The sequence below is a fragment of the Bacteroides fragilis NCTC 9343 genome (assembly GCF_000025985.1).
GTDB classification, from domain to species: Bacteria; Bacteroidota; Bacteroidia; order Bacteroidales; family Bacteroidaceae; genus Bacteroides; species Bacteroides fragilis.
In genome coordinates this window covers 1,211,100-1,268,770 of the sequence record NC_003228.3, presented here as the reverse complement: position 1 = coordinate 1,268,770, position 57,671 = coordinate 1,211,100, and the positions used below count along the sequence as shown (strand labels likewise).

Genomic DNA, 57,671 nt, shown 5'->3' with positions numbered 1-57,671 from the left:
ATAATTGCTAATAAAAATATCGCTGACCATTTTTTTAAAGAGATATAAGGGGAACACAATAAAGTTGATAGATAAATTAGAATAGACATAGCAATTCCTGCCCTTAAAACGATACCTGTATAATACAATCCCCAATATGAAAAGTATAACAGAAGGAACTCTTGTAATTTAATTTGATTAATTAGAGTACCAGAAGATTTTTTTGAGGGGTAAGACTGATCTGTAAAACAGCTGAAAGATTTAAAAAGAAAATATGAATTTATAAGAACAATTATTCCAAAATAAAAGAAAGAAGAACCATTCGTTATCAGCTTTAATATCTTAGTCAATAATTGAAATCCTATTTCATAAGAGTATAAAGGAATATCTAAGATAGAAGAGGAAAGTGTTAGCTGATAAAATTCTAAATATTGGTCCGTATCAGGTACAGATATACTACGACCTCCTATTATAATAGCCAAAACTATTACAAAAAGCCAAAACAGATTCTTCTCAGAAAATTTAGAGGAATAAGATCCAATAATACCAAATACAAAAACAAAAAGTAGGACAAATAAATTCACTTAGTTTATGGTTCGAATAATTCTTGCAGGACACCCAACTGCAATTGAATTGGCAGGAATATTTTTTGTAACAACAGCATGTGCAGCCACTATCGAATTATCTCCAATTGTAACATTTGGCAAAATTGAAGCTCCTTCTCCAATCCATACATTATTACCTATAACAACAGGACCTTTAGAATATAGTAGTCTGTTTCTTACTGGAATTTGTAAATCATTGTACGTTGTATTACCATGAAAATGATCTGTTATGAAAACTCGACTTGCCACCACTACATCGTTACCAATAATAATTCTATTAGTAGCTCCAATATGACAACTATTATTAAAAACAACATTATCCCCAATTACTATACTTGGATGATAAGAACTATTATTATAAAAATCAATTGCTTCCAAACGAAGCCCGCTTAATGCCCTAAAATTAGTACCTAATTGAATATACTTTCCCCCTCGTATATAAAAAGGAGGGACAATAGATATTTTATCACCTACATGTCCAAACCATGTACGAACTATTCGAGAAAAAAGAAAAGGCTTTATTCTTTTAAAATAGTTATAACGATTCTCTGTACAAATTTTAGAAGTAAAACAAACGAAATAATTTAAAAACATTTTACAAACATATAAACAAGGCCTAAATAGATAATAAATCATTCCAATGATAATAACAACTAATTATTTAATTTCATTCTTTTTACTTGGTAATAATAGGAGAGAGATTCAGGAGAAAAATCATTATATACATCTATATCTAACTGACCGAGAATTATTTTTTCTAAAATACAAGCCAAATAGTCCGTATTATCTTGAGGAATCTCACATCCATATTTGCCAGACTCAACTAAGTCTTCAAAAGCTCCTACATTAGTAGAAACTATAAAGTTTCGAAATCGTTTTGCTTCATTCAATACTAAACCATAGCTTTCACACCGAGAAGTCAATACAAACACTTTAGATTTATTGTAATATTCCCATAAATGCCTTTTATCACTTATTGCTCCTGTAAAAATTACAGACTTTTTTTTCTCAGGATGATTAGAAAAGAAGTTTGAAACAAACTCTAAAAAAGTAATATTCTGAGGATCAATATCTCCAATCAAATAAATTACCCAATCTTTCAAGTCGATGTTTTCCACAGCCTTTAAAAATAATTCTGTGTTTTTTTGATTTGTTCCTAAACGCCCAACCGTAATCATTACATTCTCTTTATCAGAGTATTCTTTCACATTAATATCCAAGTGTTTTATCATATCTTCATCAAAGCCATTAGGCATATAGAATAGCTTTGAACTGATATCAATTCCTATTGTTTGCTGGGTAATATTTTCGAGTCCCATTTTTGTTTCATATGATACAAAATCCACCAATTCAAACATCCTCCTATACAATAATTTCCTGAATAGACTTTTTAAATTATTTTTATATTCAAAATTCATAACCCCATTACTATCTAGTTTTATATATGCTATTCCATTTCTATTTAGCATTTTATAAATAATAATCATAATAGCAGTTGTAATTGTAACATGAAAGCGCATAAATAAATCTATTTTTCTAGCGTTACAAAACAAATATCTCATTAGTTTAAAACCAAACACAAAAGAAAAAGGACGAAGTTTTTTAATATATGATACAGGAACAAGTTCAACATCTCTTATTGTTTTTGCTTCATACAAATAATTCGAAGGAAAAACAATCTTAACATCATAATGATAAATTTTACCAATGTAACATGGAACTAAAAAAACATCTTTACCCTCAAAAACATCATTCCATGGATGATTCACAATAAGAGTCATTTTCTTTTTCACATATTCTTCTTTCTTTTCCATATTAATCGCAGAATATTTAATAAATAGTCCTCAACTACTTTATATAGAGCAAAACAATATCTTCCTAAAGTATAATTATTAGGAAGTCGAACCCAACTGACAGGCAATAAATCACTAACACCCAACTTCACAGAAATGCCAAACCACATTTGAGGTGCAATAACAATTTTATTACTATTTTCATTAAGCCATGCTCCCCACCAACTAAAAGAGCTATTACTTATAATATTGTGAGTGCACAAGGATTGGATATATAAATCTAGTAAAGGAGTAGTGTTCTCTATGAAGTAATATCTTTTTCCTATAAAGTTTTTTTTACACCAATCGATATCATCACTACAAATAATGAATATTTTATCCTCACCAATATATTGAATAGCATTCTTATAGTATGACTTTCCACAAAATGGTAATGCATGTGGCAGCTTCAAGTAATCACCTCTTCTAACATGAATACTCACAGTTTCTCCCTTTTCTAAAATATTTCCACAAATATTCCATATTTTCTTCCTTAGCTCATCAGTTATTCTATAAAGATCTAATACGACACTTCTTTTAAAGTACTTTTCTGATTGGAAATATCCATCAATAATGAGATCCTTTCCTTCTTCATAAGGAATTCTGCTAAATTCATGGAATGGTTCTTTGTAATATGGTATGCCATCAGGAACCCCCTTCATAACTTTTATATTTTTAAAAAAAGAATCCTTATACAAAAGGACCTGTCTCTCTTGGTCCTTATTTACTGTACAAAATATAAAATTCTGAGTCAACGAAGCGGCAGTTGCTATCTGAAAAAGATTATTACCTAATCGTCCACGTAAAATTACATATAACATATATCAATTAAAGACTATATTTATAACTCGCTTAATAAATCTATTAGTACCATCAGAAAAAAAGAAGAAAATAGGGAAACTAATTATAGTATAAACAAAAATATTCAACATTGAAATTAGTATCCAACTGCTATAATCAGTACACATACCAATCCCAATATAATCAATAACTCTGATAGAAAAATAAAATGTTATCAAAGCAAAAGCAACGCATTTCATGTAAACAAAATAAAAATTCAAGCAATTTTTATTAAACCCATATTTAAATAAAAAAAATGGTTTCCATAATAAAGCAATTATTACCAAACTAACTATTACTCCCCCTAGAATCCCAGAAAGTCCCCAGTAATAACCAAATAAAATTGAAAGTCCTAAATTCAAGAAGGCTTCCAATATAGCAGCCCATACATCTTGATAGAGTCCATAAGCTGCAATAAATAGATCAACTAAACGAGTCAAAGAAATAAAGGCAATTAAAAGCATCAACAATAAATAAAAATCATCTAACACGAAACGATCACCTACCCAAAGTACAATAAACGGTCTAGACATTTGATAAACACCAAAACACAAAATTGAAACAATCCAAATTCTTGAAGAAAGCAACTCATTAAAAACTTGTATAATCTTTGCTTGATTTCCTTCTGCAACTAAATTACCAATACCAGCACCAATACTACTGAAAACTGAATTTATCAATAAAGAAATTCCAGATATTATGAGCATATAATTTCCATATACTGCTACCATTGTCAAATTAGTATATGAATAAATAATAATAGGACTTGTTTGATTCAAAACAACATTTGCTATTTTATGAAAAAAAAGTTGTTTCGTTTTTTTTATTATATAGGGATACTTATCTTTAACATCTTTTCCTATCTTAGGTGAAGTTTGAAGCCAAGGATATTCTTTTCTTACAATAGAATTCAATACGAATACCGTAATAACACCCATTAACAATTCAAGTAGCAGCCACCAAACATATCCATTACAAAAATATACTATTACAACAATCTGTAAAATAGTTTTTACCACCTTAAATCCCTGCACATTAGTGATCAACTTATATTCTTTTTGATCAGCAGTAAGTACAAACTGCTTGTAATTAAAAAAATAACTAAAAATAGAACTAGATAATAAAACTAAAAATGTCGCATATACATACCATATAGGAATTTCTATCTTAGCAAAAAATAAAGGAAAAAACAATAATATGACTCCAGACATTATAATCACAATTATCGCAATTCTTTTATACAGCCACCCCTGAATAGAAATAATTTCGTTAACAGCTTGTTTATCTCCCTCATACAAAGGCTTATATAAAGCATAACTTATTGCATAGCCAATGCCAAGTTCTGCTAAATTTAAATAGACAAGTATATTAGTTAATGTTGTATTTAAACCAAGTACCTCTGCTCCCAAATGTTCTATAAATGCCTTACGAGAAAGAAAACTCAAGATAAGATTTATAAAATAGAACAATAAAGCTACTTGTGCATTTTTTAATCCTTTAGCAGTTCTAGAATTATTCATTCTTATTAAATCTTATACTTTTTATTACACGACATGGATTACCTGCCGCAAATACATTTGCGGGAATATCATGTGTAACAACACTCCCTGCTCCTATTATTGTATTATCTCCTATTTTAACACCAGCCAGTATTATTACATTTGATGTTATCCAAACATTATTGCCTATAACAATTGAGGAAGCTATTATTTTATTAAAATCATTAACATCATGTGTTGACGTAATTAACATATTCCTAAAAGAGAAAGATACGTTGTTACCAATAACGACGTCTGCATAAGCCAAAATAAAAGTATCAGATAATCCTACATAATTTCCACACTTCAATTTCGGAGCATGACAAAAAAATCCCGAATTAAATTGAACTGTATTTGATAAATTAAACTGTTTCCTCAACAAAGGTTTCGAAAAAAGTCTCAAATACGGTATTTTATTCAAAAAAAATAAAATTCTAGTAATACGAGAATTCCATGGAATTATATCTTTTCGTACATCATAAACTAACTTTTTCATAGATATACTCCAAAAATATTATTTAAACAATATAATGTATTTCAATAACGGATGTACCCTATCCTTCTTAGAAAGAATTATACTTTTACAAGGAACTCTCCATTCGATTCCTAAATCCGGATCATTCCAAGCAATAGCTCCTTCTGCTTCCGGATGATAAAAGTTATCACACTTATACTGAAAAATTACTTCTTCGCTCAGCACACTAAAACCATGCGCAAAGCCACGTGGAATAAAGAACTGACGGTGGTTATCTTCTGTAAGCTCTACAGATACATGTTTTCCAAATGTAGGTGAACCCTTACGAATATCAACAGCTACATCAAGAACAGCTCCCTTAATCACCCGCACTAACTTGCTCTGGGCAAAAGGGGGTTTCTGAAAATGTAAACCACGAATAACGCCATAGCTTGACTTAGATTCATTATCCTGTACAAAAGTAGTTTTACAGACTTTTTCTTCGAATTCTCTCTGATTGAAAGATTCAAAGAAATACCCACGATCATCTTTGAAGAGTTGTGGCTCAAGGATCACAAGTCCTTCAATAGCTGTTTTTATTATATTCATTGGAAGAAAGTAGTTTTATTTTACATACAATTCATCTATAACCTTCAACAGATATTGTCCATATTGATTCTTAAGCATTGGCTGTGCCAATGCTTTCATCTTTTCCGGAGAAATCCAGCCTTTTCTTAAAGCAATCCCCTCTAAACACGCAACTTTTAAGCCTTGACGCTTCTCAATAACTTCAATAAAAGTACTTGCTTCGGATAAAGAATCATGTGTACCTGTATCAAGCCAAGCAAATCCCCGACCTAATAATTGAACCCTCAACTCCTTATCTGATAAAAAGTTCTGATTGACAGTCGTTATTTCTAACTCACCACGAGAAGAGGGTCTAATACTCTTAGCGACTTCAACCACCTTATTAGGATAAAAATATAATCCTACAACGGCATAATTAGATTTTGGCTTCTGAGGTTTTTCCTCTATGCTGAAAACATTCCCGTTCTCATCAAACTCCGCTACACCGTAGCGTTCGGGATCACTTACCCAATAGCCAAAAACGGTTGCTTTACTTTCTGATTCTGCAATACGAACAGCCTCATTTAACATTCGCGTAAATCCTTGGCCATAAAAAATATTATCACCTAAAACCAAACAGACAGAATCATCCCCTATAAATTTTTCTCCTATGATAAAAGCTTGTGCCAAACCATCAGGTGAAGGTTGCTCTGCATACTCAAACCTCACCCCAAAATCAGATCCGTCACCCAATAAACGTTGAAATCCCGGCAAGTCATCTGGAGTAGAAATAATGAGAATTTCCCGTATACCTGCCAACATTAGTACAGAAATAGGATAATAAATCATAGGTTTATCAAAGATAGGAAGCAACTGCTTACTCACTCCTTTAGTTATAGGATATAACCGTGTCCCCGACCCACCTGCTAAAACAATACCTTTCATTGTCAGATAACTCTCTCTATGTTTTTCTTAGCTTCTCTTATCAGTTCCTCATCTCCCGTCTGCTCAAAGCACTCCAGCAGCAACTGACATTTCAATACAGAGGCTGGTAGTTTTTCTAAAACAGTCATTGAACGATCCAATAATTCTTGAATAACCTGTTCATTCTCAGAGGAGAAATTAAACAGCATGGTATCGTAACCTTTGAACAAAGTAACAAGTATTTCAGCCTCTTCTTCGGGAGATTCTCCTTTCTGAAGAAGAAGATCGGCACACAAGTTACGGAGTTCTTGATTTAACGCAGTAAGTTCATTCACATAGACAGGAGTACCGTCCTCGCCATACTCCAAGAGTTTCTTCACTACGGAGGACACAGAATTACACAGAGAATTTTTCATTTTAAAAAGGAATGAATTATGATTCGTCGATTCTTTTCGGTTTTTATTTGTATAGAAGAGTAATAATATCCAATAGAATTATATCTAACGACGTAACGGGGCATTACATATATTGTTATCACCCGTTACATATATTGTTATCGCCATTACATATAATGGTATTTTCTTTACATATATACTTTTTATTTCTCTTTCCGGACGTAGCTAGCCGGAATTGTAACCATAGCGCTACCGAACATATCGATACGTACTAAAATATGATATTTATTATTGTAGCGGACTAATTCTCCCCGCAAGCCTTGTAAATCGCCCTTGGCAACTACTACACGAGTACCTTTGGGAATGGACTCTCCTGTCAGGATCACCTGATCCTGGGAGTAATCGAGCATATAGCGAAAATCAGCCATTTGCGCATCAGGAATACAGGTAGGAGCCCCGGTGGAACGATCACGAAGGAAATCGTATACATTCAGTGTACTTCGGACGGCGGCCATTTCTTGACGGGAGATATGAACGAAAACCATACGGGGCAACAAAAGGCGCTCACGCTCAATGCGTTTTCCTTCACGCTCTATGACACGGTTTTGTACAGGAAGAAAGGTATCTACCTCCTGCAATTGAAAATAATCCCGAACTTTACGTTCTGAGTTAGTTCGTGTCAGTACGACATACCAATGTTTATCGCTATCTGTTGTCTCCAAGACTACGTTCGTAAGAAAAAGTTTCAGTAATGACTAAGGATGAAAATTTGTTAAAAACAGGAATATTCAAAAAACATGCCTTATTTTCAGCAATTTACAAATTAAGTTTTATGATAATCGGGTACAGAAAAAGTATTCGCACCGGATTTGAATACTATCCGATACGTTGAATTATTTTATTTTAAACATATATCGGACATAAAGAAAAGTATATTTGTCCGCCTATATATTTACGGGTGCAAAGGTAAAACCTTCTTTTGAGTCTCCAAAATTTTTCACAGGTTATTTTCATCATAGGAAGTTATATAACTGAATATCAAAGATATAATTTATCTCTTTGCAAATAAGGAAAGCAGCAATATACATAATACTAATGTGGCTTATAAAAGAATGTGGAAATAAGTGGAGAGGCAGGCTATGGAGAGTCTTAACGGTAACTTGATAAACAGACAACTACGCACATCTTGAACGTAAGAAAAGAATTTTACGACAGAATGCATCCAGAATATAAGCAATTGATTATCAAACAATAATATCTTAATAAGAGAACTGTAGGAAGTTAACATTAACAGTACGTTAATATTAACTTCGTAATTGCAAGATATTAATTCTTTAGAGATACGAAGTTAATAAGCTATTGATAAGGAGGGAAAGCACTTTTACGGGCATTAACATTGTTAACGTATTCGTTGGTAAGAGCGTCCCGGCATTGGTTACAACCGCACAGTTTGCCGATGGCTTACCAGGCACAGTTCTTCTTTCTTCGTCCGGAATATGGCCGTATCGGTAAAACCACTTTTGGAAAGAATCGCCTTCAGTTCATCACAGGAATGAATCTCCATCCCTTCAACAAGTCCCGTCCAAGCCTTATTGGCAGGATCGCTTATCTCACAACAGATAAGAAAAGATCCACCGGGCTTTAACACACGCGCCACTTCCGTAAAAGCATGCTGCAGGTTACCCCAGAAGTAGACAGTCTCGAAAGCAGTGACCGCATCGAACGCATAATCAGGATAGGGAAGTCGGTGGACTCCTCCCTGCTCGATAAAGCAGCGTGTACCGAGATACTTTTTATTTTTTTTACGCGCAAAGGTGACACTCTCCGGTGAAATATCTATGCCATACGCTTTCCCTTGCGGGCAACGTTGCAATATCTGTAGCAAATTGGCACCACCACCGCAACCGATGTCGAGTACACTCCATTCCGGTTGCCATTGCAAGCATGACATTCCCCATTGCGCCAATGATGCATGTCCTGTATTCATCCCCCAAAGTATCATTCTTCCGAAAAAACCTTCAGGCTTCCGGAAATTCTGTAAGATCCTGCTTACAAAGCCTCTCTTATTCATTTGTCTGCTGATTTAATATTTCAGGCAAAAGTACAGTTTCTGCCCAAACAGGCAATACCCAGAAATAGGGAATTTATTTCCTAAAAGATATTTGCAGGTATGCATCTGCTTCCCGTTAAAATTATGACGAACAGATGCCCGGAGGTGCGATGCTCTTTTCGTTTTCGTTTCATAAATATTACATAAACATTACAACATAACAGATTCATTATCAATATCTATTAATAATAAACATTCATATATTCAGTAACAGGTCTGTAACACTACCCTCCTATTTTTGCACCGGAAAACAACAAGCAGATGTTATGAACAATGTACAGCAAGTAAAAACTTATTCGCAGAGAAAAATTTCTGATTTCCTTTTCATTCTTTGGGCAGGCGGAGCAGCGCTGCTCTCCTATTCATTGGTATATGCACTGAGAAAGCCTTACACAGCAGCCGGATTTGACGGACTTGAAGCGTTTGGAATGGACTACAAAGTGGTAGTTACCATCGCGCAAATATTAGGATATGTACTTTCTAAATTCATCGGAATTAAATTAATCTCCGAATTAAAACGAGAAAACCGGATGAAGTTTATTCTGATCTCCATAATTCTGGCTGAAGCTTCGTTAATATTGTTCGGACTGTTGCCCGCACCTTATAATACAGGAGCCATGTTTCTGAACGGACTTTCACTGGGATGTATGTGGGGAATCATTTTTAGCTTTATCGAGGGAAGACGAATGACGGACATTCTTGCCAGCTTACTCGGAGTCAGTATGGTCATCAGCTCGGGTACCGCCAAGTCGGCCGGTTTGTATGTCATGGACACTTTGAACGTCAGCGAATTCTGGATGCCTGCCCTGATAGGCGGAGTTGCCCTTCCTCTACTTGCCTTGTTGGGATATGCACTCAACCGGCTTCCACAGCCAACAGCCGAAGACATTGCCATGAAATCGAAACGGGAAACACTGAACGGCAAGCAACGATGGGAGCTATTTAAGAATTTCATGCCTTTCCTCACTCTGCTCTTTATAGCCAATGTGGTACTGACTATCTTGAGAGATATAAAGGAGGACTTCCTAGTAAAAATTATCGATGTCTCTCAATACTCTTCGTGGATGTTTGCACAGGTAGACAGCGTAGTAACCCTCATTATTCTGATAATTTTCGGATTAATGGTGTTCGTCAGAAGCAACTTGAAAGCACTGTCGATATTACTGGGATTGATCATTGCCAGCATGGTAGTGATGGCAGTCGTTTCGTTTGGTTACGAACAATTGCAGCTGAACGCCATCGTCTGGCTATTCATCCAGAGCCTGTGTCTCTATCTGGCTTTTCTCACTTTCCAGACTATCTTCTTCGACCGTTTTATCGCTTGCTTCAAAATTCGAGGTAACGTGGGTTTCTTCATTGCTATGAATGATTTTCTGGGCTATACGGGAACAGTCATAGTATTGGCTGTCAAAGAATTCTTTTCACCGGACATTAACTGGACAGCTTTCTACAATCTGATGGCAGGATATGTGGGAATAATCTGTTTCGTTGCTTTTGTATGCTCTTTCATCTACCTGCACCAACGCTACCGCAGGGAGAATTACGGAAAGACAGGGGTATTCAGAAAAAAAGAAGAAGAAAAAGAAGTTCCCGATTTCGTATATTAATTGCTATCTTTGTGGGTCAAAAAACTTAAAATGAAAGTTCACCATGAAGATTTTTCCAAGTAGCAGCATCAAGAAACTGGATGCTTACACCATAGAACATGAACCGATTGCATCGATCGACCTGATGGAGCGGGCCGCACAGGCACTGACCAAAGCCATCACCGAACGCTGGGACATCACAACTCCCGTCACGGTATTTGCCGGACCGGGCAACAATGGCGGAGATGCCCTTGCCGTGGCCCGAATGTTGGCGGAAAAGGAATACAAGGTCGAAGCCTATCTGTTTAACCCGAAAGGGGAACTGTCTGCCGACTGCCAGACCAACAAGGAGCTGGTAGAGATGATGGATAATGTGAAGTTCAGCGAAGTAAGCACACAGTTTGTACCTCCTACCCTGACAATGGATCATCTGGTAGTGGACGGACTTTTTGGTTCGGGACTTAATAAGCCGCTAAGTGGCGGTTTTGCGGCAGTAGTGAAATATATCAATGCATCGCCTGCCACCGTAGTCGCCATCGATATCCCCTCGGGACTGATGGGGGAAGAGAACACATTTAATGTAAAAGCCAATATCATCCGTGCCCAATTGACATTGAGCCTGCAATTGCCGAAACTGGCTTTCCTCTTTGCCGAAAATTCCGAATTCGTAGGCGAATGGAAACTGTTGGATATCAACCTCAGTCGTGAAGCGATTGAAGAAACGGAAAGCAATTATGCCTTATTGGAAGCGGAAGAAATACACGCTCTGATCAAACCCCGTAACACTTTCTCACACAAAGGAAACTTTGGGCATGCTCTGCTGATTGCCGGTTCGTACGGCATGGCAGGCGCGTCGATACTGGCAGCCCGCGCCTGTATGCGTTCGGGTGTAGGCTTACTGACAGTCCATGCACCTATACGCAACAATGATATCCTGCAGATTTCGGTTCCGGAGGCAATTATCGAATCGGATGCCAGCGATACCTACTTTGCCTGCCCTACAGATACGGATGACTATCAGGCTGTAGGAATCGGTCCGGGCATCGGACGCTCGGAAGAGACCGAAGCTGCACTGCTTGAACAACTCAGTGGTTGCCAGACACCTCTGGTACTGGATGCCGATGCACTAAACATATTGGCCAACCACCGCCACGCACTGACCACATTGCCCAAAGGCTCTATTCTGACTCCCCATCCCAAAGAACTGGAACGCATGGTGGGCAAATGCCAGAACTCATACGAACGACTGATGAAGGCCTGTGAACTGGCCCGAACCGCCAAAGTACATATCATATTAAAAGGAGCCTATTCGGCAATTATCACCCCCTCGGGCAAGTGCTATTTCAACTCTACGGGTAATCCGGGTATGGCAACAGCCGGAAGCGGAGATGTATTGACAGGTGTCGTGCTGGCTTTGCTCGCACAGGGATATCCGGCTGAAGAAGCTGCCAAAATCGGTACTTATGTACATGGCCTGGCAGGTGATTTCGCACGCAAAAAGCAAGGCGTTATCAGCATGACGGCAGGAGACATTATCAGCAATCTGCCATTGGCCTGGCGTCTGGTAAGCGAATAAAAGTTAACAACTTATGATTTTCCAAATAACTTCATTAACTTTGTTTTTTAAACCAGTTAAAATAAACCGGAAATGAAAAAGCTAATTATACTGACAGGGCTGTTACTCTCTACCTCGGCTTATGCCCAGACCGAAGTTACAGCGGGAGTTACCCGGGGAAAAGATTACGGTGTAACCTATGCACTTCCTAAAACAGCAATCAATATTGAAGTCAAAGTCAATAAAGTGACATATACTCCGGGAGAATTCAGCAAGTATGCCGACCGTTATCTCCGGTTGACCGATGTGTCGGGTGAGCCTCAGGAATATTGGGAACTGGTCAGCGTCAAAGCAAAATCTGTCGGTATCCCCGATAGCGAACATACCTATTTTGTCAAGCTGAAAGATAAAACAGTAGCTCCGCTAATAGAATTGACCGAAGATGGTATCGTAAAATCAATCAACGTACCGCTATCTCCTAAAAAATCGGCTCCGATGCAACCCGCCACGACACAGAAAAAGAAGATAAATCCACGTGATTTTCTGACCGAAGAGATTCTGATGGCAGGTTCTACGGCTAAAATGGCGGAGTTGGTTGCCAAAGAGATTTATAACATTCGTGAAAGTAAAAATGCCCTGGTACGCGGACAGGCAGACAACATGCCCAAAGATGGGGAGCAACTGAAGATTATGCTCGCCAACCTGGAAGAGCAAGAGGCTGCCATGACCGAAATGTTCTCGGGTACCTTGAATAAAGACGAAAAGATATTCAACATCCGCCTCACTCCGGATAAGGAAATGGACAACGAAGTAGCTTTCCGCTTTTCGAAGAAGCTGGGCATAGTTGCTAATAACGATCTTGCAGGAGAGCCGGTTTATATCACGCTGAAGAATCTGAAAACCGTCAACGTACCGGAAGACGATGGCAAAAAGAAGGTGGACGGCATTGCCTATAATGTGCCCGGCAAAGCACAAGTAACACTAACGGAGGGGAAAAAGCAATGGTTTAACGGAGAACTTCCTGTCACACAATTCGGTACCATCGAATATCTGGCTCCGGCGCTTTTCAATAAGAAATCGACTGTTCAGGTTACTTTCAACCCGGATACAGGAGGCTTGATCAAGGTAGATAGAGAAGAAGGAGAATAAAACATAATCAAAAACTCCGGCCGATCTTAAATGAAGTGCACCCCAAAAGTTCATGTTTAACTTTTAGGGTGCACTTCATTTTTAAATCAGCCGGAGTCTCTTTATTATATTCCGATAGTATATCGTAATGCAATCAGTTCTCAATCACTAATTTCACAAATCCGTCTTTCTGCAACTGAGTGATATAAGCCGTAATACGTGATTCGTAATTTTCTTCATAATTGAAGTGTTCTGCCAGCTCTTCAATAATCCGGCGTACGGTTCTCTTTCCGTCAATCAACTCCCATACGGCAGTGCCATGATCTTCCAGCCGGACATGAATATCCGCAGACATTCCTTTAGGCAACAAGAATCGCCGCATCCACTCGTATTTAAACCGGGGGAAAGCAATGGTAACGGTACCATCGCTTCCCTTTTCGGCCGTAATATTTTCACTACGGAAAGGAATTACATCCAGAAGATTTATTTTCTCTTTCACGTCTGCCATATACTGTTATTTTTTGATATTTGCTTCCTGCAGTCCGTATCCCTTCTTCTTGTCTTCCGCTTTCAACATTAAAGCTACAATCAGAGCCAAAACACCGAAACAAGCAAAGATAGCCATAGGCAAAGTATAGTCATAAGTCTGCGCTCCATCCACAACAGGACCTTTGCAATAGGTATTCAACACCCATCCGATCAACAGAGGTACCCCCATCAATCCCCAGTTCTGCACCCAGAAAATCAAAGCATAGGCAGTACCCAGTTGTTTCTCCGGAATAATTTTCGGAACAGAAGGCCACATGGCCGAAGGCACCAGTGAAAAAGCAATACCCAGAACAATCATAATCACAGTGGCAAACCACCATACGTTCAGAATGGGAAGCGCAAACAAAGTATGCACACCAATCAGCATGACGGCACCGATAATCATCAACGTCGCTCCCTTACCGATACGGTCATAAAGAGTACCAAACAACGGAGTCAGGAAGATGGTACCTATCGGTAGTAATCCCGGAATATTTCCGGCCAGCTTAGGGTCTACGTTATACTTCTGCACCATCAGGTCGGTTGCATATTTAATAAAGGGGAAAACAGCAGAATAGAATAGTACACACAATAAAGCAATCAGCCAGAAGCCTTTATTGGTGACAATCAGCATAACGTCCTTCATACGGAACGGTTCTTCCGGTTCTTCTCCCTGAGCATCTAAAGAAGCGTCAAGTTTCTTATCATAAAAGGTATAAATGAAAAAGGCGATAGTACCGATGCACAGCATGATCAGGCACAACAAAATAGGCATCGGAATATTGGTATGGAAACTGCCGCTTTCATCCGTATAGCCGAAATAATCGGCAATGGGAACGGTAAGCACCATAGCCAAAGTGGTACCGATACGTGCGGTTGCCATCTCAAGTCCCATAGCCAAAGCCATCTCTTTACCTTTAAACCATTTCACGATAATCTTAGAGACAGTGATACCGGCGATCTCTACGCCGACACCAAAGATAGCGTATCCTAAAGCCGCCAGAAAGACCTGAGTCTTGAAACCCATAATCAAAGCTCCCTCAGGAAAAGTAGTAGAGATAGCATAATATTTTAGTCCACAACCCAACACCATCAGTATACAAGCTCCCATACCGGTGAAACGAACTCCCATCTTATCGAGAATAATACCACCGAAAATCAACATGAGCAGGAATACATTGAACCATCCGTAAGCACTGGTAAAGAATCCGTAGTCCAAACTATCCCAGAGAAGCTCTTTCTCGAGCATAGGCTTTAAAGGGGACATTACATCGGTGAGGAAATAGCCGCAAAGCATAGTAAACGCGACCAGAGCGAGCACACTCCAACGAAGTGTTTTGGAGTCACTCAATTTGTTTTTCAATTGTTCTGTCATTGTAATATTTAAACTCAGAAATTAGTAAAAGTGTTATTGCGAACAAAGGTAACTAAATCTGCCTTGTATGCCTAACAAAAAGATGCATTTTACGGCAAAAAATAAGCGAAGCTGCAAGTTTCGGTTTGAAATTGCAGCTTCGCTTATCGTTTCTTAAAAAGAATCTGTTGTTAGTTTGCCGGAGTAGCCGGAGTTTCTGTGGCAGGTGCTTCAACCGGAGCAGCAGCGTCTGTCTTCGGTGCAGTAGTACCTACGGGCAGGTTATAAGGGTTGGTCTGCTCTTCCTGCTGTGCCTGTTCCATAATGACATCTTGTGTTTTAGAAGAAGAAGTCGGAACGACATACGCAGTAGCAATGCTCATCACAACCATAAATGCAGCTAAGCCCCAAGTTGCTTTTTCCAGAAAGTCTGTAGTTTTGCGTACACCCATAATCTGGTTAGATGATGAGAACCCTGAAGCAAGACCACCGCCTTTTGAGTTCTGAATCAACACAATGAAGCACATCAGTATGGCTGCAATAACCATTAAGATAACTAATAATAAGTACATTTTGTTATTTTGATTTAGCGTTAATAATCAATTTCTCTAAAAATCTGATTTGGTCTGCAAAGTAAGCATTTTTTTTTGGATATTTCAAACTTAATTTTTTAATAATTTCAAGTGCCTTGGAATATCGATGCTGTTTGACGTATATTTTGGCCAATGTTTCGGTGAAACAGCTATCATCTTCATCTTCTTCATGCTGCGTCTCGCTCTCTTCCTCTTCGGAGATAGCTTTATTTTCATCTGCCGGTTGCAAACGGATGGATGTTTCTTCTTCACTTCTTTCGATAAAGCCGTCAATCAATTCATGACCGCGAAGTTTGGGAGTTTCTTCCAGTTCCGGTGTATCGTCTTCTTGCAGCAAATAGGTGGTATAGTCCGTTGCATAGTCCAGGCTTGTCTGGGCTGAAACCTCTTCGGGCACGGTGGCCAGAAAAGCATCGATTAGGGAAAGCGTACGATCGAGGCTGGGCTCTTCCTCTAAAACTTCTGTTTCGGGAAGTGCGTTCTTTTTCCGAGGTTTCAAAATATATCGTTCACCCTCAATCAGATAAAACAGCTTCCGGCGATCAGCCACATGCAATATGGCTTTACGAAGCTCGGCACCGAAAGAGATATCGTGCAACAAATATAGATTTTTAAGATAGAGTAATCGCAGTGACTGAAAATAAGGATAGCGTGTGACAAGCGTTCGCAACTCGTACAAAGTATCTTTATTCAGCGTTTCCGGATGCTGAATCCATTGTTGTAAGTTAGCAGAAATCATTCTAATTACCAGTTTGCTACCGTTGCGTTAAATATTTGATCTGTAATCTCTTTGGTCATCTCCGCAATCAGTCCGTCCTGAACGGCTGTCAGCAACTCCCTCGAATCATAGACACGGAAGGCCGAGAACTGTTGCTCGAAGTCCTGTTCATGATTCGTATTGTTCACAAAACGAACATTCACTGTGATGGTCAGCTTGGTTTCAGAAGAGTATCCGTCGGCCGAAACAGCCTGGTTATACTGGTTATATCCGGTAATCTCTCCATCAATCTCGAGGTCGGCATTATTATTCACCAGTTTCAGACGGGTCTGACGAAGGAAAATGTCTTTCAGGTCCTCGTTGAACTTAGTACCTAACGGTGCATAAACATAGTCCGACTTAATAGGAAAGTCAGCAATAGAGATAGTCTTTACCTTATCGTAATTGATATTACCACCATTAAACTTATAAGAAACAGTACACGAAATTCCTACTACCAGTGTGAAAACCAGCAGTGAAATTCGCATTATCTTTTTATTCCAATCCATATTCTTTTATTTTTCGGTAAAGGGTACGCTCGGATATATTAAGATCCTTTGCCGCGCTTTTTCGCTTGCCATGATGCTTTTCAAGGGCTTTGCGTATCATTTCTTTCTCGACTTCGTCCAACGAAAGCGACTCTTCCACATACTCTTCGGTATCTTGTATGTCATCGTCATCGGGACAATTGGGCTTGACCGGATGAATGATGGCAGGCACTGAGGGTGTAGGGGCTACTACCGGAGCCGGCGTATAAAACGTACCGACATTGGAGGTTACCGCTCCGCGCTCGGACATGATTTCGTGTACAAGCTTTTTCAGTTCGGTCACATCTTGTCGCATGTCAAAAAGGACCTGATATAAGATTTCACGTTCACTTTCGAAGCTCTTCCCTGTCTTTACACCAAACAGGGCAGGCAATCGCTGCGTACTCTGGGCAGGCAGATAAGATTGCAAGATAGGGGCATTAATCTCACGATTGGTCTCAATTATAGAGATTTGCTCCGTGATATTCTTCAACTGACGCACATTACCCGGCCAGGAATAAGACAGCAAAACCCGTTTGGCATCTTCGGTCAGCTGTATGGCGGGCATACGATACTTCTCTGCAAAGTCACTTGCAAACTTACGGAACAGTAACAGCACATCTTCTCCACGCTCCCGCAAAGGAGGGATCTGGATGGGCACCGTATTGAGACGATAGTATAAATCCTCACGGAAACGTCCCTCTGCAATGGCCTGGGTCAAATTGACATTGGTAGCAGCCACAATGCGGACATCCGTTTTCTGTACTTTGGAGGAGCCTACTTTTATAAACTCCCCACTCTCGAGTACACGAAGCAAACGTGCCTGCGTGGGCAAAGGCAATTCTCCGACTTCATCCAGAAAAATAGTTCCGCCGTCGGCTTCACCAAAATAGCCCTTTCGCTCACCGATGGCTCCCGTAAAAGCCCCTTTTTCATGACCGAACAGTTCCGAATCGATGGTTCCTTCAGGAATAGCACCACAGTTGACAGCAATATACTGTCCATGCTTTCGGCGACTGTATTGGTGAATGATCTGAGGGAAACTTTCCTTACCGACACCACTCTCTCCGGTTATTAGCACGGACAAATCGGTAGGTGCCACCTGTATGGCAACATCTATCGCACGCGTCAAAGCTTCAGTGTTACCAATAATACCGAACCTTAGTTTTACCTGTTGTATTTCCGCTTTTGTCATATTCGCACTAAACTCCCTTCCTGATTAAATATCATCATCTACTGTATCGAGCTTCAGTTTATCACTGTCGTCTCGTTTCTCGTAATATTGTTTACGTAACGGATTGGCATGTGCTTCCTTCTCACGTTGGCGGTTACGGAATACGTCGATCGCTACATAAATAGCCTGACGGAATGAATCTTCGCAAGCAACGCCTTTTCCTGCAATATCATAGGCTGTGCCATGCGCAGGAGAAGTGCGTATCACCGGCAAACCCGCCGTGTAGTTCACACCTTCATCCATGGCCAATGCCTTGAAAGGAGCCAATCCCTGATCGTGATACATGGCCAGTACTCCGTCAAAATGGGTGAAATTGCCCGATCCCATAAATCCGTCAGCCGGATAAGGGCCATAGCACAAGATTCCCTTGGCAGCCATTTCCTGAATAGCAGGAGAAATGATTTCCTGTTCTTCCGTACCGAGCAATCCGTCATCTCCGGCATGCGGATTCAGTGCCAACACTGCGATGCGCGGCGCACCAATCCCGAAATCCTGTTTCAACGACCGGTTGAATATGGCAAGTTTCTCCTGAATCAGTTCCTTGGTTATTGAAGAGGCTATCTCGCGAACCGGAATATGTCCTGTTACCAAAGCTACCCGGAAATCCTCTTTCATCAGGATCATCAGTGATTTTGAACCATTCCCCAGACGTTGTTCGATATATTCCGTATGTCCGGGAAAAGCAAATCCTTCGGACTGAATCGTATGCTTATTGATAGGAGCCGTCACTATGACATCGATCAAGCCTTCCCTGAACTCCTCTATCGCCTTCTCAAGTGCTCCCAAAGCTGCTTTACCGGCTTCCGGATCGGGTTTTGAGAACTCTACTTTCACCTCGTCATCCGTACAGTTGACCACGCTCAGGCGATTGTGGGCAGCTTCTGCAGCGGTATTGACAATACTGAAGTTAGTAGGCAAATCGAGCGACTTGCGGTGATATGCAGCCACTTTCGGAGAGCCGTAAATGACCGGTGTACAGAGTTCCAACATGACGGGGTCGGCAAACGTTTTTAAAATGACTTCGTATCCTACCCCGTTTATGTCTCCCTGAGTGATGCCAATTTTTATTTTGTTATCTTCCATTTTGTTATTTGTTAGTTTTCTCCTCCTGCTCTATGCCCATCGGAATCTGTTCCTGCGCCTTCTCGGTAGGAAGTTGCAAAGTATACAGAGATGCTTCCAATCGGCGCATCAGGTCACGTTTCATTTTATCGGGTGAGTAAATAAATACTTCTGTAGTGATAATACGGTGGCTGGCTTTATCCAGACGGGTGTGCGAAACAAACGGGCCACCCATGAAATCGCCCTTTATGCGCCACAGTCCGCGTGCTTCCATTGTGTAATCTCCATGAATATCAATCGGACGAACCTCTACGGTAGACGAATCAGTCGCCATGTACATACCCTCTTTGGCACCCGGAATATTAGCCTTCATCACTGAATCTCGCTTATGGATAAAGAACTCTTTCGTAAAGGTATCCTTATCTGTATACGGGTAAGAGTAGATTACAAAGTTCTGGTCTCCGGTAGCGGCATTAGTACCTGCCCAGAAAAAGTCTTCTCCTGTCTTCGAACTGCTCAGTTCGGCCGGAAGCCAGATATCACTGTTGAACATGCTACCTACTTTCGTCGAAATATAGTCATTATGATTTTTCTCCAGGAAAGAGATCTGACGGTTCATTTCGGCACGGGTAAAGAAGTCTATAATCGGCTGTTTGTTCTCTTCGACAAACTTCTCAAACGATGCCTCGTCCGGAGCCTGAATAGTCAAAATCATCTGGGGAGATGCATATACATCCTTGGCATACTTGAATTTAGGTTGGGTATAAATGTCCTGTATATCTACGATAATAATGTTGCGCACCAACTTCAGGATCGCATCAAAATCTTTGGGAGAAGTAGACATGATCCTGAACGAACGTTCCGATTGCGGAAGTCCGGGCACATCTGTATCGAGCACATTGTACAAAGCTCTACCGGCAGGACGCTCCCACACAGGCTTCTCAACCACAACGAGGACTTCATAAGCACGTCCGCTGGAAGTTGGAGTAAACACACTTTTCTTGCCGCTTTTACAAGAAAACAACACTACTGCTACAAGAGCCATACTGAGGTAAAACAGGTACTTTTTCATATGCATCAATTTTAATGTTTTCACAAATCTACGAAATGGTCGTATACTTTCATCCAATGTGCTGATAATTTATATTAATTCTTGTTACTCTCCTCCTGTTTAGCCGTCGATAACATCCCGCAAGCGGCAAAAATATCTTCTCCCCGGGAAGCCCGAATGGTAGTGAACAGTCCATGTGAGGTCAGGTAGTCACGAAATGACGTCATAGTCTCCATACCGGCACCCTCGAGGTCTACCCCAGGAATGGCATGAAACCGGATTAAGTTCACCCGGCAGTCAAGCCCACGCAGCAATTTCAACAGCTCCTTAGCATAAATCAGCGAATCATTGACGCCCTTAAAAACAATGTATTCAAACGAAAGTCTGCGCTGTTTACTAAAATCATAGTTTTTTAACAGATCGACCATTTCTTTAATCGAGAAAGCCCTTTCGGCCGGCATCAGCTCAGAACGTTGTGAAGGAAAAGGAGAATGCAGGCTGATAGCCAGATGACATTCGCTTTCTTCAATAAAGCGTTGAAGTCCTTTCCGCAATCCTACAGACGACAAAGTAATACGCTTGGGGCTCCATCCGTATCCATACGAAGCGGTCAGGATATGCAGTGCTTTTAATACTTCATCCAAATTATCGAGAGGCTCGCCCATCCCCATCATCACGACATTAGTCAACTTATCCCGCTCTGGCAATGCTGCGATTTGATTCAAGATCTGATTGGCTGTCAGACTTGCGGTAAATCCTTGTTTACCCGTCATGCAGAACTTACAGTTCATTTTACAGCCTACCTGAGAAGACACGCACAATGTCGCCCGATCCTCGTCCGGAATATACACCGCTTCAACAAAATGATTGTCACTCACCTGATAAAGATACTTCACCGTACCATCTACGGAACGCATCTCATCAACAGGCGCGGATATCCCCAAATCATACTCTCCCTTGAGCAACTCTCTATGCTTCAACGACAGATTGGTCATTTCATCAATAGAAGTCACTTTTTTATCGTATAACCAGGAAGCGATCTGTTTGGCTGCAAAAGCAGGCATCCCCAAATCTTTGGTGACAGATTGCAATTCGGTAAGGGTCATTCCTAAAAGCGGATATTTGGGCATATTTACTACAAATATTTATTTATTCATGCAAATGTAAGGAATAAAAGTCGATTTTAAAAAAGAGAAGGGACAAAAGTTAATAGGAAGAGGGAAAGAGATAGCAAAAAGAAAGGCCGTTCCGTGCGGAACAGCCTTTCGTATATTAAAACGATGTTATCTAAAAAACAAATCCGTTTTTAGAAGAACAGGTATCGTTTATCTTTTACATCGCCTTTCAGATAAAGATCGTTCATAAAACGACTTGCCAGACGGGCATGCATGTTTTCCAATGTAGCCTCTTCTGATTGGGCATCGAATGTTTCGTTCAGCTTATCTTTGGCATATACCTGCAACACAAACACACCGCCATTACCCTTGATAGGAGCGCTCAGCTTATTGATATCCGAAACCGAAGCGTATGCGCCTACCAGCGGCTCACTACTACGCAAAGCGGCTACATAAGCAGGCGCTGCAAATGTTACGTGTTTTACAGAATCACTTACTGCATTGGCCATCGATGTGTACTGGGCAATTGTAGTTGCATTGGCAGCCTTCATGTCGGCCATGATCTTCTCAGCTTTCTTATCACGAATGATTTCAGCTCTCAACTGATCCTGAACCTGGGCCAAAGGACGATAACCTTCTTCGATCACGCTAACCAGACCAACAACCAACATGCGGTCGCTTTCGCCACATTCATATAAGCCGGAAACTTCACCCGGTTTTGCAGCAAAGGCCCATTTCAGTGCTTCTTTAGTCCCTCTGATACCACCGATTCCGTGTTCTGAGCTATACAGATCATTTCTTTCGAGCAATTTATAGCCTGATTCTTCAGCATTGGCCGCAACCTTGTCTACTGTCGGGTTAGCTGCAATAAACTGGCTGAATTCATTATAAGCTTTATTATAAGTTTCTTTGCTGAACTCAACCGCACGCTTGATAACGGCAACTTTATATTTATCTTTCACAGCTTTCTTATCAGTCACCTGCAAAATGATATTGCCTTGTCCCAAGGCTACGTTAGAGAGTTCGTTTACTCCCAGATTGTTGATAGTGCTGATAAATTTCAAGTTATCGCCATCAACCTGTGCATTTTCGTAGTTAGCAGACGAAATCCAGTTGGATTCACCTGTTTGTCCGTACTTCTTAGCCAAAGCTGTAAAGTCGGCCCCACCCTTAATAGCAGTATAGATGCTGTCAGCCAAAGCTTTTGTTTTAGCAGCGTCTTCTGTGTAAACCTGAATCTGACGGAACTGCACAGAATCGGCAGCAGCCACTTTAGACAACACCTTGAACGAATTGATAGTATTGTCGCCTGCATTGTAGTAAGGGCCATATACTTGTCCAATCGAAGCTGAATCCATGCGTGCAACTACATCTGACGGGAAAGCTTTCTTGGTATAGTACAAATCAACATACGGATATTCCGATCCGGTAGAACGGATGAAAGTAGTATAATCACCATTGGCAGTAGCCAGTTGGTTTGTATAATCAGTCACTTCCTGCTGGATAGCAGCTCTGTCTTCTGCACTGGCTATCACCTGTACATCGATGTATTTGATGTTGCGTGTTTCAACATATTGTTTGAACTGTTCTTTCTTCTTGTTATAGAGATCTTTCAGTTCAGACTCTTTCACTGTGATAGTAGAGTCTACAATAGAAGAATAAGGAACAGCAGCCAACAGAACATCCGACTGGTTTACTCTTGCGTCGAATGCATCCTGTGCCTCAACCGGATTAGAGAAAAGAGCTTTAGTCACCAGTGCCTGGTATTTTTCCGCCAAACGGCTCTGGATCAGTGTCTTTTCTACAAATGACCAAAGTTTGTGCATTCCTTCATAGTATTCCACATATTGAGACGGCATCTTGGTCTTGTCCATTTTAGAGTAGTCAGCCAAGAATTTCTTCAACATATCTTTATCGAAAGCGCCCGTTTGAGGATTGCGGAACGGAGTCTGCTGCAGCAACGGATTCACACCTTCGTTAATGATTGATTGAATTTCAGCCTTCGAAACAGTAATACCGAGCTTCTTCGCTTCTTTTTCAATCAGTTTATTGTTCACATAGCTACGCCATACTTCGTCTTTCACCTGATTGGTCTGTTCATCATTCAATGAACTCATTCCGCTTGAGAACTTGATAACCTCGGTATATTCTTCTACCATGTTCTGGTAGTCCTGAGCAGAAAGAGTTTCTCCATTGACTTCGCCTACATCATGCGATTGGTGTGGCTGGAGAACTTTCCAGGCATCGCCCGCAATGAAAGCAAACAAAGCCAAACCAATAACGATCACCAACAGGGGTCCTTTGGATCTAATGTTTTGTAATGTTGCCATTTTGATTAATACGATTTATTTGTTATTATTATTTTCTTCATCTTTGGTTTTAGCGCACGAAGATACAAAAAATGCTAATATGCATCTATTTATTAGCTAAAAAATTACAGCTATCGATCATTATTCCATTACTTTCAGTCGGACAAGTTCGATTTTCGTTGCTGTAACCTTAATTATCTTAAACTGATATTTACCGACAGAGACCAATTCGTGCAATTTCGGAAAGCTCTGGTATTGATTCAAGATTAATCCTCCCACCGTTAGATAGTCATCGGATTCGGGAAGCTCCAGATTAAAAGTTTCGTTTACTTTTTCTATTTCCAAACGGGCTGAAAGCACGTATTCATGCTCACCGATCTGCTTACAAATATAGGAAGTGTTGTCGTGTTCGTCTTCGATGTCACCGAAAATTTCTTCAACAAGGTCTTCAAGGCTGACAATACCCGAAGTTCCTCCAAATTCATCCACTACCACGGCAATGGTCTTTTTCTGTTGCATAAACAGCTTCATCAGTTTATGGGCCGCCATCGTTTCAGGCACAATGGGAACTTCTTTCACATGATTGCGCCAATCTTTCGGGCTACGAAACATTTCGGACGAATGAATGTATCCCACCACATTATCTATATTACCATCGTAGACAATTATTTTTGATATACCGGACTCAACAAACCGGCCTTTAAGTTCTTCAAGGGATGTATCCAGCGCAACAGCTACCACTTCTGTCCGTGGAACGATGCAGTCGCGTATCTTGACCGCCGAGAAGTCGAGTGCATTCTGAAAGATTTTCACTTCCGTGTCCAGAGTTTCCTCACTTTCGGCATTGTCTATACTCGACTGGACAAAATAATCCAGATCTACCTTACCAAAGGCTTTCGCAGAGGCTTCCTTGTTCACTTTCATCCCAAACAGGCGAAGAAAGAGGTAAGAGACTCCCGACGAAAATTTAGATATAGGATAGAGAACAACATAACAGATGAAAAGAGGAACTGCACAGACATTCAGGGCCAGATTGGGATTGATCTTAAAAAGCGTTTTGGGCAGAAACTCTCCTGTCACCAAGATGATCAGTGTGGAGATCACGGTCTGTACCAATACCATTACAAAATGATTGGTGATCCATCCGGCCAGCAAATTGTCGCCGATAATCTGTGCCATCAATATACCATAGATAACCAGAGCGATGTTATTCCCGACCAGCATGGTCGAAATAAAATCATTGGGATTCCGGAAGAATAGCGAAAGGATACGCGATGATACCCCTCCTTTCCGGTCCATTTCAAAACGAAGTTTGTCTACCGAAACAAAAGCAATCTCCATTCCCGAAAAGAAAGCAGAAAATGCCATCGTAATCAACAGGTAAATAATGATGCTCATAGTTAGTTTACAGAATCTGTTTTTGCCTTTTCGGCATCTTCATCGATATATACTATACCGGATATGTTATGAACAACCGGCTTCATAAACTGATCGTCTGACTCAAAGCCATATCCGGTCATAATCTGATCCGGTTTTTCCATCCGGACAAACTTATCGGTATACACTTTCTTGGTGGCTTCATTCCAATATAACAACTCGGTGGTCACATGATCGCCCTTCAGACTCTTAATATCTACATTTCCAATAAGTTTCCAAAGCCGGTCACGATCATAATAATAAGCCGTATCCGCCTTTATACTCGCATCTATATGAAATAGCGAATCGAACTGTTCCAGATAAATGCCCTTCTCAAAAGCCCAATACGAGGGTTTCTTCTTATCAAAGATCAACCATTCTTCAGTGTTGACCCGGTAACGTGTGACACCGGAATCGGATATAAGGGTCGTTACCCCCCGTGTATCCATAACAGGCAGTGAATCCCGCTCGGTAATGGCATCGGCCATCGCCTTATTTCTCCCGCCACAGGAAGAAAATAAAAGAAGCACAACAATTGCCCCGAAGACAATTGTTATGCTCAAACTTTTATTTAATAAACTGTTACTTTGTTGTCGCAACATAGATTTATCTGATCGTTGTAGACTCTCCAATCCAACCACCGATAGTGATGCGGTCGCCGGCTTTGTAGCCCAACATAAACAAGTCTTTAGCCTGCGGAGTATAAGCGGAATATCTGCTGATCATTTTGTTAACTTCTTCTGTTACACTCGGATCTACAGATTTAGCTTTCTGCAATTTGTCGATAACAGCAAAATAAGTACACTTGTTCAAAGCCGATTCATCACTCCAGTTAGGACTCATAGCATACAAGTTAGCGATAAGGATATAAGGAGCACCATAGTTTTCATTGAAGCTGATTGCTTTCTGAGCATAAGATCTTGCCTGAGACAATTTCTTGGCAGTAGTCAAAACACTGGCAGCAGCATAAGCCTTTTCTGCTTTCTTTGCATTGTCTGTCTCAAGGTTGATCGCTTCGTCAAAGAACTTCACAGAACCATCGATATCCCCTTTCTTATAGGCCTGGTATGCACATCCGGTAGCAGCCTCAGCCGAAGGCTCAATCTTGTATACATAGAATGAAGCCTGCTGATAAGCGTCGCTATCCGTACACTTCATCATCTTCATAATGCTGATGACTTTCTTCAAATAATTCAAATCAGTCTGATTCGTTTCTACCTTAGGTCCATAGATACCTTGCAGTGATTCGCAATCGGCAGTACCGCTGTTAATGAACAGAGCTACCAGATTATCTTTGATACCTCCGAAAGCTTTCTTCACACTCTCTTTATCAGCAGCAGCTATAGCATCGTCTGCATATTCGGATGCAGCCAGATAGTCCTGAATAAACTGCTCTTTGTGAGCCGGATCTTCTTTCAGTTTATCGTGAGACATCTGCAAGAAATAGAACAATGTAGCAGCTGCAGACTCAGCTTTCGCAGCGTCCACCGATTTTTTCAACCAATCATAAGCTTGATTTACATCCACCTTCGGAGCAAATGCAATATAATCGACAGCTTTAATGCCCAGTGCTTCATCTTCCGACGATACTTTTACACCTTTTCCCAAGAATTCCTGAGTATACTTCATACGCAAATCGTGCGTATTCATCAACTCATCAAAATACTTTTTGTATTCTGCAGAGTTTCTGTCTTTGATCTGCCCCAGCAACCCTTTCAGAATTTTATAACCGTCTGTGAAGGTATAGAAACGAAGAGTCGGGCAGTTCTCCAAAACAGCTTTCCACGGAGTATAAGCATCTTTAAAGTTACCAGCTTTCACTGCTTCGTGAGAAATACTACTGTTCGAATTACAATTAGCGTCGTCCTGTGCTACCACAGTTGTTGCTCCCGCCGAAAGAAACAACACAGCCACAAGCGTTTTAATTTTCATTGTATCTAAATTTTAGTTGTTATATAATACCGTCTATTCTCTCTATTATTTAACTTTACGTTTGAAGAACCAGCCTTCATTGAACGTGATTCCGATGCTCAAACGCAATGTATTTTCATCTACCATACCGGCTTTCAGACCATGTACTTTAATATATTGAGCCGAAACGTTGATTAGCGAGCGTGAACCCGGAAGAGGTAATCCCAAACCGGCCGTTACTCCATACTCACGAGAGGCTCTCTCCCCTCCTATTTTATAATAAGGTTCCGAATAATATCCTCCGACGCGGTATTTGATATGCGCCAGATAACTACGCGAGAAACGACTCGGCATATACTCGGCACCCACTGAAATTTTCATCGCATCACAAAAAGCATTCGGCTGATTCATATAGGTCACGTCGCCCCACTTCTGCAAATTAAAATCAGCTCCCACGATCAGACGTTTGTCATACTCGTACGTAAGTCCCACCCCAAAGCTATTGGGCATTCCAAAGGTAGCCACCGTATCGACCGTATTCGTAGTGACGGCCTGCGTGCTGTTGGAGTTCGTAAGCGTCGATCTTTGTACATAAGCTTCGTTATGCAAATCTTTTTTAGGCGAGAACACTACACCTAATGTAACCGCATGCTTCCTACCCAGCTGCTGTGTGTATTGCGCGCCGAAGTCCAGCTTATAATCGCGCACGGACAAATAGTCTACATGCTGAAAAGCAAAAGCGTTGTCATTATAAGGAAAAGTAATACGCGCCTGACGCGTGATCTCCCCCCAAAAGTACGATACGTTGGCGCCGACTGAAAGGTTTTTCAGCACCTTCACTCCCAAACCTACGTAAAGCTGATGCAAGCCTCCGTCTCCGGCAAATGAAGTGACGCTCCGCGCTTCTTCCGACGCAACGTCGTTGTTCGCCTTGGCCATATTATAGCCTACACTCGAATAGGGCAGCAGACCGATACTCATGGCCACGCGCTGGTGTAGACGAAACTGCATCGCTATGTAGTCAAAACTTGAATTTTTCGCATTCAACTTGGTGCCTTCACTACTAAAGTTTGTATTTTGCATCGAAAACCCTCCGTCAAAAAGAAAGGTCAACGAATCAATAGCCGTATAAGAAGCAGGATTCAACGGATTGATATGTGATCCATCGCGCAATCCGTAAGCGATCCCTCCCATTGCTTTACTGTTTGCAAATGACTGATCAGCCAACTGACCATAGCCATATCGTGTATAAGGAGAGTTTGTATTATTTTGAGCGATTGCCACTCCGGGTAATAATATCGTGAGCAGAAGCGCACAAAGTGTCTGTTTATATCCTACCATTATTATAGTTTAATATTCTATTTAATCCTTTCAACACTAAAAATCTATCTGCAAAGATGACACTTTTTAATTTCGTATCAAAAGAAAAATCATCTCCGCCCGTTAAAAAAACCAAAAGTTCAGGATATTTATGCTTCATAGCCGCAATATACCCTGTAATTTCGTATTCTATCCCTTTCTTTACACCTGCACGAATAGCAGTTTCAGTATCTTTTCCCATATCCGGCATGCGTCCTTCGGCATGAACCAACGGCAAACGTCCGGTAAATTGATGGAGTGCTTTCAGCCGCATCCAGAGTCCGGGCGAAATATTGCCCCCATGATACTGTCCCAAAGAATCAACAAATTCGTAAGTGATGCAAGTACCCGCATCAATCACCAAAATGTCTTTACCCGGAAACTGATCATGGGCCGCCACCACGGCAGCCATCCGGTCATAACCGAGAGTTTCGGGGGTTTCATACAAGTTTATTACCGGAAGCGGCGTATGGCTGTCTAACCATAAGACGGGGACAGGAAGCTTGTTCAACTGAGCCAGCACACACTCGTTTAAGTCTATAACCGTAGCAACAATTGCTTTCCGAACATCATACTTATTACAAACAGCCTCCAAGGAATCCAGGGACTGATTAGAGTCGTAAACAACTTCTACCATAGAAGTCCGGTCGAAAAGCGCTACTTTGGCTACTGTATTTCCAATATCGATAATTAAGTTCACTTTCTCTCTGTTTGAGGGCGCAAAGATAAGAGATAAAATTTATTCAAATACCGAAATAGCGAATAAAAAAGCAGCGGCATAGAGAGAAAAATAAAAAAACGTCCCGACAGCCGATTCGGTAAAACTACTTTCCTCTCCCGAAATCTTCGCTGGAAAAGTGCGGAAAAGAGAGCCGGAAGGCATAAACAAAAACAAGCAGAAAATCCAAAAATCAGCAACGAGTTTTCATTACTGATTAATAAGCATATAGAGACAAAAAAACAGAATATCCCCCAATAGCCTACAATACAAAACAAAACAGAATATAACAAGAAGAATGGACGGAAGCTCAAAAAACTGTTGCTGCCGCTGACGACAGTCTCCCCAAAACGCACCCCGAGGAAACGCGTCACGAACAAATCGAAGTCCAGCGATCAACAGGACGAAGTCCGGCTATTCACAAACCGCAGCCCGGCAGCCGAAGGCCTGCAGCCCGACGCTCGGGGAAGCACAACCCCTGCGCTCAGGAACAAATTGCCCCGCGATTGACGAAAAGAGACAAATAAATTCATTGAACCGGCCATTTTATTCCCACAAAAGCAGTATCTTTGCCACATGAACTCAAAGTTGCGACATTTACTCCTGATTGTTTTTTCAATCTTCCCGATTCTGACATGGGGAACGGAAAGTCTGTCCACCGCTGATTCCATCCGGATCAGCTTGTTGACATGCGCTCCGGGTGAAGAAATCTATTCGCTCTTCGGGCACACGGCTATCCGTTACGAAGAACCGGCACGAGGCATCGACCGGGTATACAATTATGGCTTGTTCAGTTTCAACACCCCCAACTTCATCCTGCGTTTCGCACTCGGCAAGACCGATTATCAATTGGGGGTGGAAGATTACCGCCGTTTTGCCGCCGAATACGAATACTTCGGACGCAGTGTATGGCAGCAGACGCTCAATCTGACAGTCGAAGAACAACAACAGTTAATCACCCTTCTGGAAGAAAATTACCGCCCGGAAAACCGGATATACCGCTATAACTTTTTCTACGACAACTGCGCTACCCGTCCACGGGACAAGGTGGAAGAGAGTCTGCAAAAAAGCGGTAGCCAATTGCTCTTCAGCAATGCACACACCGAAAATGGCGAAACGAAATCTTATCGGGATATTGTCCATCAATACACGAAAGGACATCCTTGGGCACAATTCGGAATCGATTTCTGCATAGGCAGCCAGGCCGACCGCCCCATCAACGATAGACAAATGATGTTCGCTCCGTTTTATCTGATGGATGCTTTTGCCGGAGCACGCATAGCCAACACTTCAGACAACAAAGCACTGGTGACTTCCACTCAAAAAATTATTGACTGTGAACCGGATGTATCCGGCTCCACAGAAAATGATATCTGGAATATGCTGACCCCCATCCGATTGTCCCTTCTTGTGTTTATCGCAATCGGAATGGCTACCGTCTATGGTCTACGCAAGAAAAAGAGTCTTTGGGGACTGGATATCGCAGTGTTTGCGGCAGCGGGCATCGCAGGATGCATCGTCGCTTTCCTTGCTCTTTTCTCCGAACACCCCACGGTAGGCTCCAATTACTTGCTGTTTGTCTTCCATCCGGGGCATCTGCTCTGCCTCCCTTTCTTTATAAACGACGAACGAAAGCGACGCAAAAGCAGGTATCATCTACTGAACTGCATTGTTTTAACACTTTTTATAGTGCTTTTTCCGGTAATACCACAAAATTTCGACTTAGCAGTATTACCTTTGGCACTCTGTTTGCTAATACGTTCTGCAAGCAATCTTATTCTGACATACAAAAAAGCTAAATGAAAGGACTATTAACCTCCATACTGACTGTACTTACTTTTACCGGACTGCAAGCCCAGCCACTTCCATCTACCCCGAAATTAGTGGTAGGTCTCACCATAGACCAGTTACGTACGGACTATCTCGAAGCTTTTTCAACACTGTATGGCGACAGGGGATTCAGAAGGCTCTGGAAAGAAGGACGTGTGTTCCGGAATGCCGAATATACTTTCAGCGGCACGGACCGCGCATCAGCCATAGCCGCTATTTATACAGGCACCACTCCTTCGGTCAACGGCATTATCGGCAAACGATGGATGGATGTATCGACACTGCGCACTGTGAGTTGCGTCGACGACCCCGCTTTCATGGGCAATTATACAAACGAAAGCTCTTCGCCTTCCCATCTCCTGACCTCTACGATAGCCGATGAGCTGAAGATAGCCACCCGTAACGAGGGATTGGTATATGCCATCGCTCCATTCCGCGACGCTGCCATTCTTGCAGCAGGACATGCCGGAAATGGCGCATTCTGGCTCAACAACACAACCGGAAAATGGTGTGGAACGACCTATTATAGCGAGTTTCCATGGTGGGTAAGCCAGTATAACGACCGGAATGCCATCGACTTCCGCATTGCCGATATGACATGGACTCCTGTCCATCCGGTACAAAGCTACAGTTTCCTTCCCGAATGGAGAGATGCTGCTTTTAAATACAAATTTGACGACGATCGTGTCAATAAATACAAACGACTGATTACAAGCCCTTTTATCAACGATGAAATCAATACGCTGACAGAAGAACTGCTGGATAAGAGCACAATGGGGAAAGATCATGTCCCCGACATGCTGGCACTGACCTACTATGCAGGCAACTACGCCCATAAGAGTGTACAGGAATGTGCCATGGAGATGCAGGATACATACGTACGACTCGATCGGAGCATCGCCTCTTTACTGGACATCATTGACAAGAAAGTGGGTCTGCAGAATGTTGTTTTCTTTATTACCTCCACCGGATATACCGATACCGAATCACCCGACCTGGGACTTTACCGGGTTCCGACCGGCGAATTTCACCTGAACCGCTGCGCAGCCTTGCTGAACATGTATCTGATGGCTACCTACGGGCAGGGACAGTATGTGGAAGCGTACTACGATCAGCAGATTTATCTGAATCACAAACTGATCGAAGAAAAACAACTGAATCTGGCGGATATACAGGAAAAAGCCGCCGAATTTCTGATCCAATTCAGCGGAGTGAATGAAGTATATTCCGGCAAACGCCTGTTATTGGGGTCCTGGACACCGGACATCTCGATGATACGCAACAGTTTCCACCGTAAACGCTCGGGCGACCTGCTGATCGATGTATTGCCGGGCTGGAGCATCGTCAACGAAAATACATCCGACCATAAGGTGGTGCGGAAAGCGCATATTCCGTCTCCCCTTATTTTTATGGGCAGCGGCGTAAAACCAGCCGTAATCAACACGCCCGTAACCATTGACCACATAGCTCCCACCGTAGCTCACATATTGAGAATACGATCTCCCAATGCCTGTTCGGCAACTCCGATTACCGACATCCGGTAATACTTTCCGCACAAAAAACAAGGTGCAAAGCGCAAATAAATCAGCATTTTAATGTAACTTTGCGCAATTAAATCAATTTAGTAAATAATAAACATAAATAATAGATAATGGGATTTAATGAATTTTTAAGCTCGATTTTCGGAAACAAATCCACACGAGACATGAAAGAAATCCAACCCTGGGTAGACAAGATCAAAGCCGCTTACCCGGAGGTTGCTAAGCTTGACAATGACGGCCTCCGTGCAAAAACAGAGGAACTTAAAGAATACATCCGTAACTCGGCAAGTAAAGAACGCGCCAAGGCCGATGAACTCAGAGCCGGCATCGAAAATGTAGAGCTGGAAGACCGCGAAGAGGTATTTGCTCAGATCGACAAAATCGAAAAAGAAATATTGGAAATATATGAAAAAGCACTCGATGAAGTATTACCGGTTGCTTTCTCTATTGTAAAAGAATCGGCCAAGCGTTTCTCTGAAAACGAAGAAATAGTGGTGACGGCCACTGACTTTGACCGCAAATTGGCAGCAACCAAGGACTTTGTCCGCATCGAAGGTGACAAAGCCATCTGGCAAAACCATTGGAACGCCGGCGGCAACGACACGGTGTGGAACATGGTTCACTATGACGTACAGTTGTTCGGTGGCGTGGTACTGCACAAAGGTAAAATTGCCGAAATGGCAACAGGTGAAGGTAAAACCTTGGTGGCTACCCTCCCCGTATTCCTGAATGCACTGACCGGAAACGGCGTACACGTAGTAACCGTGAATGACTACCTGGCAAAACGTGACTCCGAATGGATGGGACCGCTTTACATGTTCCACGGACTCAGCGTAGACTGCATCGACCGTCATCAGCCTAATTCCGACGCACGCCGCCAGGCCTATCTGGCAGATATCACATTCGGAACGAACAATGAATTCGGTTTCGACTACTTGCGTGATAACATGGCCATCAGCCCGAAGGACCTGGTACAGCGCCAGCACAATTATGCTATCGTCGACGAGGTGGACTCGGTATTAATCGATGATGCCCGTACTCCGTTGATTATCTCCGGCCCCGTGCCTAAAGGCGAAGACCAACTTTTTGATCAACTCCGCCCGTTGGTAGAGCGACTCGTGGAAGCACAAAAAGTATTAGCAACCAAATACCTCTCAGAAGCCAAGAAACTTATCAACTCGGACGATAAGAAAGAGGTGGAAGAAGGATTCCTTGCGCTGTTCCGCAGCCACAAGGCACTGCCTAAAAACAAGGCGTTGATTAAATTCCTCAGTGAACAGGGTATCAAAGCCGGTATGCTGAAGACGGAAGAGATCTACATGGAACAAAACAACAAGCGCATGCACGAAGCGACAGATCCATTGTACTTCGTTATTGATGAAAAGCTGAACAGCGTAGACCTGACAGACAAAGGTGTCGATCTGATCACAGGCAACTCGGAAGATCCGACTCTATTCGTTTTGCCGGACATTGCCGCCCAACTTTCCGAACTGGAAAATGAACATGGATTGAGCGACGAACAAAAGCTTGAAAAGAAAGATGCCTTATTGACCAATTATGCCATCAAGTCAGAACGCGTACACACCATCAACCAGTTGTTGAAGGCATATACCATGTTTGAGAAAGACGATGAATATGTAGTGATCGACGGACAGGTGAAGATTGTTGACGAGCAGACAGGACGTATCATGGAAGGCCGCCGTTACTCGGACGGACTGCACCAGGCCATCGAAGCCAAAGAAGGTGTGAAAGTGGAAGCTGCCACACAGACATTTGCTACCATCACGCTGCAGAACTACTTCCGCATGTACCACAAACTCTCGGGTATGACCGGTACGGCCGAAACAGAAGCCGGTGAGTTGTGGGACATCTACAAACTGGATGTAGTAGTGATTCCGACCAACCGCCCGATAGCCCGTAAGGATATGAACGACCGCGTTTACAAGACGAAACGTGAAAAATATAAAGCCGTAATCGAAGAGATTGAACAGTTGGTTCAAGCAGGACGCCCGGTATTGGTGGGTACTACTTCGGTAGAAATTTCCGAAATGCTGAGCAAAATGCTGACAATGCGCAAGATCGAACACAATGTGCTGAATGCGAAACTCCACCAGAAGGAAGCAGACATTGTTGCCAAGGCCGGTTTGAGCGGTACAGTTACTATTGCTACCAACATGGCGGGCCGTGGAACGGACATCAAGCTGAGCCCCGAAGTAAAAGCGGCAGGCGGTCTGGCAATCATCGGTACCGAACGCCACGAGTCACGTCGTGTAGACCGTCAGTTGCGTGGTCGTGCAGGACGTCAGGGTGACCCGGGTTCATCTGTATTCTTCGTTTCACTGGAAGATGACCTGATGCGTCTCTTCTCTTCTGACCGCATCGCCAGCGTGATGGATAAACTGGGATTCCAGGAAGGTGAAATGATCGAACATAAAATGATTTCAAACTCCATCGAACGTGCACAGAAGAAAGTAGAAGAAAACAACTTCGGTATCCGTAAACGTCTGTTGGAATATGACGATGTGATGAACAAACAGCGTACGGTGGTTTACACCAAACGCCGCCACGCCCTTATGGGTGAGCGTATCGGAATGGATATCGTCAATATGATCTGGGACCGTTGCGCGGCCGCAATCGAAAACAATGCAGACTACGAAGAATGTAAACTGGACTTGCTCCAAACACTCGCAATGGAGGCTCCTTTCACTGAAGAGGAGTTCCGCAACGAGAAAAAGGACAAGCTGGCAGACAAAACATTCGATGTGGCAATGGCTAACTTCAAGCGCAAGACAGAACGTCTGGCACAAATAGCCAACCCTGTCATCAAACAGGTGTACGAAAATCAAGGGCACATGTACGAAAACATCCTGATTCCGATTACAGACGGAAAACGCATGTACAACATCTCTTGTAACCTGAAAGCGGCTTACGAAAGTGAATCGAAAGAAGTAGTGAAATCATTTGAAAAATCAATTCTTCTTCATGTCATTGACGAATCCTGGAAAGAAAATTTACGCGAACTGGATGAACTGAAACACTCGGTGCAGAACGCAAGTTATGAACAGAAAGACCCGCTGTTGATCTACAAACTGGAATCTGTGACTCTGTTTGACAACATGGTAAACAAGATCAATAACCAGACAGTGTCTATCCTGATGCGCGGTCAGATTCCCGTAGCCGAGCCTACAGAGGAACAGCAAGAAGCAGCCAGACGCGTAGAAGTACGTCAGGCAGCTCCTGAACAACGCCAGGACATGAGCAAATATCGCGAACAAAAACAAGACCTGAATGATCCGAATCAGCAGGCTGCTGCCCAGCAGGATACTCGCGAAGCCGTAAAACGCGAACCGATCCGCGCTGAAAAGACAGTGGGGCGCAATGATCCTTGTCCGTGCGGAAGTGGAAAGAAGTACAAAAACTGCCACGGACGGAACAGTTAAGTAACAAAGAACTTACAACTCCTTAATAAAAGCCTCGAACGGTTAAAAACTGTTCGAGGCTTTTCTATATTCAACCAAAATCGTATTTTTGTTCTTTTAGAAAAGTAAAAAAACAGGCTATGACAAAATATCCGTATATACTGTTCGTATTGCTCCTCGCGTCTTTCAGTTCCTGCCAGACTGTTGAGCAACTTTCCATCGATTATATGCTCCCCGCAGAGATCAGTTTTCCTAACGAACTGAAACGAGTGGCAGTCGTAAACAATGTGAGCGACACTCCGGATAACACCTTACCACCCAAGGATAATACAATAAAAAATAAAAATGAACTCAGCCGTGCAGTAGCCTATCACGAGGGACAACCCGCACTCACTACCGAAGTATTGGCCAAAGCTATTGCCGAACAGAACTATTTCAATGAAGTCGTAATCTGCGATTCGGCCCTGCGTGCACGTGATTTCACACCCCGTGAATCGACTCTCAGCCAAGAGGAAGTTCAGACCTTGGCACAGTTTCTGGACGTGGATTGCATCATCTCACTGGAAAACCTGCAGATGAAATCGACACGGGTTCTCAGTTACATCCCCGAATGGAACACTTATTACGGCACATTGGATACGAAGGTTTACCCAACGCTGAAAATCTATCTGCCGGGACGAAAAAGCCCGATGGTAACCATCAACACCCATGACAGCATTTTTTGGGAAGAATATGGAAATACCGAAGGGTTTGTCCGCTCACGCCTGCCGGATGAAAGACAAATGATACGCGAAGCTTCTGAATTTGCCGGTTCCGTGCCGGTAAACAGAATATTACCTTACTGGAAAACGGCCAATCGATATTATTTCATCAATGGCTCTGTAGCTATGCGCGATGCTGCCGTTTATGTGAAAGAAAACGAATGGGAAAAAGCATCCAAACTGTGGGAACAGGCTTTTAAAGCAGCCAAGAACGACAAAAAGAAAATGCGTGCAGCCTTCAACCTGGCTCTATATTACGAGATGAAAGACAGTGTGGAAGAAGCACACAAATGGGCTGTCACTGCACAGGAACTGGCCCGTAAAATAGACAAAATCGACACGTTGAAGAGAAACGATATAGACTTGAGCGAAATCCCCAACTACTACCTGACCAGCCTTTATGTGAATGAATTAAAGGAAAGGAGCAACGGATTGGGCAAATTAAAAGGCCAAATGAGTAGATTTAATGAGGATTTTTAAAGAAATCATGCAAAGGTTCTTATTTTTTTTATACCTTTGAGCTAAATAAAAAGAGCTAAAAGATATGAAACTTAGTCAGCAATCACAAGCCATTATCGAATCTGCGATTCAAAAAGCAATCAACAAATATACCTGTGGATGCGAACAGACCATCGTCACAGATATCCATATTCAACCGAATCAGAATTCCGGTGAACTCTTTATCTATGACGATGAAGATGAAGAACTATCCAGTGTAACCATCGATGAATGGACAGCCTACGAAGGGGACGACTTTTGCGAAGATGCTGAAAGAATTTTCCGTACCGTGCTTTGCCGCATGAAAGAGAACGGGAGCTTCGATAAGTTAACCATCCTCAAACCCTACTCCTTTGTGTTGGTAGACGAAGACAAAGAGACGATCTCAGAGCTTCTGCTCGTAGATGACGACACACTGTTGGTGAACGATGAACTATTGAAGGGACTGGACAAAGAATTGGACGACTTCCTGAAAGACCTGTTGGAGAAATAATCCTCTTTTTTTCATTATATAGTAAAAGAGGCCATCCGAATGATTCGGATAGCCTCTTTTTGATATACAGTTTGTATAATCAAAATCTCGTCACTTTGTCGGAGTGAGCTTTCAGATACTCAAAACGATTGATCAGTTCACCCAACTTTTTAGGATACTTCTCGGCCAGATTCTTTTGTTGACCGATGTCTGACTTCAAATTATACAACTTATAACCGTAACCCAAACCGATGAAGTCACCGTCTTCCTTGCTATAAGGATTGTAATATGGAGGAATCAGCGCCCAATCTCCCTGACGATAGGCATAATTGAACATTCCCTCAATAACCAACTCTTTACGCCCTTTTTTACTCTTGCCCAGAAAAGCATCGAGTGTGTTTTCGCTATCTACCTTGTCCGGATAAGTCTGTCCCAAAAGAGAAGCAAACGAGGCCAATAGGTCCATCTGACAGACAAATACATCTGACACCTGAGGCTTCACCTTTGCAGGCCAACGAAGCATGAACGGTATACGGGTACCACCGTCGAACATACTTGTTTTACCCCCTCTCAACGGACCGGCTATTTTGTGATCACCCACCAACTCTACCGCATCATCTTGATAACCATCATCGAGCACCGGACCATTGTCACTCGTCAGAATCACAATGGTATTCTCCGCCAATCCCAACTTATCCAACTCTTTCAGGAACTGATCAACACACCAGTCTGCCTCCAGAATCACATCACCACGGGGTCCCATGCCTGACTTTCCTACAAAACGTTCATTGGGAACACGAGGTACATGCGGTTGGTGAAGTCCGTAATAAAGGAAGAAAGGCTTGTCTTTATTGTCATCTACAAACTGCCTGGCCTTGTCCAGGAATAATCCTGCCATTTCTTCATCTTTCCATTGTGCAGCCTTCCCACCTTTCTGGAAACCAATGCGGGGAACTCCATTCACAATAGAGCCTGCATGTCCCACACTGGGATGCATGCGCAACAATTCGGGGTTCTCTTTACCGGTAGGTTCACCGGGGAAGTTTTTCCGGTAATCCACATAAAGAGGGTCATTCGGATCCAATCCGACAACTCTTCCATTTTCCAGAAAGACGCAAGGAACGCGATCATTGGTTGCTGCCTGAATAAACGAATAGTCGTAACCGATCTCAGCGGCTCCGGGATGCACCTCCTTATTCCAGTCCACATGCCCATCTCCTAAGCCGATGTGCCATTTACCGACAGAACCGGTAGTATATCCCGCCTGCTTCATAAGTTTAGGCAACGTTATTTTTTGAGTATCGATAATCAATGCGGCGTTACCCGGTAAGATTTTAGCGTCCACATTGCTCCAGGGATATTTCCCGGTCATCACCGAATAACGGCTGGGGGTAGATGTGGCCGCAGTACAAAATCCCTGCGTAAACCGAATACCTTCGTTGGCTATACGATCCATACCCGGAGTTTGAATCCGGTGTGCGCCATAACAACTTAAATCTCCGTATCCCAAGTCATCGGCGACAATCAGGATGATGTTGGGTTGTTTCTCTGTTTGTTCCTGGGCAGGCTGAGGTACGGCCAAGGCACTTACCGGCAAAGACACCCCTGCCACTAATCCCAATGTGCAGTTCAGCAATTTCATTCGTTCGTTTGTCATATCAATTTTGTTCATGAGTAATTTCCAATAAGGTCTGTCAGATCCGGATACAAAGATAGCCAACAATCTTATTCAGATACGAAAATAGTGAGATTAAATCGAAATGATATCCCTTAAAAAACGAGAGTGTGCCTCACGAGACACACCCTCTTCAATACCTCAGCGGCTATTTTGTTTAGGGCTTCAGGTTTTTCATCCGGACATGTCTCAATATATTCTGGAGTTCAAAAACCAGATCCGGATGGAGAGAAGCTACATTCTTCTGTTCTGCCACATCGTCTACCACGTGATATAACTGCGGTGTACTCAGATTTCCGGTTTCTATCTTCGGTCCCCAGGTAATCATGGCCGGTCCGTCATTGGGCTCAATGTACTTCCAGTCCTTGGTGCGGACTGATAATGTATGATTGGAAGCCTGCTCTATCACCCAGGAACGGTCGGACTGGTTTTTGCCCAACCAAGTATCGAGGTAGTTAAAGCTATCGGGTGCCGCTCCCTTCGGCAGCCCGGCTCCTACCAATGAAGCCAAAGAGGCAAACCAGTCGATCTGCGAGACCAAAGCGTTGGAAACCTGTGATGAAGCAGCTCCCTTCGGCCATCTTACAATGGCAGGAATACGAGTTCCCCCTTCAAAAGCACTGTACTTATTACCACGCAACGGTCCTGCGGGACTATGACCGTTCAGCAATTCTTCCGCACGATCCTGATAGCCGTCATCGACAACCGGACCATTGTCACTGGACAGAATAATTAGCGTATTTTCTGACAGTCCCAGTTTATCAAGGGTTTCCATGATCTGGCCTACACTCCAGTCGAACTGCACGATGGCATCTCCACGCAATCCCATCGGGTTCTTTCCACGAAAACGGTCGTGCGGGAAACGGGGAACATGTACATCGTTTGTAGCAAAATACATAAAGAAAGGTTCGTCTTTATGCTCACGGATAAAGCCGATGGCATGTGAAGTGATTGAATCGGCAATATTTTCATCTTTCCACAAAGCCTTGCCGCCCCCTTTCATATATCCGATACGGCCGATACCATTGACGATGGCCATGTCGTGTCCATGGCTCGATTTCAGATTGAACAGCAATTCCGGGTGATCTTTTCCCAACGGTTCCCCCTCGATCGGCTTACGATAGCTGACTTCAATCGGAGCAGAAGGGTCATAATTGGCCACTTTACCATTTTCTATAAAGACACACGGAACACGATCGGCTGTTGCAGCCATTATATAAGAATAATCAAAACCTATATCTCCTAAAGCAGTCGGCAGAGGAGCATTCCAATCCTGTTCTCCATCCTTATCGCCCAACCCCAAATGCCATTTGCCGATGGCCGCCGTAGCGTAACCGGCATTCTTAAACATATCAGCCATCGTATAGCGTTCGGGACGGATAATCATCCCTGCATTGCCTGCTGCAATATCAGTGCCCGGACGACGCCAGGCATATTCTCCGGTAAGCATAGAGTAACGCGAAGGAGTACTGGTAGCAGCCGTAGCATGCGCATTGTTAAAGCGAATACCTTCAGCTGCCAAACGGTTTACATTCGGAGTCTGCACATTCTTTGCACCATAACACTCCAAGTCGCCATAACCGAGGTCGTCGGCATAGATAAACACGACATTAGGAAGTTGCCGATCATTGATTTTTTGCTTGGCTTTTCCTCCCTTCTGACCGGTAGCAGCCATCAGGCATGCTACCGGAGAGAGACAAGCCAATAATACATATTGTCTCATTTTTTAAACTATTAAATTAGTCACGTAAATTCGGGTTAATATTTTGCTCGGACTGAGGGATCGGCCATGTATAATCCGTCGGATTACGGAAAGCACGTTTGCCCACATACCAGCGGTAGTTTCCTGTCGGGTCAACCTCTTTGGTCGTAGTCGCATACTGAGTCGAACCCGGGTAAGGCGCACCCCAAATTTTCTGGGACAATACTTCGTGTGCAATTCCCCATCTCATGATATCCCAGTAACGGATACCTTCCATAGCCAACTCGATGCGGCGTTCGTGACGCACGATTTCACGAAGCTTCGCAGGAGTTACCTCGGTTACCGGAGGCATGTTCACACTTGCACGTCCTCTCACTGCATTGATAGTCTCGTCCAATATTCCTTGAGTGATCGTTTGATTATCTTCAACCAGGCATTCCAGATAGCCCAACAACACTTCGGCATAACGAATAACCGGAGTCAGTCCGTTTGCGCTCTGTACATCGTTTATAGGTGTCGATTCTTCAAAATATTTCCTCATCATAAAGCCAGTTCTGGAAGCCTCGCTCGTATAATCGAGCTTCTCCTTCTTGGCTGCACTGTAGTCAGGACTCATCTTATACTCTGTACCCATAAAGATGGCACCGTTATAGTAAATTGTATAATCCAGACGCGGATCGCGATCCTTTCCTAAATTAGACGGGTCATATCTCGGATCATCATAGCTGAAAGGAGTTCCATCCTTAAATTCATACGATTCGTATAAATCAGCAGCCGGATTGACCAGGCTCCATCCCCCGTCTTTAGCAGAAAGTGCATGCTGCGGCAGACCGGTACCCAGATAGTTTTCCAAATACTGGATGTAGAAAATATTCTCCTTGTTCGAAGTTCCGGTAGAAGGATAAAACAGCTCCTGATAGTTGGCGTTTATCGCATTATCTCCCAATTCCATAATATCGTGGAAAGCCTTTGCTCCACTTTTCCAGTCTTTCTGCAACATGCAGGTACGTCCGAGAAAAGCAAGAGCGGCCTGCTTACAAGCACGTCCGGCTTCTCCCGCCGGAATGGCAGAGAAACGAGGTAAATCGGCCGCAGCTGCTGTAAATTCGGTTACACACCATTTCAGGATATCGGCCTGTGAGGTCTTTGTCACATTGTTGGCTTCTTCACCCGTCAGCACATTCTCTACCAAAGGAACATTTTTGAAATAGCTGGCAAGGTAAAAATACTGTGTCGCACGCAGGAAACGGGCTTCCGCAATCATCCGTGTTTTCTTTTCCGATTCCGAGCTATTCTGGATACCGACCAAGAAACGGTTACAATAACCGATCCGCTTATAAGACGTCTCCCAATACCTTTTAATAAAAGCATTGTCCGCAGTCAGGTTTCCACTCGAAATCTTAAAGAAAGGATTGTTCTCTCCCCGACGGTCAAAAGCGTTATCCGAAAGATGCTCCATCATAATCATTCCGTGATAGGACCACCAATCCGAAGGGTTATACTCTACGCCGTCTGTCAGGCTTCCTCTATACAGAGAAGTCAATGCCAATTCCGCATTCGATTCGCTATTCCAAAAAGTCTCTTCGGACAAGTCTGTCAGTGGATAGCGCTCTAAATCACAAGCTTGAAACAGTCCTGCCGCCAATGCCAATGCTACTATATATTTTAAACTCTTCATCTTACATCAAAATTTTAAGGTTAAACCAAATGTATAAGTTGACAGAATAGGATAATAACTACCGTCTGTATTAATTTCCGGATCCCAGCCTTTACGATATCCGCTGATGGAGAATGGATTATCAAGTGATATATAAAAACGAAGGTTGGAAGAACCGAACTTCTGAGTTATACGTTTGGGCAATGTATATCCTAACTGGATATTTCTCACTTTGAGATAAGAGGCATCCAAAATCCAGAAGTCAGAGCCCAGCGTATTGTTGCTACCTGCATTCGACATCACTTCGAGACGAGGATATTTAGGATATCGGTTCGACTGATTATTCGTCCAGGTTTCTTCTGCCTGCCATTTCTGAATATTGCCTTCCTGGAAGAAAGCATAACCGGCATAATTGGTCAACTGGCCTTTTACCTTGGCCACTCCCTGAAGCAATATATTGAAATCAAATCCCTTATACTCCGCACCCAGTCCTAAGCCAAACGTATACTGAGGTATCTTTGATCCTAAATAAGTTTTATCGGATTCGTCCACCTTTCCGTCACCGGAGATGTCCACATAGCGTAAATCACCGGCTTTGGAGTTAGGAGCAATCTTGCTCTGATCGTGCCATTCTTTTACTTCGTCATCGGTCAGAAATACGCCATCCGTCTTATAGCCATAAAACATATTCATCGGATAACCCAGGAACAGGTCGCTACCGTTACCTATCATTCCGCTTTTCTGTTCCACATCTCCTACACCCAGGCTGATCACCTTGTTTTTAATTATCGAGAAGTTTCCATTCACATGATAACTAAACTCACCAATCTTGTTCTGATGACCGATCTCAAACTCCCATCCTTTGTTCTCAAGGCTTCCTGTATTGACCTGCGAAAGTCCCAGACCAAAGATAGAAGAGTAACTTGCACTCGGTTTATAGAGAATATCTGTCGTTTTACGATAGAAGTAAGCAGCGTTGAATGTCAATTTATTGTTCCAGAAAGCTGTTTCAATACCGACATCGGTGGTACGGGTCTTTTCCCATTTCAGTGTAGGATCGACATAAGTGGTCACTGCGGCTCCTTGTGTATACACACCTCCGAATACATAGTTCATCGCCTTTCCAAGTGCGTAAGTGGACTGATAAGGATAGTTACCGATATTATTGTTACCCAGGATACCGTATGATGCTTTCAGTTTCAAGTTATCAATAAAACTCAGTGACTCTGCTTCTTTGAAGAACTGTTCTTCCGACAGACGCCATCCTACAGCAACAGATGGGAAGAAACCGAATTTATTATCTGTCGGGAAACGGGAAGAACCATCATAACGCATAGTGGTTTCAAACAGGTAGCGTTGGTCATAGTTATAGGTCAAACGTCCGAAGACAGACATAATAGCCCAATCGTAACCTCCGCCGGAGTTAGTCTGGCCATCGGCTCCTCCTGCATTCAGATAAGGAACTTCATCCGAAGGAAAGTTCAAGCGGCTTCCCCCTACAGTTCTCTGTGATTCGTCTTCCCAAGTATAACCGACCAACACAGACAAATCATTTTTGCTGAACTTCACGTTATAATCGGCCAATGCCTGGAATGTCTTATAGACCGTTTTGTACATGGTATCCGATAGAGAAGAAGGTCCCAGTTTCTTGCCGCCCGTAATCTCCATTGCCGAACGATAGTGACGAATCTGCTGACCGGTATAGTTATATCCTCCGATAGCTTTCAGCGTTAAGCCTTTCACAGGTGTGAATGCCAACTCGACATTAGAACGGAACTTATCGAAGTTTTCATCATAAAAAGAGCCGCTGTCCAGCCATGCCAATGGTGTTCCGAGTACCTTCGGTCCTAAGCCGTAAGATCCGTCTTCCAATTTAGTTGCCCATAATCCGGGAAAACGAAGTGCATTACTTGAGAAAGCTTTAAATCCGGCAGAGTCCATTCCACCCGGAGTAGAAGGTTCGCTCCGTTTAGAAACGACTCCACCCAAACGGGTAGTCAGTGTCAGGTTTTTAGCCAACTCTGTAGTCAGATTCACTCTGCCGTTGTAACGGTCGTAGTGATTGTGTTCCATCAGACCATTCTGTTTTACATAGCCGAAAGAAACCATATACTGTGTCTTATCATTTCCTCCGTTCACGGTCAGTTCATGACCGGTTTGCAGTCCTTTGTTGCCCAGAAGTTTATCCAGATAATGTTCATTAGGATAATTATACGGATCTGATCCATCCTTATACTTCTGAATCTCCTCCGCCGAATAGACTTCCTTACCCATAGCCTTATTATATAATTCCGCATATTCCCAGGAATCGCACATTTCCGGTAGTTCGGTAGCTTGATTGAAGCCTACATATCCGTTATAACTTACGGTAACTTTACCTTTCTGGCCACCTTTTGTTTTTACCAGTACAACCCCATTCGCAGCACGCGAACCATAAATGGCGGCCGACGAGGCATCTTTCAATATAGAGATACTTTCAATATCTGCCGGGTTCAAATCATTCAGACTGCCGGGAAGTCCATCGACCAGTACCAAAGGATCGGGAGTCGCTCCGAAAGAGCCTACACCACGTACCCGAATCGTACCCTGGTCTTGTCCCGGATTACCGCTCGACTGTGTGATCGTCACTCCGGAGAGTTGTCCGGTCAGCATATTCGAAACACTGGGTGCAGTTCTGGATTCAAGTTTTTTGCTATCCACAGCAGCAATTGAACCAATCACGTTCACCTTCTTCTGTGAACCGTAACCTACCACAACAACTTCTTCCAAAGCCTGGGCATCTTCTTTCATTGTCACATTCAATGGTTTTCCTGCAATGACCTTCAGTTCCTGAGGCTGGTATCCGATGTAGGAAATCTCGATCACTGCCTTATCTGAACTGACCGATAGAGAGAAATCACCCTGCAAATTGGTAACCGTACCATTGGTGGTCCCTTTCTCAACGATACTGGCACCAATCACCGGTTCTCCGTTGACATCGACTACTTTTCCCGAGATTTTCACCGCTTGTTGTTGCTTCGATGTCATTTCAGTAGACAAAATAATCTTTTTGTCCAAAACGGAGTATTTCACGTCAGTCCCTTCAAAGATTTTATCCAGTACTTTAAATATATTACTTTTATCAACCGAAACAGAAACAACTCTTTTCAGATTGACATGTTTGTTATTAAAGAAAAAGCCAAAGCCCGATTGCTTTTCTATTTCTTTCAGAACTTTCTCTACAGTTTGATTCTGTGCATCAATACTGATTTCCACCTTTTGTGCGAAGCTGTCTGTCGCATGCACAAAACTCATAGAGCAAATTAGGAATAGGATGAATAGTCGCATAGTTCTTGGAATTTTTTTCGAGGTCAGCCAAAGCGAAGACTTTACCACCCGTAACAATTGGATGCTAAAATAATTTTGCATAATTTTGTATTGACTTAAAGTTAAAAAATAGTTTATCTCAGCTTGTCGCCAAACAAGCTCACAAGGTTTACTCTTTTACGTATGGATTAGATACGCCAATATCTTTCCATACGTTTTTGGCATTTTAAGGAGGTTTGTCTTTCATAAGCATTTCATTTTAAAGGTTAATCAATAAACTTCTATTATACTTCGTTCATCCCGAATATCAGGACTTTCCAAATATCTCCACTGTATCTTGGACGAGATTTTAAAATACTCCAGAATACGTTCCAACCGCTGTTCAGTAAATGTGCCTGTAAAGGCATTAGTCTTCAAACGGGCATTCTTTAGTTTAAATGTTACATTAAAGCGCTTCTCGAGCATCCTCAGTGCTACATCCAACGGAGTGTTATTAAATATAATCTTACCATCTTTCCAGGCGGTTTCGGACAGGCAGGATGTTGCGTACAACTGTACATCACCATTGGTCGAACTGTAGACCAACCTTTGTCCGGGTTTCATAACCACTTTCTTGGCCAGATAGTCTTTATCACTAAAATGAAAGCAGACCTGCCCTTCCACCAATGTTGTCGAAACATCCGGCTCGTCTTCATAAGCCTCCACATTGAAGTGTGTACCCAGCACTTCTATCTGCGATGAATGCGGGGCGGAAACTACAAACTTCTTTTTCAAATCCTTCGCTACCGCAAAATAAGCTTCTCCCTTTAATTCGACATTTCGTATATCGCCTTCAAAAACAGAAGGATAACGCAAAGAAGACTCCGAATTGAGATAGACAACCGTACTATCGGGCAATACCACCGAGGTTGTCATCCCCGGGTTGGTTTTTATTTCCATCATCTGGCACACAGCAGATTTCCCATTGTGCATATATTGCACCAGAAAAGCAACGGACAACGGGATAAATAAGATAGCAGCGACACGCTGCATCCACTCCCACCAAGTTGTTTTCCTGACGATCATTCTGCTACTGACCTTTTTCAGAGCTTTTTCCGTATCCACCTTACGCATTACGTTGACCGTATCTACAGCTATATAAAGAGTGTTGATTTGATCCACTATCTTTCGGTTATCTTCCGATTCTTCCATCCAGCTTTCCACCTGCCGGCATTCTTCTTCCGTAGCCAGTCCTTCACAATATCGAGGCAGTAAATGGTCTATATCTTCGTAGTTCATATTTGTAATTCAACCCTTTTATTAATAAGACAGGTGGAAAAATAAGATTCCTAAACTTAAATCCATTTTTTTTATAGAAATCTTTGTTTTAATAAGAAAAGACTATCTTTGTATATAAATTAAATTTCTAAATCTATGAAGCCGAATCGGACAAAAGAAGACATTTTACTGCTTTCCCAACTTCAGCAAGGAGATAAAAAAGCCTTCAATACTTTGTTCAGAAGGTATTATCCGATATTATGCGCTTATGCCCACCGTTTTGTAGACTTGGAAGATGCGGAAGAAATAGTTCAGGATGTAATGTTGTGGTTATGGGAGAATCGAGAAATCTTATTGATAGAATCATCCCTTAGTCAATACCTGTTGAAAATGATATATCACCGTTCATTAAACCGCATCGCACAAAAGGAGGTAAAGTATCGTGCCGATACATTATTTTATGAGAAAAGCCAGGCAATGATTTATGACGTGGATTTCTATCAGATTGAGGAGTTGACCAAACGGATTCACACCGCGATAGCGGAGTTACCGGAATCTTACCGGGAAGCGTTTATCATGCACCGGTTCAGAGATATGAGCTACAAAGAAATCGCACAAACTCTTAACACCTCTACCAAAACAGTAGATTACCGCATACAACAGGCACTAAAATTATTACGTAAAGAACTCAAAGAGTTCCTGTCGTTCGCCTTGATATTTCTGGCAGCGTAATATGCAGGGAAGTATGTGGAGAATAAATATAAGCAGTGGGGAGGGACCAAAAAAGAGAAGATACATTAAAAAAACGTCTTCACCACAGAATAACATAGAGTGCCACAGAGTGAGCTTAATCTATTGATAACTAATAATATCTATCTATGTAATCTGCGGTGAAGACGACTTTTGATGTATCCCCTCTATAATATATACCGGACTTACTCTATCGTAATGTCGAACTGATCATAAGAATCTGTTCTCCACGATTTATCACAAGTAAGAGGAGAAAGTGCAAAGAGAGGAGAGAATGTTTTGATTTTAATCGTTTTTCCATCAGGCATGAATTCCATAATCCTCAACCATCCGTCTCCACCGTTACCGAACCATTGCTTATCGGCAGTCTGCGCATTAAACATCATCTGAGGAACATTCTTGCCTGAAGCATTTTTATCAATCCGGAAACTGACATTATCCTTATAATCGGCAATCTCACATTCGTGACCGCAAATCACCATACAAATATTCTTTGCCGGATAGACCAACTTATCCCAAATAGCTTTTCCATAATTGGCAGGAGTCACTTTGTAGTTCTCGCTTTCAATGACTTTTCCTGTCCATGCCAGATATGAATGTGTCAGCAATATCACTTTATGGTCTTTATAGCGGGGAGCATCGACCACTTTCTTAGCCCACGCCAAAGCCTCATCACGTGGAGCAAATTCCAGAGAAACAACCAGAATTTTGCCCCAGGTATCGGTTATAAATTCATAGGCAGCATTTTCCAGTGTCGGTATACCCTGATAATTGTTGCCTACGGCAACCAGGCTCTTGCGCCAACAGGAGTTTCTCTCCGCAGGAAAGTAATCAGGGAAATGACACAAACGATTTTCCGCTTTCTGATATCCATAATCATGATTACCGGTACAAATCACATAAGGCAATTTTCCATCCAGTCGCTCAAACGCACGCGAAGCAGCACGCCATTGCTCCTCACTTGTCTGGTTGCCGTTCACCCCATCCGGAATGCGAATTTCATTTTGCTCCACCAAATCACCGGTACAAAGCACACCTTTTATATTCAGAGATTCAATGCTATTGGCTACCCATGCTGTCTGTAACTCAAAAAGTGGCTGATTGGCATCGAACTTTGTATAACTCTGCGGATCGGGTAAAAGAATCATTGAAAAAGACTTTTCATCGGTCAACTTTGCGCGGACCGGATAGACTTGCGCAGAAACAAACAGCGTCTGCACACAAAGAATGAAAGCTAATAAGTAGTTTTTCCTGTTCATAAGTATTACATTTAAATATCTCAAATAAAAATTAAGTAGCAAAGATATAAATACTTGCCGGCAATAGCCCCTGTATTCTCCGAATTATTTCAGGGAAAAAGTAGCCATTACGGCTTTATGGTCTGTCGGCCATACGCCTAGCGGAGTTATAAACGAATCTTTACCACTCTCCTCCACACGTTCACTACGGACGATCGATTTTGAAGGACCTACCACCGATACATCTTTTAATTTCAATTTCCTGTCCGGCATGAAATAAATAAAGTCGATACGATCCCGTTCGTCAGCATCGGGTGCCCACGACAGTTTCTGCACCGGCACTCCTTCATTATCAGACGGGAATGTAAAGCCCGGATGTGTAACCGGATTAGGGTATTTCGTCCGGTAAGCATCTTTAAATCCGGCATTTTCAAGTAATACGGAGCAATCCCACCGAACTACCGTCCCATTATGATCCCACAAATTCTTTGTATTTTCTTTCCAATCCAGATGTGAAGGTTCGTTGAAATCACCTCCCAGCAAAATGATATTTCCTTTTTCCTTTCGGGCATCTTCTATGACATGGCAAATAGCTTCATCACGCATAGATTCATTATTAGCCTTTTCAATGGCTACCGCATCCAGCACCGGAGCATCCAGTTTTTTCCAGGTAACCCCGCTATAGCCTCTCGGCAAATAACAAGCATAATGCGTATAATCCAGATGGGCAGAATAAACAACCACATCTCTTCCGTTAATACGAATACGGGCTTTCAGCACCGAACCGGCATCATCTTCCAAAGGGCAATTAGGGGCTTGTTCTTCAATCTTATATTTTGATAAAATACCTACATCCAACTTACTGTTTTCACCATAATACTTCTTTCCACGCTCTTCCAAAGCCTGCAATATACGCGAAATGAATTGTTTCCCATGATAATTTCTCACCTCACTGAATAACACAATATCCGGTTCCAGGCGGGCCACTTCATCCGCTATGGCTTCAAAGCCCCCTTTCACCATGGTGCCCTCCTGCCAGATATTCATTTGGAGCACTTTGAGTTCGCTCCCTTTGCCATAGGCCATTACGGCAAACAGCCATAAAGTTATATTTAATAAACTATATCTTAACATATCAATATATTCTAATCAACAGAGGTGAGAACAGGGAGTGTTTCTCTCCATTCTGCACTCACCTCTCCTATTTTTATTTTATTGCAAAATCCACATCAGTTTATTTACATCGTCCACTCCTCCGAACTGACGTTCAAGAGCCTCGTTCTGATGTTCCAGGTTATAATCGGACTCTGATTTGGGATACATCCAGCGCATCGGCAACCTGTCATTCATCGTATTACGGTTGGTTGCAGGATTAATCGGCAACACCGGATAACCTGTACGTCGATAATCATAATAAACATCATACGGATGCTGCATGAACGAAGCCAGATAACGTTGCGTCAATATCTTCTCAATATCCGCTTCTTTCTCACCACTCAATTGGATAGCGGGTGTTTCAAGGAAAGCTGCAATCGCTTCCTCTGTAATCGGATGTCCATGATGATATACCTCTTCATCCGGAGTATTGGAAGCTATAAACTCCATATGGGCTCTGATCGCCTTTTTATAGTAAGCAGACGCATCTCCCGAAATCCATCCCCGCACGGCTGCTTCGGCCAGAATAAAATTCTGCTCGGCATATCCTAATCGAACGACCGGTTCTCCGGAAGGATAATCGGTATAACGTGCATTAAATCCGGAGTATTGTTCAGTGGCATAAGCTTTTTCTATCTGCTCGAAAGGCAGTGAAGGGTCTGTACCGATATAAGCATCCCAACTGTCGGCTGTCACCCCTTCGTTAAGTTTGGCCTTTGCCGGCTTTGCATAATAGAACATGCGAATATCTCCTGTCGCCTTGAATTTATCAATCAGCATGGTAGACAGCATGGCATAACCCGCATGCTTGGTATTCGTGTTATGGAAAGGATACACTGTATTCGCTTTATCCGCATATTTCATCTGCAGATTATCTTCATTCGATTCCATCAGGCTGCCCGATGCTACGATCCGTGCAAAACGTTCCTTCACCTTCAGGTCGGCATCGCTCTCTTTCTTCGAGAGGTGCATCAGTACTTTCAGTTGAAAAGCCGTAGTCGCTTTCTTCCACTTGCTGATACTTCCTCCCAGGATCGGATCGCCATCAAAATCTTTAGCTGTCGAAAACAGTTCATAAGCTGTTTCCAGATCGCTCAGAATAAAGTTCATCACTTCCTTCTGGGTATTGTACTTAGGACGTACCAATCCTAATTCGCCTTGCAAAGCTTCTTCATAAGGAAGATCTCCCATCTCCATCGACATATAAAATATCTTATAGGCCTTGATGAAATGTGCCAGTCCGTCGTATGCATTTACGTTATCGTCCGAAACGGATTCGACCATCTTCTGGGCATTGATCAGGGTAGTATACCCGCCAAAACCGGAACGCCCGAAGACATTATACTGGTAATCTTCCATACTTTCACCCCATGCCATCTGCTTGGCAAGCAATTCGTCGTATATAAAGGATTTACTGGCACTGGAAGAGGTAATGTCCAGCAGTAATCCGGTTGCCAGCAATGAAGAGGTCACCTTAGTGGTTGCATCGGGATCTGTATTGATTTCATCGAACTTATCACAAGACGCCAACAAAGCGGTTGCCAGCAACAGCGATATGTATTTATTAATTCGTTTCATATTATTCTATCTTTTAAAAATCCAATTTTACATTAAAACCTAAATAACGGGTGGAAGGAGAGCTCAGGTTATCCGAGTCACTGTCGGGATCGGTAAAACGGAACTCTTTGGTCCAGACAAACAGGTTTTGTCCGACAAAAGCCAGTGTCAGCCCTTTCATATGAAGCTTGTCACAAACCGATTTAGGCATTTGATAGCTCAGTGAGAGGTCACGCAATTTAAAGAAAGTTTCATCAAATACATTCTGACGGGTGACGGTGCCTATATATGGATTGGTACTCTTCATATACGATTCGTAGGATACCTGTACATCATTCGGAGCAAACACACGGTTGTCATGGATGATTTTTCCATTCGAGTCATAATCTACACTTCCCGAAACTACTTTTACTCCACTGCCCACAAAGTTGGTCTTCTTGTTCACTACCTCGTCATACCGCCACTGGTTGTCCGAGTCGATATGTGCTCCCGAATTCCACATGGCCTGATTGGTCTTCGAATGTGCCATACCTCCTACTCGTCCGTCAAGTGTAAAAGAAAGAGTAAAGTTCTTATAGGTTACCGTATTGGTCCAGCCCCATATCCAATCGGGATATTCATAGCCGATAACCGACTGGTAGTCGCTCTGTTTGGGATAACCATTATAATTAACTAAATTTCCCTGTGAATCACGCTCCCAATCGTAAATACCGTACCAGTCCCAACGTTTCCCGACGGCTACCCAAGGTTTTTGTGTAGAATACACCGGGTCTATTTTGGTATAATACCAACGGTCACGCGACCAGTTGAAGGACGACTCCCATTTCAGGTCTCTCGTCCTGATAATATCGCCCGATAAAGTCAACTCTACTCCCCGTCCCACATATTCTTCATCTATATTGATCAATGTAGACGTAAATCCGGAAGAGTTACTGATACCTGCACTGCGGGTCAAGTTGTAATAGAGTTTATTATAATATGTAAAATCCAGTTTCAGGCGATTCTTAAACATGTGAATTGCCGTACCGATTTCATAAGAACGCGTGGCCGAGGGTTTCACCGCTACACCACGGATAGATGTCGGATAATATGCGGCGCTCTCACCGTTCCACAAATCGGTAGAAACACTGTAAGTATTGTTGGTATCGTATACTCCCAAGTCACTCTTGGTCTGCGTCCATGCCCCCCTCACTTTCCAGAAGTCAATCACTTCGGGCATTGGGATGAACTGTGAAAGAACCACACTACCGGCTACAGAAGGATAGAAATAAGAACGTGTCTCCGACGGCAATGAAGAAGACCAGTCATTACGTCCTGTCACATCCAGAAACAGTGTACTTTTCCAGGAAACAGAGGCTTTGGCATATACACTGGTCACCAGTTTTTTGGTAATACCGCTGGTTGTCTTCACCGGATCAATCGATGACTTCAATGAATAATACCCCGGAATTTTCAACCCATTCTGCGTTTCGCCCAGGATATTGTCACTCTTCCAATAATAAACGTTTCCACCAATAAAACCATCGACATTAAAATCACCGAATTTGTGATCGGCAGACAAGATCAGGTCATTGTTTAAGCTGTATCCTCCTAAACGTTGCAGCCCGTAATAACCTTGTTTATGCCAGCCACCTACGGCACTGACGGCATTCCGCCACTCTTTCTTCTGCGAGTATGAATCCAGACCCGAACGCAGTGACAGGTTCAACCAGGGAGTAAAATCATAGTTGGCAGAAAGATATCCGTTAATCAAATCGTAATCACTCGAACGGACAATTTCATTTGCTATGAAATAAGGGTTGTCATACCACTTGGTATCCATCCAGTTCTGCTGTTCGTCCTGCTTGATCCAGTAGTTCTTATAGTCGCGTATATCATATTCGGCACCCGACCACACCAACAGGTTATAAAGGAATCCGCTACCACCGTATCCGGCTCCCATGTCATTGGGATAAAAGCGCTTATTATAAGTCAATCCTCCGTCAAAAGAGAATTTCTTCCACTTCATATCACCCGACACCGAATAAGTGATCTTATTCAGTTTCTGGTTCGGATACTGTCCTTTATTATACACATGGGTCAATGAAGTGCGTACACTTCCATATTTACCTTTCTGAGAGACACTTACATTGTTGTTTGTCACCATACTCAACTCCTGGAAGTTCTTCAGATTGTTTTTGCCTTTCGATACCAAAGGCATGTCTACCCATTCGTGCGTATACGGATCATACTGCAATGCCGTACGCCCGATGTCCAGCTTATCTCCCCATACATATCCTCCGGTAGAATAGGTACCCTGTGATCCGGAACTGTATGACGTTTGCACTTCCGGCTTTCTCAGATATCCGGCCGCAAACATCGTACTGCTATTCACAGTCACATTCAGTCCCTCTTCTTTTCCCTTTTTGGTAGTAATCATCACCGCACCGGCTCCTCCACGTGCACCATACAGGGCCGAAGCCGTAGCTCCTTTCAAGACATCGACCGACTCGATATCATCAGCAGCTATATCATTTAATCCTACGTTACCATAAGGCACTCCGTCGATAACCAGCAAAGGAGCAGATGCACGCAACGAAAGTGAAGGTGAAGTATTGAACTCCGTACTGTTTTTTACATTCAATCCGGCAATCTTACCGGTCAGCGATGTAGCTACATTCACGGTCTTGACAGCAGCCAGTTTGTCACCGTCTACCTTTTGCACGGCATAGCCCAGAGCTTTTTCCTCGCGCTTGATACCCAAGGCCGTCACCACAACTTCGTCGAGTTGTTTCGTATTTTCGGCCAACTGGACAGTAAGTGAGGTATTATTACCTACCGGAACTTCTTTAGTGATATATCCGATATATGAAATGATAATCGTACTCTTAGTTCCTACAGAAAGGCTGAAATTACCGTTGATGTCGGTAATCGTTCCGTTTCCGGTTTCTTTCTCCTTAATATTGGCTCCGATAACGGGCGACCCGGTTTCATCAGTCACCAGCCCCTTTATCTTTTTAGTGGTCTGCTGTTGTGCAGCGGTTGTTTCCAAAATCTGTTTTGGAGACAGGATTATGCTGTTCTCCAATATCTTATACCCGATATTCGTTCCGGCAAACAATTGGTTCAGAACCTGACTGATCTCTTTCTGGTTACTTTTGATAGTCACATTCCGGGAGATATCCACTTGCTTGTTGTTATAGAAGAAGTGAAACTCCGACTGCTTTTCTATTTCATCCAGCACTTTCTGAAGACTACTGTTGTTGACATTTAAAGTCACACGTACTGACTGGCTATAACCTTTAGCCGCAAATGCCATGCTGGCAAAGACAAACAACATTATTGCTGATAGTTTCATACACAAAGGTATTTTTTTCAAGAGCGAAAATGTATTCTGCCTCCCGAAAAATTGGAAGTTTAAGTAAATTGTCATAGATTTGTAGTGATTTTGATTTAAAAAATTCTATTTGCCGCACAGTTTGTCGCCAAACAAACTGACGGTGGACTTTCATACAGGTAGATACGCCAATATCTTCCTGTATGTTTTTTGTTTTAGGGAGAGCGTGCTGTCATAGTAGTAATAAAAATGATTTTAAAGTTTCATACTCAAACGGTTAATATAATTCTATCTTTGTTTTTTCCTGTATTGCCTTGTGTGTGGCATCATACTCCAGATCAAGGTATTTATACTGTATTCCGGATGCATATCTGAAGTGTTCAAGGATCAACGGCAAATACTGCCTGCTGAACACACCGGTGAAAGAATTGGCATATAGTGTGGAATCTTTCACGATAAACTCTACATTAAACCTCTTGCTGAGTATCTTCAGCGTTTCGGCCAATGATGTGTTTTTAAGCACTACCTGACCGTTCTTCCAGGCTGTATAGATCTCCACATACGATTTTTCGGCCCGTGCCTCGTGTGTCGCCGTATTATATACAAATTCTTCATCGGGCTTCATGACGAATGTTTCTTTTGTATCGCCTTTCCCCAAAAATGACAACCTGACCGATCCCGATACCAACGTTGTCCTGACTACACTATCCGTCCGGTATGCTTCCATATTGAACTCCGTACCCAATACTTCGGTCTGTATATTGAAAGGAGTATTGACCACAAACCGTTTACTCCTGTCTTTACGGACAGAGAAGTAAGCCTCCCCGTCAAGTTCCACCGTACGCGTATCCCCTGTAAACTTAACAGGATGTTTCAGTGAAGATCCGGAGTTAAGCCAGACTTTGGTACCGTCCGGTAAATTTGCCTCAGCCACCATACCGGGATTGGTCCGTATCTCCACATATTCTTGCGGCGGATTTTTCAGAATTAAATAAAGGGTGGTGGCAAGCAGCGGTAACGCCATACAAGCAGCAATACGCTGCCCCCAAACCATCCAGGAGATTCTATGTCGATGTTTGTGTATTCTGCCCTTCACCTGCTGTAAGGCTGCGGAAGCATCCACCCGATTCATATAGTCTAGTGTGTCTGCCGCGCGGTAGAGCCGGAAAATATCTCGTGCCATCTTCTCGTTATCTTCCGAAGCCGCTATCCATTCCTCCACCTCTTTCCGGCGATCGGCTGGGAGCTCCCCCGCAAAATAATTTAAAAGAACCGACTCATTAATGTAACAGGATTCATCCATAATTCGTGCTTTTATAGATAAGACGAACCAAAATAGAAATCTCCTAACCAAAAAACGTATTTTTTTTGAAAATAATATTATTTTTGCCCAAAACGAAGGTCTACATGTATAACGACACCTCGCGCACAGTAAGCGATGAAACTCTGTTCTTCCAGGTTCAGCAGGGAAACGAAGGCGCATTCGAAGCATTGTTTCTCAGGCATTACCCGGCTCTTTGTGCCTATGCCCGGCTCTTTGTCGAACCGGATGACGGCCAGGAGATCGTATCGGACGTCATGGTCTGGCTTTGGGAAAATAAAGAAATGCAGGCATTCGAGAGTTCCTTAAAAAGTTATTTGTTCAAGGCTGTTAAAAACCGCTGCCTGACTCTCATCAACCGGAACGAAGTGAAACAACGGATCGAAAAAATGATATTCGATAATCTCCAATCGCAGTATGATGATCCCGACTTCTACGCTATACAGGAGTTAACCGAAAAAATAGAAGAAGCTCTGGCACGACTTCCCGAGAATGTACGCGAAGCATTCGAACTCAACCGCTTTCAGAATCTGACATACAATGAAATAGCCGAACGACTGGGAGTGTCTCCCAAAACAATCGATTACCGGATTCAACAGGCCTTAAAACAGTTGCGCATCGACCTGAAGGAGTATCTCCCCTTATTACTTCCTTTCCTCCTGCATTGAAAGGACGAAACAGTTCTTAGTTTCGTTGCAGATCTCCTTATCTTTACGTACATTTGGCAGTAGCATACGATATCTGACACCCGGGTGTCGGATAGTCTGAC

At 42.6% G+C, this 57,671-nt stretch carries 46 protein-coding genes (1 of these 46 only partly in view); 10 read left to right on the top strand and 36 right to left on the bottom strand.

What is annotated here, in order from left to right:
* The 11 genes from BF9343_RS04795 to BF9343_RS04745 all read right to left on the bottom strand — a co-directional run.
* Window positions 1-563 carry the 5' portion of an EpsG family protein gene (locus BF9343_RS04795; RefSeq protein WP_005813005.1) on the bottom strand. It extends 544 nt beyond the left edge of the window, so the window shows 563 of its 1,107 coding nt (coding positions 1-563); it begins with the start codon at window positions 561-563; its stop codon lies beyond the left edge, outside the window.
* Window positions 564-1,178 carry an acyltransferase gene (locus tag BF9343_RS04790; protein ID WP_224223179.1) on the bottom strand — a complete coding sequence of 205 codons (615 nt, stop codon included), beginning with the start codon at window positions 1,176-1,178 and terminating at the stop codon, window positions 564-566.
* A 59-nt stretch (window positions 1,179-1,237) separates the two neighbouring features.
* Window positions 1,238-2,398: a glycosyltransferase gene (locus tag BF9343_RS04785; RefSeq protein WP_005813008.1), complete on the bottom strand. Its 1,161-nt coding sequence runs from the start codon at window positions 2,396-2,398 to the stop codon at window positions 1,238-1,240.
* The gene (locus BF9343_RS04780) at window positions 2,374-3,078 is read right to left on the bottom strand and encodes an alpha-1,2-fucosyltransferase (RefSeq protein ID WP_224223180.1); all 705 of its coding nucleotides are present in this window, start codon (window positions 3,076-3,078) and stop codon (window positions 2,374-2,376) included. The genes BF9343_RS04785 and BF9343_RS04780 overlap by 25 nt, the downstream gene beginning before the upstream one ends.
* 162 nt (window positions 3,079-3,240) lie before the next feature.
* Window positions 3,241-4,776, bottom strand: coding sequence for a lipopolysaccharide biosynthesis protein (locus BF9343_RS04775; RefSeq protein ID WP_005813013.1), 1,536 nt, complete (start codon window positions 4,774-4,776; stop codon window positions 3,241-3,243).
* Window positions 4,769-5,290: an acyltransferase gene (locus BF9343_RS04770; RefSeq protein ID WP_005813015.1), complete on the bottom strand. Its 522-nt coding sequence runs from the start codon at window positions 5,288-5,290 to the stop codon at window positions 4,769-4,771. Before BF9343_RS04770 ends, BF9343_RS04775 begins: the two co-directional genes overlap by 8 nt.
* A gap of 18 nt (window positions 5,291-5,308) precedes the next feature.
* The gene (gene rfbC, locus BF9343_RS04765; protein WP_008658903.1) at window positions 5,309-5,857 is read right to left on the bottom strand and encodes a dTDP-4-dehydrorhamnose 3,5-epimerase; all 549 of its coding nucleotides are present in this window, start codon (window positions 5,855-5,857) and stop codon (window positions 5,309-5,311) included.
* A gap of 15 nt (window positions 5,858-5,872) precedes the next feature.
* Window positions 5,873-6,760, bottom strand: a complete 888-nt coding sequence (gene rfbA / locus BF9343_RS04760) for a glucose-1-phosphate thymidylyltransferase RfbA (protein ID WP_008658902.1) — start codon at window positions 6,758-6,760, stop codon at window positions 5,873-5,875.
* A gap of 2 nt (window positions 6,761-6,762) precedes the next feature.
* Complete coding sequence (locus BF9343_RS04755; protein ID WP_005785489.1) at window positions 6,763-7,155, bottom strand: UpxZ family transcription anti-terminator antagonist; 393 nt, start codon at window positions 7,153-7,155, stop codon at window positions 6,763-6,765.
* 182 nt (window positions 7,156-7,337) lie between these two features.
* Window positions 7,338-7,856: a capsular polysaccharide transcription antiterminator UpcY gene (upcY, locus tag BF9343_RS04750; protein ID WP_008658901.1), complete on the bottom strand. Its 519-nt coding sequence runs from the start codon at window positions 7,854-7,856 to the stop codon at window positions 7,338-7,340.
* Between the two features lie 713 nt (window positions 7,857-8,569).
* Complete coding sequence (locus BF9343_RS04745; RefSeq protein ID WP_009291702.1) at window positions 8,570-9,205, bottom strand: class I SAM-dependent methyltransferase; 636 nt, start codon at window positions 9,203-9,205, stop codon at window positions 8,570-8,572.
* A gap of 305 nt (window positions 9,206-9,510) precedes the next feature.
* Between BF9343_RS04745 and BF9343_RS04740 the strand changes: the two genes are divergently transcribed.
* The 3 genes from BF9343_RS04740 (at window position 9,511) to BF9343_RS04730 (ending at window position 13,534) form a co-directional block, all read left to right on the top strand.
* Window positions 9,511-10,851 (top strand): DUF5690 family protein, encoded by a 1,341-nt coding sequence (locus BF9343_RS04740; RefSeq protein WP_010992267.1) that lies wholly within the window; start codon window positions 9,511-9,513, stop codon window positions 10,849-10,851.
* 43 nt (window positions 10,852-10,894) lie between these two features.
* Entirely contained in the window at window positions 10,895-12,406 is a 1,512-nt protein-coding gene (locus BF9343_RS04735) for a bifunctional ADP-dependent NAD(P)H-hydrate dehydratase/NAD(P)H-hydrate epimerase (protein ID WP_010992266.1), read from the top strand.
* A 72-nt stretch (window positions 12,407-12,478) separates the two neighbouring features.
* Window positions 12,479-13,534 (top strand): DUF4831 family protein, encoded by a 1,056-nt coding sequence (locus tag BF9343_RS04730; protein ID WP_005801184.1) that lies wholly within the window; start codon window positions 12,479-12,481, stop codon window positions 13,532-13,534.
* 133 nt (window positions 13,535-13,667) lie between these two features.
* Here BF9343_RS04730 and BF9343_RS04725 read toward each other — a convergent pair whose 3' ends face one another.
* The 15 genes from BF9343_RS04725 to BF9343_RS04655 form a co-directional block, all read right to left on the bottom strand.
* Window positions 13,668-14,021 (bottom strand): PqqD family protein, encoded by a 354-nt coding sequence (locus BF9343_RS04725; RefSeq protein WP_005785477.1) that lies wholly within the window; start codon window positions 14,019-14,021, stop codon window positions 13,668-13,670.
* 6 nt (window positions 14,022-14,027) lie between these two features.
* Window positions 14,028-15,416 carry an MFS transporter gene (locus tag BF9343_RS04720; RefSeq protein ID WP_005785475.1) on the bottom strand — a complete coding sequence of 463 codons (1,389 nt, stop codon included), beginning with the start codon at window positions 15,414-15,416 and terminating at the stop codon, window positions 14,028-14,030.
* A 170-nt stretch (window positions 15,417-15,586) separates the two neighbouring features.
* Complete coding sequence (gene secG, locus BF9343_RS04715) at window positions 15,587-15,967, bottom strand: preprotein translocase subunit SecG (RefSeq protein WP_005785472.1); 381 nt, start codon at window positions 15,965-15,967, stop codon at window positions 15,587-15,589.
* Window positions 15,968-15,971: 4 nt separating this feature from the next.
* Window positions 15,972-16,727 carry a hypothetical protein gene (locus BF9343_RS04710; RefSeq protein ID WP_010992265.1) on the bottom strand — a complete coding sequence of 252 codons (756 nt, stop codon included), beginning with the start codon at window positions 16,725-16,727 and terminating at the stop codon, window positions 15,972-15,974.
* A gap of 5 nt (window positions 16,728-16,732) precedes the next feature.
* Window positions 16,733-17,254 (bottom strand): LPS assembly lipoprotein LptE, encoded by a 522-nt coding sequence (lptE, locus tag BF9343_RS04705; protein WP_008658877.1) that lies wholly within the window; start codon window positions 17,252-17,254, stop codon window positions 16,733-16,735.
* Complete coding sequence (locus tag BF9343_RS04700) at window positions 17,241-18,467, bottom strand: sigma-54 interaction domain-containing protein (protein WP_005785466.1); 1,227 nt, start codon at window positions 18,465-18,467, stop codon at window positions 17,241-17,243. The genes lptE and BF9343_RS04700 overlap by 14 nt, the downstream gene beginning before the upstream one ends.
* Window positions 18,468-18,491: 24 nt before the next feature.
* On the bottom strand, window positions 18,492-19,589 hold the full coding sequence (gene pdxA, locus BF9343_RS04695) for a 4-hydroxythreonine-4-phosphate dehydrogenase PdxA (protein WP_005785465.1): 1,098 nt from the start codon (window positions 19,587-19,589) through the stop codon (window positions 18,492-18,494).
* Between the two features lie 4 nt (window positions 19,590-19,593).
* Window positions 19,594-20,640 (bottom strand): DUF4837 family protein, encoded by a 1,047-nt coding sequence (locus BF9343_RS04690; RefSeq protein ID WP_005785463.1) that lies wholly within the window; start codon window positions 20,638-20,640, stop codon window positions 19,594-19,596.
* A gap of 74 nt (window positions 20,641-20,714) precedes the next feature.
* Window positions 20,715-21,749 (bottom strand): 23S rRNA (adenine(2503)-C(2))-methyltransferase RlmN, encoded by a 1,035-nt coding sequence (gene rlmN / locus BF9343_RS04685; RefSeq protein WP_005785461.1) that lies wholly within the window; start codon window positions 21,747-21,749, stop codon window positions 20,715-20,717.
* Between the two features lie 176 nt (window positions 21,750-21,925).
* Entirely contained in the window at window positions 21,926-24,064 is a 2,139-nt protein-coding gene (locus BF9343_RS04680) for a peptidylprolyl isomerase (protein ID WP_010992264.1), read from the bottom strand.
* A 120-nt stretch (window positions 24,065-24,184) separates the two neighbouring features.
* Entirely contained in the window at window positions 24,185-25,441 is a 1,257-nt protein-coding gene (locus BF9343_RS04675) for a hemolysin family protein (protein WP_010992263.1), read from the bottom strand.
* 2 nt (window positions 25,442-25,443) lie between these two features.
* Window positions 25,444-26,061: an LPS export ABC transporter periplasmic protein LptC gene (gene lptC, locus BF9343_RS04670; protein ID WP_041926174.1), complete on the bottom strand. Its 618-nt coding sequence runs from the start codon at window positions 26,059-26,061 to the stop codon at window positions 25,444-25,446.
* A gap of 4 nt (window positions 26,062-26,065) precedes the next feature.
* On the bottom strand, window positions 26,066-27,391 hold the full coding sequence (locus BF9343_RS04665; RefSeq protein ID WP_005785453.1) for a hypothetical protein: 1,326 nt from the start codon (window positions 27,389-27,391) through the stop codon (window positions 26,066-26,068).
* Window positions 27,392-27,436: 45 nt separating this feature from the next.
* Window positions 27,437-28,711, bottom strand: a complete 1,275-nt coding sequence (locus BF9343_RS04660; RefSeq protein WP_005785451.1) for a membrane protein — start codon at window positions 28,709-28,711, stop codon at window positions 27,437-27,439.
* Window positions 28,698-29,429, bottom strand: coding sequence for a type III pantothenate kinase (locus tag BF9343_RS04655; RefSeq protein WP_005801193.1), 732 nt, complete (start codon window positions 29,427-29,429; stop codon window positions 28,698-28,700). The genes BF9343_RS04660 and BF9343_RS04655 overlap by 14 nt, the downstream gene beginning before the upstream one ends.
* A 594-nt stretch (window positions 29,430-30,023) precedes the next feature.
* On the opposite strand from BF9343_RS04655, the gene lnb reads away from it, so the two are divergent.
* The 5 genes from lnb (at window position 30,024) to BF9343_RS04630 (ending at window position 37,989) form a co-directional block, all read left to right on the top strand.
* Entirely contained in the window at window positions 30,024-31,250 is a 1,227-nt protein-coding gene (lnb, locus tag BF9343_RS04650; RefSeq protein ID WP_010992261.1) for a lipoprotein N-acyltransferase Lnb, read from the top strand.
* Window positions 31,247-32,821, top strand: coding sequence for an alkaline phosphatase family protein (locus BF9343_RS04645; RefSeq protein ID WP_005785445.1), 1,575 nt, complete (start codon window positions 31,247-31,249; stop codon window positions 32,819-32,821). The genes lnb and BF9343_RS04645 overlap by 4 nt, the downstream gene beginning before the upstream one ends.
* Before the next feature lie 107 nt (window positions 32,822-32,928).
* Window positions 32,929-36,258, top strand: coding sequence for a preprotein translocase subunit SecA (secA, locus tag BF9343_RS04640; protein WP_010992260.1), 3,330 nt, complete (start codon window positions 32,929-32,931; stop codon window positions 36,256-36,258).
* A gap of 119 nt (window positions 36,259-36,377) precedes the next feature.
* Window positions 36,378-37,478: a DUF6340 family protein gene (locus BF9343_RS04635; RefSeq protein WP_010992259.1), complete on the top strand. Its 1,101-nt coding sequence runs from the start codon at window positions 36,378-36,380 to the stop codon at window positions 37,476-37,478.
* A 64-nt stretch (window positions 37,479-37,542) separates the two neighbouring features.
* Entirely contained in the window at window positions 37,543-37,989 is a 447-nt protein-coding gene (locus BF9343_RS04630) for a hypothetical protein (RefSeq protein ID WP_010992258.1), read from the top strand.
* A 79-nt stretch (window positions 37,990-38,068) separates the two neighbouring features.
* On the opposite strand, the gene BF9343_RS04625 is transcribed toward BF9343_RS04630, so the two are convergent.
* From BF9343_RS04625 to BF9343_RS04605, 5 genes are all read right to left on the bottom strand, one after another.
* Complete coding sequence (locus BF9343_RS04625) at window positions 38,069-39,625, bottom strand: sulfatase-like hydrolase/transferase (protein WP_005785437.1); 1,557 nt, start codon at window positions 39,623-39,625, stop codon at window positions 38,069-38,071.
* Between the two features lie 175 nt (window positions 39,626-39,800).
* A complete protein-coding gene (locus tag BF9343_RS04620; protein ID WP_005795907.1) occupies window positions 39,801-41,366 on the bottom strand; it encodes a sulfatase family protein in 1,566 nt (521 codons plus the stop codon).
* A gap of 16 nt (window positions 41,367-41,382) precedes the next feature.
* The gene (locus BF9343_RS04615) at window positions 41,383-43,023 is read right to left on the bottom strand and encodes a RagB/SusD family nutrient uptake outer membrane protein (protein ID WP_005785433.1); all 1,641 of its coding nucleotides are present in this window, start codon (window positions 43,021-43,023) and stop codon (window positions 41,383-41,385) included.
* 6 nt (window positions 43,024-43,029) lie between these two features.
* The gene (locus BF9343_RS04610; protein ID WP_005785431.1) at window positions 43,030-46,410 is read right to left on the bottom strand and encodes a TonB-dependent receptor; all 3,381 of its coding nucleotides are present in this window, start codon (window positions 46,408-46,410) and stop codon (window positions 43,030-43,032) included.
* A 168-nt stretch (window positions 46,411-46,578) separates the two neighbouring features.
* Window positions 46,579-47,586, bottom strand: a complete 1,008-nt coding sequence (locus tag BF9343_RS04605) for a FecR family protein (RefSeq protein WP_005785429.1) — start codon at window positions 47,584-47,586, stop codon at window positions 46,579-46,581.
* 135 nt (window positions 47,587-47,721) lie between these two features.
* Here BF9343_RS04605 and BF9343_RS04600 point away from each other — a divergent pair, with 135 nt between their 5' ends.
* Entirely contained in the window at window positions 47,722-48,297 is a 576-nt protein-coding gene (locus tag BF9343_RS04600) for an RNA polymerase sigma-70 factor (protein WP_005785427.1), read from the top strand.
* A 203-nt stretch (window positions 48,298-48,500) separates the two neighbouring features.
* Here BF9343_RS04600 and BF9343_RS04595 read toward each other — a convergent pair whose 3' ends face one another.
* The 5 genes from BF9343_RS04595 to BF9343_RS04575 form a co-directional block, all read right to left on the bottom strand.
* The gene (locus BF9343_RS04595) at window positions 48,501-49,574 is read right to left on the bottom strand and encodes a metallophosphoesterase (protein WP_005785425.1); all 1,074 of its coding nucleotides are present in this window, start codon (window positions 49,572-49,574) and stop codon (window positions 48,501-48,503) included.
* Window positions 49,575-49,658: 84 nt separating this feature from the next.
* The gene (locus BF9343_RS04590; protein ID WP_005785424.1) at window positions 49,659-50,687 is read right to left on the bottom strand and encodes an endonuclease/exonuclease/phosphatase family protein; all 1,029 of its coding nucleotides are present in this window, start codon (window positions 50,685-50,687) and stop codon (window positions 49,659-49,661) included.
* A 78-nt stretch (window positions 50,688-50,765) separates the two neighbouring features.
* Complete coding sequence (locus BF9343_RS04585; protein WP_005785422.1) at window positions 50,766-52,286, bottom strand: SusD/RagB family nutrient-binding outer membrane lipoprotein; 1,521 nt, start codon at window positions 52,284-52,286, stop codon at window positions 50,766-50,768.
* A 13-nt stretch (window positions 52,287-52,299) separates the two neighbouring features.
* Entirely contained in the window at window positions 52,300-55,602 is a 3,303-nt protein-coding gene (locus BF9343_RS04580) for a SusC/RagA family TonB-linked outer membrane protein (RefSeq protein WP_005785421.1), read from the bottom strand.
* 256 nt (window positions 55,603-55,858) lie between these two features.
* Window positions 55,859-56,884 (bottom strand): FecR family protein, encoded by a 1,026-nt coding sequence (locus BF9343_RS04575; protein WP_005785419.1) that lies wholly within the window; start codon window positions 56,882-56,884, stop codon window positions 55,859-55,861.
* A gap of 104 nt (window positions 56,885-56,988) precedes the next feature.
* Here BF9343_RS04575 and BF9343_RS04570 point away from each other — a divergent pair, with 104 nt between their 5' ends.
* Window positions 56,989-57,570, top strand: coding sequence for an RNA polymerase sigma-70 factor (locus tag BF9343_RS04570; RefSeq protein ID WP_008768015.1), 582 nt, complete (start codon window positions 56,989-56,991; stop codon window positions 57,568-57,570).
* Window positions 57,571-57,671 lie beyond the last annotated feature (101 nt).

Coding starts and splice junctions, on each gene's coding strand:
- BF9343_RS04590 (WP_005785424.1), bottom strand. CDS start 50,687: ATGTTAAGATATAGTTTATTAAATATAACTTTATGGCTGTTTGCCGTA.
- BF9343_RS04610 (WP_005785431.1), bottom strand. CDS start 46,410: ATGCAAAATTATTTTAGCATCCAATTGTTACGGGTGGTAAAGTCTTCG.
- BF9343_RS04580 (WP_005785421.1), bottom strand. CDS start 55,602: ATGAAACTATCAGCAATAATGTTGTTTGTCTTTGCCAGCATGGCATTT.
- BF9343_RS04665 (WP_005785453.1), bottom strand. CDS start 27,391: ATGAAAATTAAAACGCTTGTGGCTGTGTTGTTTCTTTCGGCGGGAGCA.
- BF9343_RS04745 (WP_009291702.1), bottom strand. CDS start 9,205: ATGAATAAGAGAGGCTTTGTAAGCAGGATCTTACAGAATTTCCGGAAG.
- BF9343_RS04620 (WP_005795907.1), bottom strand. CDS start 41,366: ATGAGACAATATGTATTATTGGCTTGTCTCTCTCCGGTAGCATGCCTG.
- rfbC (WP_008658903.1), bottom strand. CDS start 5,857: ATGAATATAATAAAAACAGCTATTGAAGGACTTGTGATCCTTGAGCCA.
- BF9343_RS04645 (WP_005785445.1), top strand. CDS start 31,247: ATGAAAGGACTATTAACCTCCATACTGACTGTACTTACTTTTACCGGA.
- rfbA (WP_008658902.1), bottom strand. CDS start 6,760: ATGAAAGGTATTGTTTTAGCAGGTGGGTCGGGGACACGGTTATATCCT.
- lptE (WP_008658877.1), bottom strand. CDS start 17,254: ATGGATTGGAATAAAAAGATAATGCGAATTTCACTGCTGGTTTTCACA.
- secA (WP_010992260.1), top strand. CDS start 32,929: ATGGGATTTAATGAATTTTTAAGCTCGATTTTCGGAAACAAATCCACA.
- BF9343_RS04635 (WP_010992259.1), top strand. CDS start 36,378: ATGACAAAATATCCGTATATACTGTTCGTATTGCTCCTCGCGTCTTTC.
- lptC (WP_041926174.1), bottom strand. CDS start 26,061: ATGTTGCGACAACAAAGTAACAGTTTATTAAATAAAAGTTTGAGCATA.
- BF9343_RS04690 (WP_005785463.1), bottom strand. CDS start 20,640: ATGAAAAAGTACCTGTTTTACCTCAGTATGGCTCTTGTAGCAGTAGTG.
- lnb (WP_010992261.1), top strand. CDS start 30,024: ATGAACTCAAAGTTGCGACATTTACTCCTGATTGTTTTTTCAATCTTC.
- BF9343_RS04700 (WP_005785466.1), bottom strand. CDS start 18,467: ATGACAAAAGCGGAAATACAACAGGTAAAACTAAGGTTCGGTATTATT.
- BF9343_RS04615 (WP_005785433.1), bottom strand. CDS start 43,023: ATGAAGAGTTTAAAATATATAGTAGCATTGGCATTGGCGGCAGGACTG.
- BF9343_RS04595 (WP_005785425.1), bottom strand. CDS start 49,574: ATGAACAGGAAAAACTACTTATTAGCTTTCATTCTTTGTGTGCAGACG.
- rlmN (WP_005785461.1), bottom strand. CDS start 21,749: ATGCCCAAATATCCGCTTTTAGGAATGACCCTTACCGAATTGCAATCT.
- BF9343_RS04710 (WP_010992265.1), bottom strand. CDS start 16,727: ATGATTTCTGCTAACTTACAACAATGGATTCAGCATCCGGAAACGCTG.
- BF9343_RS04725 (WP_005785477.1), bottom strand. CDS start 14,021: ATGGCAGACGTGAAAGAGAAAATAAATCTTCTGGATGTAATTCCTTTC.
- BF9343_RS04730 (WP_005801184.1), top strand. CDS start 12,479: ATGAAAAAGCTAATTATACTGACAGGGCTGTTACTCTCTACCTCGGCT.
- BF9343_RS04720 (WP_005785475.1), bottom strand. CDS start 15,416: ATGACAGAACAATTGAAAAACAAATTGAGTGACTCCAAAACACTTCGT.
- BF9343_RS04600 (WP_005785427.1), top strand. CDS start 47,722: ATGAAGCCGAATCGGACAAAAGAAGACATTTTACTGCTTTCCCAACTT.
- BF9343_RS04775 (WP_005813013.1), bottom strand. CDS start 4,776: ATGAATAATTCTAGAACTGCTAAAGGATTAAAAAATGCACAAGTAGCT.
- BF9343_RS04735 (WP_010992266.1), top strand. CDS start 10,895: ATGAAGATTTTTCCAAGTAGCAGCATCAAGAAACTGGATGCTTACACC.
- BF9343_RS04675 (WP_010992263.1), bottom strand. CDS start 25,441: ATGAGCATCATTATTTACCTGTTGATTACGATGGCATTTTCTGCTTTC.
- BF9343_RS04770 (WP_005813015.1), bottom strand. CDS start 5,290: ATGAAAAAGTTAGTTTATGATGTACGAAAAGATATAATTCCATGGAAT.
- pdxA (WP_005785465.1), bottom strand. CDS start 19,589: ATGGAAGATAACAAAATAAAAATTGGCATCACTCAGGGAGACATAAAC.
- BF9343_RS04755 (WP_005785489.1), bottom strand. CDS start 7,155: ATGAAAAATTCTCTGTGTAATTCTGTGTCCTCCGTAGTGAAGAAACTC.
- BF9343_RS04740 (WP_010992267.1), top strand. CDS start 9,511: ATGAACAATGTACAGCAAGTAAAAACTTATTCGCAGAGAAAAATTTCT.
- BF9343_RS04660 (WP_005785451.1), bottom strand. CDS start 28,711: ATGGTAGGATATAAACAGACACTTTGTGCGCTTCTGCTCACGATATTA.
- BF9343_RS04785 (WP_005813008.1), bottom strand. CDS start 2,398: ATGGAAAAGAAAGAAGAATATGTGAAAAAGAAAATGACTCTTATTGTG.
- BF9343_RS04625 (WP_005785437.1), bottom strand. CDS start 39,625: ATGACAAACGAACGAATGAAATTGCTGAACTGCACATTGGGATTAGTG.
- BF9343_RS04570 (WP_008768015.1), top strand. CDS start 56,989: ATGTATAACGACACCTCGCGCACAGTAAGCGATGAAACTCTGTTCTTC.
- BF9343_RS04585 (WP_005785422.1), bottom strand. CDS start 52,286: ATGAAACGAATTAATAAATACATATCGCTGTTGCTGGCAACCGCTTTG.
- BF9343_RS04630 (WP_010992258.1), top strand. CDS start 37,543: ATGAAACTTAGTCAGCAATCACAAGCCATTATCGAATCTGCGATTCAA.
- BF9343_RS04790 (WP_224223179.1), bottom strand. CDS start 1,178: ATGTTTTTAAATTATTTCGTTTGTTTTACTTCTAAAATTTGTACAGAG.
- BF9343_RS04605 (WP_005785429.1), bottom strand. CDS start 47,586: ATGAACTACGAAGATATAGACCATTTACTGCCTCGATATTGTGAAGGA.
- secG (WP_005785472.1), bottom strand. CDS start 15,967: ATGTACTTATTATTAGTTATCTTAATGGTTATTGCAGCCATACTGATG.
- BF9343_RS04780 (WP_224223180.1), bottom strand. CDS start 3,078: ATGAAGGGGGTTCCTGATGGCATACCATATTACAAAGAACCATTCCAT.
- BF9343_RS04680 (WP_010992264.1), bottom strand. CDS start 24,064: ATGGCAACATTACAAAACATTAGATCCAAAGGACCCCTGTTGGTGATC.
- BF9343_RS04575 (WP_005785419.1), bottom strand. CDS start 56,884: ATGGATGAATCCTGTTACATTAATGAGTCGGTTCTTTTAAATTATTTT.